Origin of the sequence: Amycolatopsis rifamycinica (assembly GCF_000695625.1) — a bacterium.
GTDB classification, from domain to species: Bacteria; Actinomycetota; Actinomycetes; order Mycobacteriales; family Pseudonocardiaceae; genus Amycolatopsis; species Amycolatopsis rifamycinica.
Genome location: NZ_JMQI01000055.1, coordinates 173,015 through 224,556 on the forward strand (window position 1 = coordinate 173,015; position 51,542 = coordinate 224,556).

At 72.0% G+C, this 51,542-nt stretch carries 48 protein-coding genes (1 of these 48 cut by a window edge); 28 read left to right on the forward strand and 20 right to left on the reverse strand.

Annotation, left to right across the window (positions count from 1 at the left end; genetic code table 11):
- Positions 1 to 375, forward strand: partial view of a Glu/Leu/Phe/Val dehydrogenase dimerization domain-containing protein gene (locus DV20_RS26395; protein ID WP_043784714.1) — the 3' end only. Its footprint begins 678 nt before the window's first position; 375 of the gene's 1,053 nt are visible here — the last part of the coding sequence; the start codon falls outside the window, past its left edge; it ends in the stop codon at positions 373 to 375.
- A 79-nt stretch (positions 376 to 454) separates the two neighbouring features.
- Here the strand turns inward: DV20_RS26395 and DV20_RS26400 are convergent, their stop codons facing one another.
- Positions 455 to 1,282, reverse strand: a complete 828-nt coding sequence (locus DV20_RS26400) for a PHP domain-containing protein (RefSeq protein ID WP_043784715.1) — start codon at positions 1,280 to 1,282, stop codon at positions 455 to 457.
- Between the two features lie 105 nt (positions 1,283 to 1,387).
- Between DV20_RS26400 and DV20_RS26405 the strand changes: the two genes are divergently transcribed.
- Entirely contained in the window at positions 1,388 to 4,123 is a 2,736-nt protein-coding gene (locus DV20_RS26405; RefSeq protein ID WP_043784717.1) for an FAD-binding and (Fe-S)-binding domain-containing protein, read from the forward strand.
- On the opposite strand, the gene DV20_RS26410 is transcribed toward DV20_RS26405, so the two are convergent.
- The 4 genes from DV20_RS26410 to DV20_RS26425 are packed head-to-tail and all read right to left on the reverse strand — an operon-like array spanning position 4,124 to position 6,645.
- Positions 4,124 to 4,687: a TetR/AcrR family transcriptional regulator gene (locus DV20_RS26410; RefSeq protein ID WP_043784719.1), complete on the reverse strand. Its 564-nt coding sequence runs from the start codon at positions 4,685 to 4,687 to the stop codon at positions 4,124 to 4,126.
- 37 nt (positions 4,688 to 4,724) lie between these two features.
- Positions 4,725 to 4,922, reverse strand: a complete 198-nt coding sequence (locus DV20_RS26415) for a ferredoxin (RefSeq protein WP_043784722.1) — start codon at positions 4,920 to 4,922, stop codon at positions 4,725 to 4,727.
- Positions 4,923 to 4,924: 2 nt separating this feature from the next.
- On the reverse strand, positions 4,925 to 6,139 hold the full coding sequence (locus DV20_RS26420) for a cytochrome P450 (RefSeq protein WP_043784723.1): 1,215 nt from the start codon (positions 6,137 to 6,139) through the stop codon (positions 4,925 to 4,927).
- Positions 6,136 to 6,645, reverse strand: a complete 510-nt coding sequence (locus DV20_RS26425; RefSeq protein ID WP_043784726.1) for a PadR family transcriptional regulator — start codon at positions 6,643 to 6,645, stop codon at positions 6,136 to 6,138. The genes DV20_RS26420 and DV20_RS26425 overlap by 4 nt, the downstream gene beginning before the upstream one ends.
- Before the next feature lie 110 nt (positions 6,646 to 6,755).
- On the opposite strand from DV20_RS26425, the gene DV20_RS26430 reads away from it, so the two are divergent.
- Both DV20_RS26430 and DV20_RS26435 read left to right on the forward strand, forming a co-directional pair.
- On the forward strand, positions 6,756 to 7,946 hold the full coding sequence (locus DV20_RS26430; RefSeq protein ID WP_043784727.1) for a cytochrome P450: 1,191 nt from the start codon (positions 6,756 to 6,758) through the stop codon (positions 7,944 to 7,946).
- Between the two features lie 2 nt (positions 7,947 to 7,948).
- Positions 7,949 to 8,164: a ferredoxin gene (locus DV20_RS26435; RefSeq protein ID WP_200876502.1), complete on the forward strand. Its 216-nt coding sequence runs from the start codon at positions 7,949 to 7,951 to the stop codon at positions 8,162 to 8,164.
- Here DV20_RS26435 and mtnA read toward each other — a convergent pair.
- Positions 8,161 to 9,126 (reverse strand): S-methyl-5-thioribose-1-phosphate isomerase, encoded by a 966-nt coding sequence (mtnA, locus tag DV20_RS26440; RefSeq protein ID WP_043784731.1) that lies wholly within the window; start codon positions 9,124 to 9,126, stop codon positions 8,161 to 8,163. The genes DV20_RS26435 and mtnA overlap by 4 nt on opposite strands.
- Before the next feature lie 47 nt (positions 9,127 to 9,173).
- Between mtnA and DV20_RS26445 the strand changes: the two genes are divergently transcribed.
- Positions 9,174 to 9,572 (forward strand): RidA family protein, encoded by a 399-nt coding sequence (locus tag DV20_RS26445; RefSeq protein ID WP_043784733.1) that lies wholly within the window; start codon positions 9,174 to 9,176, stop codon positions 9,570 to 9,572.
- Positions 9,573 to 10,003: 431 nt separating this feature from the next.
- Here DV20_RS26445 and DV20_RS26450 read toward each other — a convergent pair whose 3' ends face one another.
- Positions 10,004 to 10,798: a PIG-L family deacetylase gene (locus DV20_RS26450; RefSeq protein WP_043784734.1), complete on the reverse strand. Its 795-nt coding sequence runs from the start codon at positions 10,796 to 10,798 to the stop codon at positions 10,004 to 10,006.
- A gap of 74 nt (positions 10,799 to 10,872) precedes the next feature.
- On the opposite strand from DV20_RS26450, the gene DV20_RS26455 reads away from it, so the two are divergent.
- A complete protein-coding gene (locus DV20_RS26455; protein ID WP_043784735.1) occupies positions 10,873 to 11,325 on the forward strand; it encodes a DinB family protein in 453 nt (150 codons plus the stop codon).
- Here the strand turns inward: DV20_RS26455 and DV20_RS26460 are convergent.
- Positions 11,322 to 12,119 carry an Fpg/Nei family DNA glycosylase gene (locus DV20_RS26460; RefSeq protein WP_043784738.1) on the reverse strand — a complete coding sequence of 266 codons (798 nt, stop codon included), beginning with the start codon at positions 12,117 to 12,119 and terminating at the stop codon, positions 11,322 to 11,324. The two genes, DV20_RS26455 and DV20_RS26460, sit on opposite strands and share 4 nt — an antisense overlap.
- Before the next feature lie 72 nt (positions 12,120 to 12,191).
- The gene (locus DV20_RS26465) at positions 12,192 to 12,818 is read right to left on the reverse strand and encodes a VOC family protein (RefSeq protein ID WP_043784740.1); all 627 of its coding nucleotides are present in this window, start codon (positions 12,816 to 12,818) and stop codon (positions 12,192 to 12,194) included.
- A gap of 250 nt (positions 12,819 to 13,068) precedes the next feature.
- Between DV20_RS26465 and DV20_RS26470 the strand changes: the two genes are divergently transcribed.
- The 6 genes from DV20_RS26470 to DV20_RS26495 all read left to right on the forward strand — a co-directional run bounded on the left by DV20_RS26470 (position 13,069) and on the right by DV20_RS26495 (position 18,559).
- Positions 13,069 to 13,809 (forward strand): GNAT family N-acetyltransferase, encoded by a 741-nt coding sequence (locus tag DV20_RS26470; RefSeq protein ID WP_043784743.1) that lies wholly within the window; start codon positions 13,069 to 13,071, stop codon positions 13,807 to 13,809.
- Positions 13,809 to 14,030, forward strand: a complete 222-nt coding sequence (infA, locus tag DV20_RS26475) for a translation initiation factor IF-1 (protein WP_043784745.1) — start codon at positions 13,809 to 13,811, stop codon at positions 14,028 to 14,030. Before DV20_RS26470 ends, infA begins: the two co-directional genes overlap by 1 nt.
- A gap of 38 nt (positions 14,031 to 14,068) precedes the next feature.
- Entirely contained in the window at positions 14,069 to 14,392 is a 324-nt protein-coding gene (locus DV20_RS26480) for a YciI family protein (protein ID WP_043784748.1), read from the forward strand.
- Positions 14,389 to 15,612 carry an RNA polymerase sigma factor gene (locus DV20_RS26485; protein ID WP_043784749.1) on the forward strand — a complete coding sequence of 408 codons (1,224 nt, stop codon included), beginning with the start codon at positions 14,389 to 14,391 and terminating at the stop codon, positions 15,610 to 15,612. Before DV20_RS26480 ends, DV20_RS26485 begins: the two co-directional genes overlap by 4 nt.
- A 121-nt stretch (positions 15,613 to 15,733) precedes the next feature.
- A complete protein-coding gene (locus DV20_RS45085; RefSeq protein WP_051736129.1) occupies positions 15,734 to 17,281 on the forward strand; it encodes a hypothetical protein in 1,548 nt (515 codons plus the stop codon).
- Positions 17,282 to 17,344: 63 nt separating this feature from the next.
- Positions 17,345 to 18,559, forward strand: coding sequence for a L,D-transpeptidase (locus DV20_RS26495; RefSeq protein WP_063607828.1), 1,215 nt, complete (start codon positions 17,345 to 17,347; stop codon positions 18,557 to 18,559).
- A 5-nt stretch (positions 18,560 to 18,564) separates the two neighbouring features.
- Here the strand turns inward: DV20_RS26495 and DV20_RS26500 are convergent, their stop codons facing one another.
- Positions 18,565 to 19,275, reverse strand: a complete 711-nt coding sequence (locus DV20_RS26500; RefSeq protein ID WP_043784752.1) for a phosphatase PAP2 family protein — start codon at positions 19,273 to 19,275, stop codon at positions 18,565 to 18,567.
- Positions 19,272 to 19,937: a dienelactone hydrolase family protein gene (locus tag DV20_RS26505; protein WP_200876504.1), complete on the reverse strand. Its 666-nt coding sequence runs from the start codon at positions 19,935 to 19,937 to the stop codon at positions 19,272 to 19,274. Before DV20_RS26505 ends, DV20_RS26500 begins: the two co-directional genes overlap by 4 nt.
- Before the next feature lie 77 nt (positions 19,938 to 20,014).
- Between DV20_RS26505 and DV20_RS26510 the strand changes: the two genes are divergently transcribed.
- Positions 20,015 to 21,367, forward strand: coding sequence for a TrpB-like pyridoxal phosphate-dependent enzyme (locus DV20_RS26510; protein ID WP_043784755.1), 1,353 nt, complete (start codon positions 20,015 to 20,017; stop codon positions 21,365 to 21,367).
- Positions 21,368 to 21,426: 59 nt separating this feature from the next.
- Here the strand turns inward: DV20_RS26510 and DV20_RS26515 are convergent, their stop codons facing one another.
- Positions 21,427 to 22,701 (reverse strand): GGDEF domain-containing protein, encoded by a 1,275-nt coding sequence (locus tag DV20_RS26515; RefSeq protein ID WP_043784758.1) that lies wholly within the window; start codon positions 22,699 to 22,701, stop codon positions 21,427 to 21,429.
- A gap of 210 nt (positions 22,702 to 22,911) precedes the next feature.
- Here DV20_RS26515 and DV20_RS26520 point away from each other — a divergent pair, with 210 nt between their 5' ends.
- Positions 22,912 to 23,247 carry a hypothetical protein gene (locus tag DV20_RS26520; protein ID WP_043784760.1) on the forward strand — a complete coding sequence of 112 codons (336 nt, stop codon included), beginning with the start codon at positions 22,912 to 22,914 and terminating at the stop codon, positions 23,245 to 23,247.
- A gap of 30 nt (positions 23,248 to 23,277) precedes the next feature.
- Here the strand turns inward: DV20_RS26520 and DV20_RS26525 are convergent, their stop codons facing one another.
- From DV20_RS26525 to araD, 3 genes are all read right to left on the reverse strand, one after another.
- Positions 23,278 to 24,477, reverse strand: coding sequence for an MFS transporter (locus DV20_RS26525; protein ID WP_043784761.1), 1,200 nt, complete (start codon positions 24,475 to 24,477; stop codon positions 23,278 to 23,280).
- Between the two features lie 51 nt (positions 24,478 to 24,528).
- Positions 24,529 to 26,313: a VanW family protein gene (locus DV20_RS26530; protein ID WP_043784764.1), complete on the reverse strand. Its 1,785-nt coding sequence runs from the start codon at positions 26,311 to 26,313 to the stop codon at positions 24,529 to 24,531.
- A 149-nt stretch (positions 26,314 to 26,462) separates the two neighbouring features.
- Complete coding sequence (araD, locus tag DV20_RS26535) at positions 26,463 to 28,175, reverse strand: L-arabinonate dehydratase (RefSeq protein ID WP_043784766.1); 1,713 nt, start codon at positions 28,173 to 28,175, stop codon at positions 26,463 to 26,465.
- Positions 28,176 to 28,250: 75 nt separating this feature from the next.
- Here araD and DV20_RS26540 point away from each other — a divergent pair, with 75 nt between their 5' ends.
- From DV20_RS26540 to DV20_RS26550, 3 genes are read left to right on the forward strand one after another with little or no spacing between them, the layout of a single operon-like run.
- Positions 28,251 to 28,904 (forward strand): GntR family transcriptional regulator, encoded by a 654-nt coding sequence (locus DV20_RS26540; RefSeq protein WP_043784767.1) that lies wholly within the window; start codon positions 28,251 to 28,253, stop codon positions 28,902 to 28,904.
- Entirely contained in the window at positions 28,901 to 29,404 is a 504-nt protein-coding gene (locus tag DV20_RS26545; protein WP_043784770.1) for a metallophosphoesterase family protein, read from the forward strand. Before DV20_RS26540 ends, DV20_RS26545 begins: the two co-directional genes overlap by 4 nt.
- Before the next feature lie 9 nt (positions 29,405 to 29,413).
- Positions 29,414 to 30,400, forward strand: coding sequence for a PHP domain-containing protein (locus tag DV20_RS26550; RefSeq protein ID WP_043784772.1), 987 nt, complete (start codon positions 29,414 to 29,416; stop codon positions 30,398 to 30,400).
- A gap of 6 nt (positions 30,401 to 30,406) precedes the next feature.
- Here DV20_RS26550 and DV20_RS26555 read toward each other — a convergent pair whose 3' ends face one another.
- Positions 30,407 to 31,246 carry a chitosanase gene (locus DV20_RS26555; RefSeq protein ID WP_043784774.1) on the reverse strand — a complete coding sequence of 280 codons (840 nt, stop codon included), beginning with the start codon at positions 31,244 to 31,246 and terminating at the stop codon, positions 30,407 to 30,409.
- A gap of 175 nt (positions 31,247 to 31,421) precedes the next feature.
- Entirely contained in the window at positions 31,422 to 32,012 is a 591-nt protein-coding gene (locus tag DV20_RS26560) for a TetR/AcrR family transcriptional regulator (RefSeq protein ID WP_043784776.1), read from the reverse strand.
- Between the two features lie 66 nt (positions 32,013 to 32,078).
- Here DV20_RS26560 and DV20_RS26565 point away from each other — a divergent pair, with 66 nt between their 5' ends.
- Positions 32,079 to 33,551: a flavin-containing monooxygenase gene (locus DV20_RS26565; RefSeq protein ID WP_043784778.1), complete on the forward strand. Its 1,473-nt coding sequence runs from the start codon at positions 32,079 to 32,081 to the stop codon at positions 33,549 to 33,551.
- 24 nt (positions 33,552 to 33,575) lie between these two features.
- Here the strand turns inward: DV20_RS26565 and DV20_RS26570 are convergent, their stop codons facing one another.
- Positions 33,576 to 34,736 (reverse strand): saccharopine dehydrogenase family protein, encoded by a 1,161-nt coding sequence (locus tag DV20_RS26570; protein WP_043784781.1) that lies wholly within the window; start codon positions 34,734 to 34,736, stop codon positions 33,576 to 33,578.
- 108 nt (positions 34,737 to 34,844) lie between these two features.
- Between DV20_RS26570 and DV20_RS26575 the strand changes: the two genes are divergently transcribed.
- The 4 genes from DV20_RS26575 (at position 34,845) to DV20_RS26590 (ending at position 42,249) form a co-directional block, all read left to right on the forward strand.
- The gene (locus DV20_RS26575) at positions 34,845 to 36,008 is read left to right on the forward strand and encodes a lactate 2-monooxygenase (protein ID WP_043784783.1); all 1,164 of its coding nucleotides are present in this window, start codon (positions 34,845 to 34,847) and stop codon (positions 36,006 to 36,008) included.
- 116 nt (positions 36,009 to 36,124) lie between these two features.
- A complete protein-coding gene (locus tag DV20_RS26580; protein WP_043784785.1) occupies positions 36,125 to 36,382 on the forward strand; it encodes a hypothetical protein in 258 nt (85 codons plus the stop codon).
- Positions 36,383 to 36,499: 117 nt separating this feature from the next.
- Positions 36,500 to 40,381, forward strand: coding sequence for an ATP-dependent RNA helicase HrpA (gene hrpA / locus DV20_RS26585; protein WP_043784787.1), 3,882 nt, complete (start codon positions 36,500 to 36,502; stop codon positions 40,379 to 40,381).
- A 98-nt stretch (positions 40,382 to 40,479) separates the two neighbouring features.
- On the forward strand, positions 40,480 to 42,249 hold the full coding sequence (locus DV20_RS26590) for a sialidase family protein (RefSeq protein ID WP_043784789.1): 1,770 nt from the start codon (positions 40,480 to 40,482) through the stop codon (positions 42,247 to 42,249).
- A 24-nt stretch (positions 42,250 to 42,273) separates the two neighbouring features.
- Here the strand turns inward: DV20_RS26590 and DV20_RS26595 are convergent, their stop codons facing one another.
- Positions 42,274 to 43,962 (reverse strand): bifunctional 3'-5' exonuclease/DNA polymerase, encoded by a 1,689-nt coding sequence (locus tag DV20_RS26595; protein ID WP_043784792.1) that lies wholly within the window; start codon positions 43,960 to 43,962, stop codon positions 42,274 to 42,276.
- A 201-nt stretch (positions 43,963 to 44,163) separates the two neighbouring features.
- Between DV20_RS26595 and DV20_RS26600 the strand changes: the two genes are divergently transcribed.
- Positions 44,164 to 45,798 carry an acyl-CoA synthetase gene (locus DV20_RS26600; RefSeq protein WP_043784795.1) on the forward strand — a complete coding sequence of 545 codons (1,635 nt, stop codon included), beginning with the start codon at positions 44,164 to 44,166 and terminating at the stop codon, positions 45,796 to 45,798.
- 31 nt (positions 45,799 to 45,829) lie between these two features.
- Here DV20_RS26600 and DV20_RS26605 read toward each other — a convergent pair whose 3' ends face one another.
- On the reverse strand, positions 45,830 to 46,759 hold the full coding sequence (locus tag DV20_RS26605) for a hypothetical protein (protein ID WP_043784797.1): 930 nt from the start codon (positions 46,757 to 46,759) through the stop codon (positions 45,830 to 45,832).
- 383 nt (positions 46,760 to 47,142) lie between these two features.
- On the opposite strand from DV20_RS26605, the gene DV20_RS26610 reads away from it, so the two are divergent.
- From DV20_RS26610 to DV20_RS26630, 5 genes are all read left to right on the forward strand, one after another.
- Positions 47,143 to 47,895: an SDR family oxidoreductase gene (locus DV20_RS26610; protein ID WP_043784802.1), complete on the forward strand. Its 753-nt coding sequence runs from the start codon at positions 47,143 to 47,145 to the stop codon at positions 47,893 to 47,895.
- Positions 47,892 to 48,950 (forward strand): phosphotransferase family protein, encoded by a 1,059-nt coding sequence (locus DV20_RS26615; protein WP_043784804.1) that lies wholly within the window; start codon positions 47,892 to 47,894, stop codon positions 48,948 to 48,950. Before DV20_RS26610 ends, DV20_RS26615 begins: the two co-directional genes overlap by 4 nt.
- Positions 48,950 to 49,606 carry a histidine phosphatase family protein gene (locus DV20_RS26620; protein WP_043784807.1) on the forward strand — a complete coding sequence of 219 codons (657 nt, stop codon included), beginning with the start codon at positions 48,950 to 48,952 and terminating at the stop codon, positions 49,604 to 49,606. The genes DV20_RS26615 and DV20_RS26620 overlap by 1 nt, the downstream gene beginning before the upstream one ends.
- Before the next feature lie 10 nt (positions 49,607 to 49,616).
- The gene (locus tag DV20_RS26625) at positions 49,617 to 50,534 is read left to right on the forward strand and encodes an SMP-30/gluconolactonase/LRE family protein (protein WP_043784810.1); all 918 of its coding nucleotides are present in this window, start codon (positions 49,617 to 49,619) and stop codon (positions 50,532 to 50,534) included.
- Positions 50,535 to 50,628: 94 nt separating this feature from the next.
- Positions 50,629 to 51,542 (forward strand): DUF222 domain-containing protein (locus DV20_RS26630; protein ID WP_043784814.1); only part of this gene is annotated, 914 nt, incomplete at its 3' end.

The following is a 51,542-nucleotide window of genomic DNA, read 5'->3' on the forward strand; positions in this document are numbered from 1 at the left end:
CCGGCGGCGGTCGGCGGGGTGCTCGACCCCGGGACGGCCGCCCGGCTCGACACGCCCCTCGTCGTCGGCCCGGCCAACAACCAGCTGACCGACGACACCGTCGCCGACGACCTCGCCGCGCGCGGCATCCGGTGGATCCCGGACTACGTGGCGAGCGCGGGGGGCATCCTCTACACCCTTTCGCGGGAAGCCGAAGGGCTGGGCCACGAGGCCGCGCTCGCCCGCGTGGAGACGATCGAAGACACCGTTCGCACCCTCCTGGAGGCCGCCGAAGCCCACTCGACCACCCCGCTGCGGGAGGCGGCCGAGCTGGCCGCGCGGCGGCTCACGTCCGGGCTGGCGTCACGTACTCCTTCGCCTCGGGCAACGGTTTGAGGTCCTGGTAGCCGTCGACGACCAGCCCGGCGGGCCCGGCACCGAGGCCGCCGTCCCGTCGAGCACCCGGCGGCGGCGGTCATCGCGCCCGCTCCCGCAGGGCGGCCAGCACGTCCGGCGGCGTGGTGAACTCCCCGAGGCGGACCGGCTTGCGGTCGCCGTGGAAGTCGCTCGACCCGGTGGTGAGCAGGCCCAGCCCGGCGGCCACGGCACGCAGCCGCCCCGCGACCTCCGCCGGTTGTTCCGGGTGGCCGGCTTCGAGCCCGGCCAGGCCCGCCTCGGCCAGCGCGGCCAGCTGCGCGTCGGAGACCTCGGCCCGGCGCTTCTCCGACCGGGGGTGGGCCAGCACCGCGACCCCGCCGGCCCCGCGGACCAGCGCGATCGCGTCCGCCGCGGACAGGACGTGCTTCGGGACGTCGGCGCGGCCACCGTCGGCGAGCCAGCCGGCGGTGAACGCCGCCCGGGTGTCGGCGACGACCCCGGCCGCGACCAGTGCCGCCGCGACGTGCGGGCGGCCCAGCGGTGCGCCACCGGCGATCGCGCGCACCTGCTCGAGCGTGATGGGAGCGCCCAGTTCCCGGCAGCGCTCGACCATCCGGACCGCGCGCCGGGCGCGGTCGCCGCGGATGAGCTCGAGCTCGGCCGCCAGCGGGCCGTCGGCGGGATCGGCGAAGTAGCCGAGCAGGTGCACCTCGGCGTCGTCGAGCCGGCAGGAGATCTCGACCCCGGGCACCAGTTCGATCCCGGCGTCCGCGGCGGCGCGGCCGGCCTCGGCCAGCCCGGCGAACGTGTCGTGGTCGGTGAGCGCGACCACGTCGAGCCCGGCCTTGGCGGCCAGCAGCGGGAGCTCCGCGGGCGGGGTCGTCCCGTCCGAGGCGGTGCTGTGCGTGTGCAGGTCGATCGTCATGCGGCTGCCCTCCGGATCCGATCGTCGCACAGATCAGCGGGTACCCCGGCGAGGTCGTGGACAGCCGGAGAGGTACGGCGGCGTCCGGTCGACTTGAATGGGGGTGTGGAGATCCTCACCGACGCCGCCGCGCTCGCGCTGTACACGACCGACGCGTCCAACTACCGCCACGTGCCCCACGGCGTGGTGCTGCCGCGGACCGTCGACGACATCGTCGCCGCGGTCGCCGCCGCCCGCGATCGCGACCTGCCGGTGATCGCGCGCGGCGGCGGCACGAGCGTCGCCGGGAACGCGTGCGGCCCGGGGCTGGTGATCGACACCTCGAGGCACCTCGGCGGGGTGCTCTCGCTGGATCCGGACACCCGGCTCGCGCGCGTGCTGCCCGGCACGGTGCTCGACGACCTGCAGGCGGTCGCGGCCCCGCACGGCCTGCGGTTCGGGCCGGACCCGTCGACGCACAGCCGCTGCACGCTCGGCGGGATGATCGGCAACAACGCGTGCGGCTCGCACTCGGTGGCGTGGGGGCGCACGGTCGACGTCGTCCACGCGCTGGAAGTCCTGCTCTACGACGGCACGCGGCTGCGCGTCGGCCCGGACGAGCCCACCGAAGGCCGGATCTTCGACGAGCTGCGCGCGCTGGTGCGCGACAACCTGGCCTTGCTGCGCAGGGAACTCTCGACGTTCCCGCGCCGGGTGTCCGGCTACGGGCTCGAACACCTGTTGCCGGAGAACGGCTTCGACGTCGCCAAGGCGCTCGTCGGCAGCGAGGGCACCTGCGTGACCATCCTGGAGGCGACGGTTTCGCTGGCCGAGCTGCCGAAGCGGCGGGTGCTCGCCGTGCTGGGCTTCCCCTCCGACATCGCCGCGGCCGACGCGGTGCCGTCGATCCTGCCGTGGTCGCCGCTGACCGTCGAAGGCGTGGACGCCGAACTCGTCGCGATGCTCCCCGGCCGGGCCGGCGACCTGCCGCCGGGCGGGGCGTGGCTGTTCGTCGAGCTGGCCGGGGACGACCCGGCGGCGCGGGCCCGTTCATTGGCGGCGTCCTTGGACCTGACGGGCTTCGCGATCCTCGACGACCCGGCCGCGCAACGCCGGTTGTGGCGCATCCGCGAGGAAGGCGCCGGGCTCGCGACGCGGCTGGCCGACGGCTCGGAGGCGTGGCCCGGCTGGGAAGACGCGGCCGTCCCGCCCGAGCGGCTCGGCGCGTACCTGCGCGAGTTCAAGGAGCTCATGCGCGCGCACGGCCGTCGCAGCGTCGTCTACGGCCACTACGGCGAAGGCTGCCTGCACCTACGGCTGGACTTCGACCTGCTCTCCTCGTCCGGCGTGGCGGACTTCCGGCGCTTCCTGGAGGAGGCCGCGGACCTCGTCGCGGCGCACGGCGGCTCGCTGTCCGGCGAGCACGGCGACGGCCAGGCGCGGTCCGAGCTGCTGTCGCGGATGTACAGCCCCGAGATGCTCGACGTCTTCGCGCGGTTCAAGGCCATCTTCGACCCGGCCGGGCGGATGAACCCCGGCATCCTGGTGGCGCCGCGGCCGATCGACGCCGACCTGCGGGTGCGGCCGACCTCCAAGTCCTTCGAGGACAGTGTCTTCCTCGGCTACCCGGAGGACCGGGGCAGCTTCGGCCAGGCGATGCGGCGCTGCGTCGGGGTCGGGAAGTGCCGCAACACCAGCGGTGGCGGCGTGATGTGCCCGAGTTACCGGGCCACCCGCGAGGAACAGCACTCGACGCGCGGACGGGCGCACCTGCTCGCGGAGATGATCAACGGTGAAGTGATCAAGGACGGCTGGCGCTCGGCCGAAGTGCACGACGCACTAGATCTGTGCCTGTCCTGCAAGGGCTGCCTCTCCGACTGCCCGGTCGACGTCGACATGGCGACGTACAAGGCCGAGTTCCTGCACCAGCACTACCGGCGGCGGCTGCGGCCGGCGTCGCACTACTCGATGGGCTGGCTGCCGCTGTGGCTGCGGCTCAGCGCGTTGGCGCCGCGGCTGGCCAATCTCGTGGGACGGTCGCGGTTCGCCGGCTTGGTGAAACGCCTCGGCGGGATAGCGCCGGAACGTGCGCTGCCTTCCTTCGCGCCTTCACCGTTCACGTCGTCGCGCGCGGATCTCCGGCGGAGGGCGTCAGGGGAGCGCCGGGTGGTGCTGTGGCCGGACTCGTTCAACAACTACCTGACGCCGTCGGTGCTCGACGCGGCCCACGAGGTGCTCACCGCGGCCGGCTACGACGTCGTGCTGCCGGACCGTGGCGTCTGCTGTGGACTGACGTGGGTGTCGACGGGCCAGCTCGGCGTCGCGCGCCGCGTCCTGGACCGGACCCTTTCCGTGCTGGCGCCGTACCTGGAAGACGGCTACGAGGTGGCGGGCCTGGAACCGAGCTGCACGGCACTGTTCCGCGGCGACCTGCCCGCGCTCATGCCGGGCGACGCGCGTGTGGAGCTGCTGGCTTCCCGGACGTTCACGTTCGCCGAGCTGCTGGAGCGGGCGCCGATCCCGTTCGCGGCGCTCGACGTCGACGCGATCACGCAGGTGCACTGCCACCAGCACGCGGTCCTCGGCTTCGGCGCCGACGAATCCGCGCTGGCGGCCGCCGGCGTCCGGAACACCACGCTGGACTCGGGTTGCTGCGGCCTGGCGGGCAATTTCGGCTTCGAACGCGGCCACTACGACGTCTCGAAGGCGGTCGCGGAGGACCGGATGCTGCCGGCGATCCGCGCGGCAGGCCCGGACACCGTGGTGGTCTCGGACGGCTTCAGCTGCCGGACGCAGATCGCCCAGGAGTCGGGCCGGACGCCGGTGCACCTGGCGGAACTGCTGCGGCGGGCGCTCCCGTGATCATCCGGCGCGCTCCAGCAGCGTCCGGACGGCGGTGAGGACGAGCCGGACGATGTCGTCGGGGTCGGCACCGGCCAGTGGCTGCTTGCCGGTGAGCTCGCGGACCACCCCGATGCCCATCAGCCAGGCGAGCGCGAGGTCGGCGCGCAGCTCGGCGTCCGGGGCGTCGGTCAGCGTGGCCAGGATCCGGGTGTACTCCTGGCCGATCTCCTCGCGCAGCACCGCCCCGACGTCGCCGCTGCCCGAGGAGCGCAGGTACGTCTCCAGCGTCCGGTTGTGGTCGCTCCCCGGCGCGAGCATGCTGCGCAGCGACTCGCTGAGCAGCAGCTCGGGCGGGTGGGTTTCCAGGTGCTCGCGCCCGCTGCGGGCGATGACCGCCTCGAACAGCGCTTCCTTGCTGCCGAAGTAGCGGAAGAGCAGCGCCTGGTTGACCTCGGCCAGGTCGGCGATGTCGCGCACGGTCGTCCGGTCGAACCCGCGCTCGGCGAACAGCTTCGCGCCGGCGTCGAGCAGCGCCTGCCGCGTCGCGGCCGCGTCCCGCCTCCGGCCGGCCTGTTCCGTCATCGGAGCAGGCTAACCGGCGGGCCGGGACGTGGCCGCGCTAGCTGCCGGAAACCCGGATCGCGGCGGCCGGGCAGGTCAGTTCGGCCTGCCGGACCGCGTCCTGTTCCCCGGCGGGCGGCTCGGCGGCGAGGAGGACGACCGTGCCGTCGTCTTCGTTCTGGTCGAACGTCTCCGGCGCGAGCAGCACGCACTGGCCGGACGAAACGCAGCTTCCCGTGTCGACGGTGACCTTCACGCTCACCACTCCACCGGAACGCGCTCGACGCCGCCGGCCACGCGGTTGGTGCGGACCGGGATCTCGTCGAGCCCGACGGCCAGCCGCAGGCCGGGGAAGCGGCGGAACAGCTTCGGGAACACCGTCCGCAGCTCGGTGCGGGCGAGGTTGGCGCCGATGCAGACGTGGGCGCCGGTGCCGAAGGCGAGGTGCACGTTCGGCGTGCGGTCCGGGTCGAACCCGTCCGGGTCGGCGAACACCGAGGCGTCCCGGTTGGCCGCGTCGCTGGAGATGAGCACGGCGTCGCCGCGCCTGATCCGCGTCCCGGCGATCTCGACGTCTTCGTGCGCGTACCGCAGCAGGCCGGTGCCGCTGGTCGCGGTCAGCCGCAGGATCTCCTCGACGGTCTGGTTGACCTGGCCATCGGGGTCGGCGGCGAAGCGGTCGCGGCGGGCGGTGTCGCTGAGCAGGAACAGCGTGCCCATCGCGATGCGCGTCGACGTCGTCTCGTGGCCGGCGAACAGCAGGCCGGCGCCCATCCGCGCGAGGTCTTCGTCGGTGAAGGTGGGGTCCTCCGCCTGGACCCCGACCATGTCGGAGATGACGTCGGGCTGCGGGTTCGCGCGCTTGGCGTCGGCCAGCTTCGTCATGTAGGCCATGAACTCCGCCATGGCCGCCTGGGCGTCTTCGCCGCCGTCCATCACCGCGATCCGCTCGGACAGCCCGCGGAAGTGCTCCCGGTCGGCGTACGGCACGCCGAGCAGCTCGCAGATCACCAGCACCGGCAGCGGAAAGGCGAGGAACTCGGTCAGGTCGACCGGCTCGCCCGGGTTCGCTTGGCGTGCGGCCGCCAGCTCGTCGAGGCAGCGGTCGGTCAGTTCGGCGATGCGGTCGCCGAGGGCGCGCATGCGGGGCGCGGAGAACGCGGGCGCCAGCATCCGGCGCATCCGCTTGTGCTCGCGCTCTTCGTTCTCGAAGTCGCCGCTCGGGCCGTTCTGCAGCGCGGCGTGGGAGATCCGCGACGCCTGTTCCGGCGCCGGGTGCGACCGGCCGAAGCGGCGGTCGCGGAAGACCTCCTTGGCCTCCTCGTAGGAGGTCACCAGCCAGGCCGGGTCGCCGGCCGGGGTGAGCACCCGGCTCACCGGCGCCTGCCGGCGGAGGATCGCGTAGTCCGGGGCGATCGCGAGCGCGTCCGCGCGGGCGAAGGGGAGGCGAGGCGTCTCTTCGGTGGTGGTCATGCGTCTTCCCTCGGATCGGTGGTGAGGTCGGCGAGCCAGCGGAGTTCGGCGTCGAACTTCCCGAGCACGTGCCGCAGCGCGGCGCGGCTCCACGGATCGGCCTGCCCGGCGGCGAGCCCGGTGAGCCGGCCGTGCTCGGCGATCAACGCCTCCTTGCGGACTTCGAGCACGCGGGCTCGTTCCTCCGGGCGCAGCCAGGCGAAGTTCCCGACGCGGGCCAGGAACTCCGGTTCGTTGAGCGCCAGATCGCCGGGGAAGTCCGCGAGCATGTCGTGCAGCAGCTCCCGCCCGACCTCGGTGATGGTGTAGACGTGCCGCGGTGGTTTGGCCTCCTGCTCCTCCGCGCTGCGGCTCACCGCGCCCGCGTCGACGAAGCGCCGGAGCGTGGGGTAGAGCGAGTTGTTGGACAGGGTGTGGCCGGTCGAAGCCTCCACGGCCTTGCGCAGTTCGTAGCCGTGCATCGGCTCGACGGCCAGCTTCGACAGCAGGAGGATTTCGATCCACACCTAGGTCACCGTAACCTAGGATTCGGTGACGGGGCAATGGCTGATCGTGACAGGTGGGGAAAAACTGGGTAGCGTTGTAAGCAGCTGCTTACAACCTCCGGGGGTTCCGCATGACCGCCACCCACACCGAACCGCTCGCCTACCCCTTCAACGAGGAGGCCGGGCTCGACCTGAACGAGGCGTACGCGGCCGCCCGGGAGGGCGCGGGCATGGTCCGGGTGAAGATGACCTACGGGGAGCCGGCGTGGCTGGCCACCCGCTACGCCGACGCCCGGCTGGTGCTGGGCGATCGGCGGTTCTCGCGGGCGATGGAGAAGGAAAAGGACGCCCCGCGCCGGCTGCCGAAGGTGAGCGACGGCGGCATCCTGCAGATGGACCCGCCCGACCACACGCGGCTGCGGACGCTGGTCGCGAAGGCGTTCACCATGCGCCGCGTCGAGCAGCTGCGGCCGCGGGTCGCGACGCTGGCGGCCGAGCTGGTCGCGGACATGAAGGCGGCCGGGGCGCCCGCCGACCTCGTCGACGCCTTCGCGTTGCCGATCCCGGTCGCGGTGATCTGCGAGCTGCTCGGCGTCCCGGTCGCCGACCGGCCGAAGTTCCGCGTGTGGAGCGACGCGGCGCTGTCCACGAGCGGGCTGACGGCCGAGGAGTTCGAGCGCAACCGCGAAGAGCTGCGCGACTACATGCGCGGCCTGATCGCCGACCACCGCGAGCGGCCGCGGGACGACCTGATGACCGCGCTGATCGAGGCCCGCGACGTCCGTGACCGGCTGACCGAGCTGGAGCTGGTCGACCTGTGCGTCGGCATCCTCGTCGCCGGGCACGAGACCACGGCGAGCCAGATCCCGAACTTCGTCTACGCGCTGCTGGACCAGCACGCGCAGTGGGAGCGGCTGTGCGCCGGCCCGGACCTGATCCCGGCCGCGGTCGAGGAGCTGCTGCGGTTCGTGCCGCTGGGCGCCGGCGCCGGATTCCCGCGCTACGCCACCGAAGACGTCACGGTCGGCGGCGTGCTGGTCCGGGCGGGGGAGCCGGTGCTGGTGGCGGTCGGCGCGGCCAACCGCGACCGGCTGCAGTTCGACGACGCGGACGAGCTGCGCTTCGACCGCACCGAGAACCACCACCTGGGCTTCGGTCACGGTGTCCACCACTGCCTCGGCGCGCCCCTGGCCCGGCTGGAGCTGCAGGAGGCGCTGCGCGCGTTGGTCACCGAGATGCCGGGGCTGCACCTCGCCGGCGATATCGTGTGGAAGACGCAGATGCTCGTCCGCGGACCGCGGTCGATGCCGATCGGATGGTGATGATGAGCTGGGACGTGAAAGTCGACGAACACACCTGCATCGGGTCGGGGATGTGCGCGGCGCTGATGCCCGAGGTGTTCACCCTCGACGGCGCGGTGGCGCACCCGGTGACGCCGTCGGTCGAAGCCGACGAGACGGTGCTCGACGTGGCGGACTCCTGCCCGGCCATGGCGATCACGGTCACCGACGGCGGCCGCGAGATCGGCCCGCGTCCCTAGGGTGCGAACCGGCCGTGCTCGGTGACCACGGCCGTGACGAGTTCGAACGGGGTGACGTCGAAGGCGGGGTTGAAGACCCGCGCGTCCTCCGGGGTGATCGGGGTGCCGGCGTATCCGGTGAGCTCGCGGGCGTCGCGTTCCTCGATGACGACGCCCGTGCCGTCCGCGAGCTTGGTGTCCACAGTGGACGACGGGGCGACCACGACGAACGGCACACCGTGGTGCTTCGCGGCGATGGCGAGCCCGTAGGTGCCGATCTTGTTGGCGACGTCACCGTTCGCGGCGATCCGGTCGGCCCCGACGAGCACGCAGTCGACCATCCCGCGCGCCATGGCGGCCGCGGCGGCGCCGTCGGGCTGGACGCGGTAGGGGACGTTCTCCTGGGCGAGCTCCCACGCGGTCAGCCGGGCGCCTTGGAGCAGCGGGCGCGTCTCGTCGACGAGGACCTCTCCGACGAGCCCGCGAGCGTGCAGGTGCCAGACGACGCCGAGGGCACTGCCCCAGCCGACGGTCGCCAGCCGCCCGGCGTTGCAGTGGCTGAGCAGCCTCAAGGGACGTCGAGGACACTCGGCGAGCACGATTTCGGCGGCGTGGGCCGAGGCGGTCTTGTTCAGCCGTTCGTCCTCGTCGAGCAGGGCCAGCGCTTCGGCGAGAACGGCGTCTTTGCCCTGGTGGAGTTTCCCGAGCGCGCGCTCGACACCCCAGGCGAGGTTGACGGCGGTGGGCCGCGCGTGCGCGAGCAGCTCGGCGTCTCTTCGGACGTCGCTGTCCAGGTGAGCGGACAGCGCGACCCCGAGCGCCCCGGCGGCCCCGAGAGCGGGCGCGCCCCGCACGGCGAGCCGCTTGACGGCGTCGACGAGTTCGCCGACGGTCCGCAGCTCGAGGAGCCGGTATGCACCGGGCAGCGCGGTCTGGTCGATGACGACGACGGCACCGTCGGCCCAATCGATGGTCCTGCGCACAAGCCCTCCCGGGGAAATCCGCTTGCCGCGGCGGCGAAGATGCGGCTGTGACCATTGAACGGCAGAACCCACCCGGCCTGCACACCCCACCGGGCTACCACCACGTGACGGTGACAACGCCGTCCCGGACGGTGTACCTGGCAGGCCAGTGCCCCCTGACCGAGGACGGCACGGTGGTAGAGGGCGACGTCCTGGCCCAGACGGACCAGGTCATCGCCAACACGGCGACGGCCCTGGAGTACGCGGGCGCCTCACCGTCCGACGTGGTCCGCACGGTGGTCTACGTGGTGACGGAGGACCGCGAGGTGTTGTCCGCGGTGTGGTCCCGCCTGACGAGCTCACCGATCGCGGCGGCATTCAGCACGGCGAGCACCCTGCTGGGGGTCGCCCAGCTGGGCTACCCGGGCCAGCTGGTGGAACTGGACGTAACGGCCGCACTCCCCTGACCCGCGATGCCCCCTCAGTCACACGAGACACCCGCTCAATCACGCGAGATGCCCGCTCAGTCACGCGAGATGCCCGCTCAGTCACGCGAGATGCCCCTCGAATCACACGAGAGCTGCACTCAAGCACACAGGTCGCGGATTTAACCCCCGCGAGCGCGCGGGCACCGGAGCGGGCACTCGCCTGCCGGGAGGTCGGTGCGCGCGGTCGGCGGCCCGGCTCGCGTGATCGGAGGGGCATCTCGCGTGATTGGAGAGCCATCTCGCGTGATTGGAGGGGCATCATCCGTGATTGGAGGGGCATCACGGCTCCAGCTGGCTATTTCCCCCGGCTGGCAGCCCCGCCCTGCCCCCTTGCACGACCGGCCCGCCCCGTGCCAACCTCTCCCGGCCCCGGCCCCGGCCCCGGCCCCGGCCCCGGCCCCGGCCCCGGGTCAGAGGCCGGCCATGAGGTCTGTTTCGGTGATTCCGGGGCCTTGGCCCTGGCGGATGAACCACTCCGTGCCGAAGGCGAACGTGAACGCGTCGTCCGGCATGGCCAGCATGAACATGTCCTCGCTGATCTGGCTGGGGTGCGCCCGCATCGCCGCCCGCTTGACCGGCGCGTACTTCGACACGTCGACCGCCGCCGTGATCTCCGCCTCCGGCTTGCCGAACTCCACGTTCTCCGGTGGCTTCGGGGCCGCCTCCGGGGGCATCAGGCCCTGCTCGACCGCTGCTTCGAAGCCGCGCTGCATGAACTCGCGGTTGAACGTCGCCTGGAACACGCGGGCCGTTCCGGCCAGCTCCGCCGCGCGGAGGCCGACCCGGTGCACCTGGATGTGGTCCGGGTGGCCGTAGTCGCCGTTGTCGTCGTACACCGTCAGGACGTCGGCCGACTCCTCGCGCAGGATCGCGGCGAGCTGCTCGGCCGCCTTCTCGACGTCCGCGCGCCAGAAGCACGCCGGGTCGTCGTTCGTCGGCTCGCCCATCATCCCCGAGTCGCGGTAGCCGAGGAACTCGACGCGCTCGACGCCGAGGATCTCCGCCGCCGCGTACGACTCCTGGACGCGCCGGTCCGCCAGTTTCTCGCCCTCGGCGAGGAAACCGTCGGGTACCTCGCCCACCTCGCCCTTGGTGGCGACGACGAGCACGACCCGGTGCCCCTCTTCGACGGCCTTGCGCATGACGCCCGCGGTGCGGAGGCACTCGTCGTCCGGGTGGGCGTGGAAGGTGACCAGTGTTGCCATGTCCGCGACGGTACCGGCAACCCCCGACAAAAACCGCCCGCGAGGATGCGCTCCGCCCGTTAAGGTCCGCGACCGTGACGGAGAAGAGCACGTTGCTGACGTTCCTGCGCGCCCAGCGCGAGAGCGTCCTGGCGATCCTCGACGGCCTCGACGAGCAGGCCCTGACGACGGCGGTCCTCCCGTCCGGCTGGACCCCGCTGGGCATGGTCGCCCACCTCGGGGACGCGGAGCGGCACTGGTTCCAGGAGGTCGTCACCGGCACGGCGGGGCCGGGCGAGCCCGCGTCCAAGAGCCCGGAAGCCGTCTTCGCCTACTACCGCGAACAGTGCCGCCGGTCCGACGAAGTCTTCGCCGCGACGCCGTTGTCCGCGCGGCCGCGGGGGCGTCACCCCGGCCCGTTCGGGGACCAGATCACCGATTTGCGCGGCGTCGTGCTGCACGTCATCGAGGAGACGGCCCGGCACGCCGGCCACCTGGACGTGGTGCGGGAACTGCTCGACGGCCGCACCGGCCTGGGCCCCCGCTAGGCCTGCTCCGCCGGGCACCACCAGGTCGACCGGCCGCCGACCGTCCCGTGGCGCATCTCCGCGCCGCAGCGCGGGCAGTGGTCGCCGGCCCGGCGGTGGCCGATGATCTCGCCGGTGTGCACGCCGCCGTGGCGGATCGCCGCGCGCAACGCCTTCCGCAGCGCCTTGTGCAGGTTCGCGAGGTCGTCGCCGGTCAGCTCGTTCACCGGCCGCGCCGGGGAAAGCGCGGCCTGCCAGAGGGTCTCGTCGGCCAGCAGGTTGCCGATCCCGGCCACCACCGACTGGTCCAGCAGCCGCGCCTTCAGCGGCGCCCGCCCGCGGCCGACGCGCTCGCCGAAGTCGCGGCGCGAGATCTCGCCGGCGTCGGGGCCGAGCGCGTCGAGGTCCGGGTCGAGCCGCACCCGGCTGAGCCGCCGCGTGTCGAACAGGCGCAGCTGTTCGCCGTCGGCGAAAGTGATCCCGAAGCGGAACCACTCCGCCTTCTCGGCACGGTCGCGGAACCGTTGCGGGCCGGGCGGCCCGCTCTCGCCCGCGAACCGCAGCTGGCCGGCCATCCCGAGGTGCAGGCCGAGGTTCGGGCCCGGCTGCCCGTCGCCGCCTTCCGTTTCGCACCACAGCGTCTTGCCCCGCCGGTGCGCTTCGGTGAGCCGGCCGCCCCGCAACGCCGTGGCGATGTCACCGGGGGCGTGCGGGCGGCAGACCCAGTCGTCGTGGTCGTCGACCTCGCGGATCTTCCGGCCGAGGGCGCCGGCGAGGACTTGCCGGGCGAGTTCCACTTCGGGGAGTTCGGGCACCCGGGCCAGTCTGCCGGAACCTCGCCGGTGACGCCGTGCCAGCCGGAGTGCCGGCAGGTCCGCCGCGGCTGATCAGGACAGGCGCGCGGCGGCGGTGGTTTCCCAGGCGAAGCCGTCCGGGTCGGTGAACGCGCTGGCCGCGCCGCCGACCGCGATCCGGTGCGAGCCGCTGCCCTCGGGGGCGACACCGGCCTGCTTGGCGAGCGCCTTGCGCCGGTAGAGGGCGAGCTTGACGGAGTTGTCCCCGGACTCGAACTCGACGTACACCCGGCCGAAGCTCTTGCCGACCGTCAGGCCGTGGCCGACGTAGAACTTCTTGCTGGCGGCCACATCGGCGACGCCCAGCAGGAGCACGATCGCGTCGAACGCGCGGGTGGCCGGGCCGGTGTTCTTCTTGGCGGAGGTGGCGATCGTCCAGATCGCGCCGTCGGGTGCCTGGACGGCGCCGCCGTAGCCCCACATCGACTTCGCGGGGGCCTTCAGCTGCGTGGCGCCGGCGGCGATCGCGGTGCCGACGAAGGAGTCGACGTCGGCGGGTTGCGCGACGGTGAGGGAGAGGGTGTAGCCGCGGAAGCCGGCCGAGGGCTCGTCCGCGACCCGGAACCGCAGCTGGGTGGTGAGCCCGAAGGCGTCGGCGTAGAAGCGCTCGGCGGCGGCGGTGTCGGGGACTTCGAGGGTGATGGTTTCGATGTTCGTCATGCCGAGAACGCTAGGTCCGGGCCGGCGGCCGGTGCTTCTCGATTCCTGACCGGTCCGCGCGGCGGGGTGCGGAAAAGGAGTGGAAGCGACGAGCGGCGGTCTGATAGCGTGCCGCCGTCCGTGACCCGGCCTGGGGAGGTGAGAACCCGTGAACGCTGCAACGCTGTGGGTGCTCCCCCTCGTCGTCACGGGCGGGCCGGTCTAGCTGTCGCCGGGAGCACCTGGAACAGGACTCCCGAAAGGCGACACCATGAACCATGTGCACCACAGGCCGGTGATCACCCGCGTCGCGCGGCGGCACTGGCACGCGCTCGACGACGACCGGGTGGTGGGCCGCGCCGAAGCGTCCCCGCGCCCGGACGGCCGGCTCTTCCTCAGCATCGACACGTGGCACGACGCGGATTTCGCGCCGTTGGCCGCCGCGATGCTGGCCGAGCTGCCGAGGCCGCTCTACACCGTGGTCGACGACGTCGACCGGGATCTCCGGGCCCGCTGGGAATCCGCCGGGTTCACGACCCGGCGCCGGGAGCGGGAGTACCTCGTCCCGGCGGCGCCGGGCGCGGTTCCCCCGAGCCCCGGCGTGACGATCGGGCCGCCGTCCGACCCGGAACCGCTGCGCTCGCTGGAGACGTCGATCCGCGCGGAAATCGAGGCGACGGTCGGCTGGCAGGAAATGCCCGCGGAGGTGCTGGCCCGCCCGCTGGACCTCTCGAGCTACACGGTGGCCGCGTCCGGGGACGAGTACGTGGGCCTCCTGCGCCTGGCGGCGGTGCCGCGGCAGCCGCGGATCGGCCTGCTCGCGGTCCGCGCGGACCACCGGCGTTCCGGGATCGGCCGCGCGCTGCTGACCCAGGTACTGGACGCCTTGCACCACCGGGGCGTCCCGGCGGCATCGGCCGAGGTGAACGAAGCCAACCCGGCGGCTGTCGCGTTGTTCGAGGGCGCCGGAGCCCGCCTGGTGGGCGGCAACGTCGAGCTGGTGCTGCGCTGATGGCCGACAAAGCAGGCATCGAAGTCGAGGGCACGGTCGTCGAGTGCCTGCGGAACGCGACGTTCCGGGTGGAGCTGGAGAACGGGCACAAGGTGCTCGCGCACATCAGCGGCAAGATCCGGAAGAACTTCATCAAGATCCTGCCGTTCGACCGGGTCCTGGTGGAGCTGAGCCCGTACGACCTGAACCGGGGGCGGATCCTGTTCCGGTACCGGACGTAGCCTGACGTCCCACCGCCCTCCTGCGAGAGGATCTTCCGATGCAGTACCTGGTTTCCGTCATCGACGACAAGGCCGAGCCCGGCCGCACGGACCGGCAGCCCGCCATCAGCGAGTTCAACGATCGGCTCGTCGCCGAGGGTTACTGGGTCTTCGCGGGCGGGCTCGCGGACACCGATTCGGCCACCGTGGTCGACAACCGGGGCGAGCGGGCGGTGATCAGCGACGGGCCGTTCGTGGAGTCGAAGGAGTACCTCGCCGGCGTCTGGGTGTGGGAGGTCCCGGATCTGGACGTGGCGCTCAAGCTCGCCGCCGAGGCGTCGAAGGTGTGCGACCGCAAGATCGAGGTACGACCGTTCCGGTGAGTGACGTCGAAGCGGCGGTGACCCGGGCCCACCGCGCCGAGTGGGCCCGGGTGGTGGCCGCGCTGACCAGGCGGTTCGGGGATCTCGACGTCGCCGAAGAGGCGGCCGCCGAGGCGTTCGCGACCGCCGTCGAGCGGTGGCCCGCCGACGGCGTTCCCCCGAACCCCGGCGCCTGGCTCACCACCACCGCCGCCCGCAAGGCCATCGACCGGATCCGGCGCGAGGCCAAGCGCGGCGACAAGTACCGGGAGGCCCGGCTGGTACAGGACGACACCCCGGCCGAGCCTCCCGGCGCCATCGGCGACGACCGGCTCCGGCTGATCTTCACGTGCTGCCACCCGGCACTGGCGACGCAGAGCCGCGTGGCGCTGACGCTGCGCCTGGTCGGCGGGCTGACCGTGCCCGAGATCGCCCGCGCCTTCCTGGTGCGCGAGTCTGCATTGGAACAGCGGATCACCCGCGCCAAGGCCAAGATCAAGGCGGCGCGCATCCCGTACCGCGTGCCGTCCGCCGAGGACCTGCCCGCCCGCGTGTCCAGTGTGCTCACCGTCCTCTTCCTCGTCTTCAACGAGGGCTACCTGGCGACCGGCCCCGGCACCGACCCGATCCGGCACGACCTGACCACCGAGGCGATCCGGCTCACCCGCCTGCTCCACGCCCTCCTCCCGGACGACGGCGAGGTGACCGGGCTGCTGGCGCTGATGCTGCTCACCGAGGCCCGCCGCCCGGCCCGCGTTTCGGCGGGCGAGCTCGTCGCGCTCGACGAGCAGGACCGCGGCGCCTGGGACACCGCGCTGATCGCCGAAGGGCACCGGCTGGTGCGCGAACGCCTCGCGGCCGGGGTGGCGCCGGGCCGCTACCAGATCCTCGCGGCGATCAACGCCGTGCACACGTCCGCGCGCGACTTCCGCGACACCGACTGGTCCCAGGTCATCGCCCTCTACGACCAGCTGATCCGTGTCGACCCGTCGCCGGTCGTCGCGCTCAACCGGGCGGTCGCGGTCGCCGAGCTCGACGGCCCGGAGGTGGCGCTGGCGGCGATCGGCCGGCTCGAGGACCAGCTGGCCGGCTACCACGCGTACCACGTGACCAGGGCCGACCTGCTGCGGCGGCTGTCCCGCGGGGCGGAGGCGCGGGCGGCGTACGACAAAGCCATCGAGCTGGCGGGCAACACCGCCGAAGTCGCGTACCTGACGCGCCGCCGGGATCAGCTGCGGTAGCGATCAGGTCCACATCGGACCGGACCCGGGCGGCCGCCGGCCCGGGGAGTGGACCAGGGCCTGGCCGTTCCGGGGCCCAGCCGTGTCACGGTCGTGATCACCGCGCTCCAGGCTGTACCAGATGCGAACCGGGGTCCTTCTGCGCTGGCCGGCGCATCCGTTGATCGTCGCCGCCGCCGCGGTGCTGCTGCTCAACGACCATGTGCTCAAACCGGCGTGGCCGGGGTTCGTCACCGGCAAGCTCAGCGACGTGGCCGGGCTGGTGGCGGCGCCGCCGGTGCTCGCGCTGCTGCTCGGCCTGTTCCTCGCCGACCGGGCCGGCGCCGCGGCCGCGGTGCTCCTCACCGGCGCCGGGTTCGCGTGGGTCAAGCTGACCGCCACCGGCGCCGACGCCGCCTCGGCCGCGTGGTCGGTCGTCAACGGGCCTTCGGTGATCCTGGCCGATCCAAGCGACCTGGTCGCGCTGCCCGCCCTGGGCCTGTCCTGGTGGGCCTGGCGCCGGGTCGCGGCGGCTCCGCCACTGCCGGAGCGCCTGGTGTTCCGGGTGCGGGTGCTCGTCGCGACGCCGTTCGCCGTGCTGGCGATCACCGCCACCTCGGCGCCCTCCGAGACGCTGCCGTCGGTCGACTCCGTCAGGATCGAAGGCACCCAGGTGGTGGTCGAGGCGAACGGCGGGAGCTACGGCTCCACCTCGGGCCTCGACGGCTGGCGGTTCCTGTCGGAGGTGCCCTCGGCGGAATCCGCGCCGCGCCGGCCGCGGGTCGAAGCCTGCGCGCCCGAGTCCGCCGCGCACTGCTACCGGGTGCACGGTGCCGGCGTCATCGACAACATGGACTCGCACGGTGGCCGCATGCTCGGCGTCGACGAGACGACCGATGCCGGCCGGACCTGGCACACCGCCTGGGAGGTGCCCGCCGTCCGGTGGCTGTTCGTCGAGCGCCAGCACCCGTTCCCCGCCTCGGTGACGCGGGTGTCCGAACTGGCCAGCACGGAGATCGCCGTCCGGGCCGTCCCGGGTGGACACCAGGTGATCGTGGTCAACGGCGTGGAAGGGCTGACGGTCCGCGACGCCGGCGGCGCCTGGCACCGGATCCCGTTCGTGGTCCCCGGGAAGGGGCTGGACATCCGGCCGGTGCCGCTCACCGCGTTCGGCCGGGCGATCGGCGATGACGTCGGCACCGCCGGGCTGCTGACCCTGCTCGCCCTGCTGATCGGGACGACGGTGGCGGCCGGCCGGGTGCGCGCCCGGAACGGACGCGGGCTGCTGGCCGCGCTCCCCATCGGCGGGTTCCTCGTCGCGGCCATCCCGCTCAGCGGCTTCGTGGCGTTCTTCGGCTCGGACGCCGGGCAGTCGACCGGCCTCTGGCTCGTGACCAGCTTGTGCCTGGTCGGCGTCGGTATCGCGCTCATCCTGGTGCCCCGGCCCCTGCGCCGCTCGCGCATGCCGGCGGTGGCCGCGGCCGCCGTCCTGACCGGACTGGCGTCCGCCGGGCCCGCGCTGGGCTGGACCCTGGGCCACCCGCAGGAGCACGGCACGGCCGTCGTCCTCGGGCTGGTCCTCGCCGCGGTGAGCCTGCCGGTGGTCGTCGCGGCCGGCTGGTGGGCCGGCGCGCTCGACCCGCCGCGGCTGGAGGAACCGCCTTGGCCGCCGATGCCGGGGGCGCGGTGAGGCGCCTGGTCGAGTAACCGGATCGTTACTCAACTCCGGGTGGGGGTCGGACGTCTTGGGGGCGTGAGAACGATCCGCATCGCCGGGCTCGGCCTGGCGGCCCTGCTGCTGGCGGCATGTAGTGGACAGTCCGAGACCGCCGGGAACGCGCAGCCGGCCGGACTGGCCGGAGCGACCGGGACGACGGCGGCACCGGGGGTGCCGGCCGCGACGGTGGCGTTCGAAGGCGGGGACCAGCTGAGCCCGAAGGACCCGATCGTGGTCAAGGCGTCGGGTGGCACGTTGCAGGCCGTCACGGTGACGAACCCGCAGACCGGCAACGGCGTCAAGGGCGAGCTGTCGCCGGACAAGACGACGTGGACCAGCTCGGACCACCTCCGGTACGCGGCCACGTACCAGGTGGTCGCCACCGCGGTGAACGAGGCGGGCGCGGCGACCGAGCAGCGCGGGGAAGTGCACACGATCAAGCCGGCAGGCGTCGCCACGCCCGCGCTGTTCCAGCCGGCGTCGGGCGATTTCGGCGTCGGGCTGATCATCGGGCTGAAGTTCGACCACGACATCACCGACAAGGCCACGGTGGAGAAGTCGCTCAAGGTGACGTCCTCGCCCGCCCAGGAGGGCGGCTGGTACTGGGTGGGCAAGCGCGAAGTGCACTTCCGGCCCAAGGACTACTGGAAGGCGGGCTCGACCGTGAAGCTCGAGACCACGAGCTTCGGCACGCCGATCGGGGGCGGCCTCTACGGCGGCCAGGACGTCTCGGTGACCTACAAGGTGCACGACTCCTGGATCGCCAAGGCGGACGGCAAGACGCACCAGATCAAGGCGTTCCACAACGGACAGCTGGTGAAGACCGCGCCGATCAGCATGGGCAAGACCGCCGACACCCCGCCGCGCGGCCCGACGCCCACCTTCAACGGCACGCACACCGTGCTGGGGAAGGAGGACCACAAGATCATGGACTCCTGCAGCTACGGCGTGTGCGAGGGCGACCCCGGCTACTACAAGGCGCCGGAGAACTGGAACGTCCGGATCTCCAACGACGGCGAATACCTGCACGAGAACCTGAAGACGGTCGGCGTGCAGGGCAGCGACAACGTCTCCAACGGCTGCCTCAACATGAACACCGAGAACGCCAAGTGGTTCTTCGACAACTTCAACGTCGGCGACGTCGTCGAGATCACCAACTCGGGCGGCCCGCAGCTGGCCATCAACAACGGCCACGGCGACTGGGCCATCAGCTGGGCGGCCTGGCAGGCCGGCAGCGCCCTGCGCGGCTGAGCGCCTCAGGTGGTTCGCCGGGGCCGCCTCCCGGCGAGGAGGCGGCCCCCCAGCGTGGCCGCCAGCACGGCGACCGCCAGCAGCGCGACGCTGCCCGCGATGTCGAGGACGTAGTGGTTCGCCGTGGCGAGCACGTCCGCCGCCATCAGCAGCGGGAACGCCCACGCCACCCACGCCAGGCGCGGGTGCGTGCCCCGGAGGGCGGTCCACACCGCGTACGCGCACCACAGCGACCAGCCGACGTGCATGCTCGGCATCGCCGTCTGGTGGGTGGGCCTGGTCCAGCTCTCCAGGCCCAGGAAGTCGTACCGGGCCACGACGTCGACCGCGCCGGGGAGGGCGAACCGCGGCGGCGTCATCGGCACCGCCCAGTAGACCGGCAGGACCAGGGCCATCATCGCCACCATCGTCCGGCGGACGTGGCGGTACACCTCGGCGCGGCGGAGGAACACCCACAGCAGCACGCCGGCGACCGCCACGTAGTACAGCCGGTACAGGTACACCGCCAGGTGGGCGAGGACCGGCCGGCCCGCCAGCCAGCCGTTCACGCTCCGCTCGACGTCGACGTGCGCCGCTTGTTCCACGCTCTGCAGGGCCAGCGCGTTCGCGTCGGCCGCCGCGAAGTCCGTGCCCACGACGGCGTCGAGCCGCGCGAAGAGCACGAACCACACCAGCAGGAAGAGCCCTTCGACGAGCGCACGGGGACGCCGGTTCACGCCGGCAGGGTCCGCCGCAGGAACTCCGTCGTCAGCTCCCACGCCCGCGCGGCCGCCTCGGGGTGGTGGAACATCGGCGCCACGTTGTTGTGGAACGCGTGCCCGGCCTCCTCCTGCACGTGGATCTCCGCACCCGGGTGCGCCGCCACCGCCGCCTCCACCACGGCCACATCGGACCGCGGGATGTACGGGTCCTGACCGCCGAAGTGGAACTGGATCGGGCAGCCGACCCGGGACAGCGCGTCGATCTGCCGCGCCACCGTCGAGCCGTAGAACGACACCGCCGTGTCCGGGTCGCCCTCGGCCGCCGCCGCGAACGCCAGTGAGCCGCCCAGGCAAAAGCCCAGGACGCCGACGCCGCCGGTCACCGACGGCAGCGAACGCAGGTGAGCGATGGTGGCCAGGACGTCGGCCAGCCCCAGTTCCGGGTCGAAGGACCCCGCCACCTCCATCGAAGCCGCGACGCCCGCTTCGTCGTGCGTCGACGACCAGCCCGGCGCTGTGCGCCAGAACAGCTCCGGGACCGCGACGACGTACCCCGCGGCGGCCAGGTCCGCCGCCACCGAGCGCAGGTAGTCGTCCAGGCCGAAGATCTCTTGGACCAGCACCAGACCCGGCCCGCGGCCGGACGGGGGGTGCCACAGCGGGAGGTCGGTCAGCATCGGGTTCGTCACCCGGTCACCGTACTGGCTCCGCGGGCGGGAGCGTCCTAAGTTGGGGTGCCGACCAAGGAGGCGTGATGGCTGAGCAGACCAAGTACGTCCTGGACGAAGCCGATCTCCCCACGCAGTGGTACAACGTCATCCCCGACCTGCCCGAGCCGCCGCCACCGCCGCTGCACCCCGGCACGCGCGAGCCCGTCGGCCCGGACGACCTCGCCCCGCTGTTCCCGCAGGCGCTCATCGCCCAGGAAGTGACGACAGAACGCTATGTCGACATCCCGGAGGAGGTCCGGGAGGTCTACCGGCTCTGGCGGCCGTCGCCGCTGTTCCGGGCGCGGCGGCTGGAAAAGGCGCTGGGCACCCCGGCGCGGATCTACTACAAGTACGAGGGCGTCAGCCCGGTCGGCTCCCACAAGCCGAACACCGCTGTGCCGCAAGCGTTCTACAACGCGGCCGAAGGCGTCACGCGGCTGACCACGGAGACCGGCGCGGGCCAGTGGGGCAGTGCGCTCGCCTTCGCGTGCGCCCAGTACGGCCTCGAGTGCGAGGTCTGGCAGGTGCGCGCGTCCTACGACCAGAAGCCCTACCGCAAGCTGATGATGGAGACGTTCGGCGCGACCGTCCACCCGAGCCCGTCCGAGCTGACCGAGTCCGGCCGCGCGATCCTCAAGCAGCACCCGGGCTCCACTGGCAGTCTCGGCATCGCGATCAGTGAAGCCGTGGAGCAGGCGGCACAGGACCCGAACGCGCGGTACGCGCTGGGCAGCGTGCTGAACCACGTGCTGCTGCACCAGACGGTCATCGGTGAGGAAGCGCTCAAGCAGTTCGAGCTGGCCGGTGACACGCCGGACGTCCTGGTCGGCTGCACCGGCGGCGGCTCCAACTTCGGCGGGCTCGCTTTCCCGTTCCTGCGGGAGAAACTGGCCGGCCGGATGAACCCGGTGATCCGCGCGGTCGAGCCGGCCGCGTGCCCGTCGCTGACGCGCGGCAAGTACGCCTACGACTTCGGCGACACGGCCGGGCTCACGCCGTTGCTCAAGATGCACACGCTCGGCCACGAGTTCATCCCGGACCCGATCCACGCGGGCGGCCTGCGCTACCACGGGATGTCGCCGCTGATCTCGCACATCTACGAGCTCGGCCTGATCGAGGCGCTCGCGATCGGCCAGCAGGAGTGCTTCGCGGCGGGGGTGCGGTTCGCCCGGTCCGAAGGCATCATCCCGGCCCCCGAGCCGACGCACGCGCTCGCGGCGTGCATCCAGGAGGCGTTGCGCTGCAAGGAAACGGGCGAGGAGAAGGTGATCCTCACGGCGCTGTGCGGCCACGCGCACCTCGACCTGCCGGCCTACGGCGCCTACCTCGCGGGGGACATGGTGGACAACGAACTGTCCACGGCCACCCTCGAGGAGTCCCTCGCCACCCTGCCCTGACCCGAGCGTCCAATGTAGACTTCGGTGTGCGGAACGCACCGAAGTCCACATGGGGGCGCTTACCGGACGTCGGGGATTTCGGGCCGGGTCAGTTCGGAGCGGGCGGTCGCCAGGACCACGCGGTCGCGGCCGCCCGCCTTCGCCTCGAACACCGCGTCGTCCGCGGCCTGCAGCAGGATCGTGTACTCCGTGGCCGTTTCCGGGTACACCGCCGCGCCGATCGAGGCCGTCAGGCCGCTGATCACCTCGGGCTTGCCCGGGCGGACCACCGGGACCGGCACCTCGACCCGGGCGATCGCCGTGCGGATGCGGTCGGCGACGGACGCGATCTCCGCGCTGGTCATGCCCGGGAGCAGCACCACGAACTCGTCGCCACCGAAGCGGCCGACGTAGTCGCCGCCGCGGACCGAGGCCTGGATCGCCGCCGCGACCGCGCGCAGCACCTCGTCGCCGGCCAGGTGGCCGTTGCCGTCGTCGATGGCCTTGAAGTGGTCGATGTCGATCATCAGCACGCCCGCCGTCGAGGACAGCTCGGCCGCGCGGGCCAGCTCGTTGCGGGCCAGCTGAACCCAGAACTCGGGGGCGAGCAGCGCCGTCTTGGAGTCCGTGCGCGCGGCCGCCTGGAACTGGGGGAGCAGCAGGCCGATGTGCAGCGCCACCGGCGTCACCATGAGCACCGGCAGCAGCCACGGCCGGACCGTCATCACCAGCGCGATGCCGCAGCCGACCCCGACCGCGGCCAGCACGATCAGCACGTCGGACGGGTTGCCGAACGCCTGCCGCGGCGGCTTTCCCGGGTTGCTCATCAGGATCGCGAAGATGACGAGCACGTAGTTCAGGCCGAAGTAGACGATCCCGGCGATCAGCAGCGCGAGCATCCCGCCGAACCCGTCCAGGTAGGGCACGTACGGCGCGACGTGCCCGGTGCCCACCCACAGCACGGCCCCGGCGGCGGCGCACGCCAGGATCACCGTGGCGCCGGAGAACACTTTCCGGTGAATCACCCCGCGCCGCTTGTAGACGCGGACCCACGAGTGGGCATAGCTCACGACGATGACGAGGGTGGCCAGCGGCGGCGGCAGCAGGAGCAGCCCGGCGAAGATCCAGATCGACTGCAGGTGCATGTGCGGACGGCCGTCGGCAGCAAGCTCGCGGATGCGCTCGATGCGTTGCGCCGCTTCGAGGTGCACGACCTCACCGGCGAGGATCAGGCCGCACCAGAGCAGCGACGGGGTGGTGATCGGCACCAGCGCGGCCGTCGAGACGACCGCGATCAGCGCCAGTGCGTCGACGATGAGGACGTAGCCGAGCACCGGAGTGGTCAGCTTCCACATCGCCCACGTTCGGATACCTGATCGTGGACGTTCTGAGCTGGGCTTTCGCCCTGGGGACCCGGACAATCCCACGAAACGCCCTTCTGCTCAGGGTTGAACTCTTCGCAGAAATCGTCACTGTAATCGAATGAACGCGGTGTGTCACTAGGCCGGTCAGGCTACGGTCCGGTCACGCACCGTGCAACATCCCTCACAAAACAGGAGAAGATCATGTCGCACTTCCTGCCCAACAGCAACATCGTCCCGTCCCGCCGCCGCCGCGCCCAGCGGCCGACGGACTGGACCCGCCAGCTCCCGACGGACTGGACCCGCGCGATCCCGACCGACTGGACCCCGCGGCAGCTGCCGACCGACTGGACCGCCCGCGAACTGCCCACCGACTGGACCGTCCGCGAGCTGCCGACCGATTGGACCCACCCGGGCGTCGCGCCAGCGCAGTGCCCGACGGACTGGACCCCGCGCGAGCTCCCGACCGACTGGACGCCGCGCGAACTGCCCACGGACTGGACGCCGCGCCGGCTGCCCACCGACTGGACGCGGTCCTGACCGGTGCCCGGTGACCGGCGTCCGCGCCGGTCACCGGGGTTCCGGCTGCGCCCGCCGCCACAGCCGGGCCGCGCCGAGGGCCGCCACCACGCCGATCGCCCCCGCGCCGGCGACCACGGCGTGCGGGGCCGCCCGTTCCGCGGCCACTCCCGCCAGCACCACCCCGAGCCCCTGCGACACCCGCAGCGCCGTCAACGCGAAACCGAACGCCTGTGCGCGCTGCGCGTCCGGGGTGAACTGCACGAACGTCGTGTTCGCGATCAAGTTGTACGAACTGGCCACCCCGGTCAGCGTGAACAGCGCCAAAGTGGCCACCAGGTCCGGTCGCAGCGCGCAGCCCAGCAGCGGCGCGCACGCCAGCACCGCCAGCGGTCCCAGCAGCCGGCCGCGCCGCTCGGGTGGGATGCGCGACAGCGCCGCCATGCCGAGCACGTTGCCCAGTGCGAACGCCCCGAGCAGCAGCCCGACCACCACCGCGCCTCCGCCGAGCTCGGCGGCGTACGGGGCGGCGATCGCCTCGCCCGCGATGTAGATGCCCGACACGCAGCCCAGTGCAACCAGGGCGAGCCGGCGGCGGTCGCCGGTCACCACCGTCCAGCCCGCTCGGACGTGCCGCCACCAGTGGACGCCCGACGTCTCGCGCGGCGGCCGCGGCCGGACGCCGGCGATCAGGAACACCGCCGACGCCGCGAAGCTCGCCGAGTCCGCCAGGAGGGCGCCGCCGGTGCCGAGCGCCGCCACCAGCAGGCCGCCGAGCGCGAAGCCGGCGACCTGGCCCGCCTGCACCAGCATCATCAGCAGGCCCATCCCCGGCACGAACGTCTCGCCCGGCAGCACCTGCGGCAGCAGCGCGGCGCGCGCCGAGTTCCAGACCGGGTTGAACAGCTGGACACCCACCAGCAGCGCCGCCACCGCCGGCAGCGGGAGGCCCGGCACCGCCATCACGGCCACCGCGAGGGCCCGCAGGACGTCGGCGAGCACCATCACCGTCCGCGGCGGGTGCCGGTCGGCCAGCCCGGACAGCAGCGGGCCGCCGACGAGGTCCGGCAGGAACGTCAGCGCGTAGGTCAGCGCGGCCCAGCCCGGCGAGTTCGTCCGGTCGTAGACCAGGATCGACAGCGCCACCCGGGCCAGCTGGTCACCGGTGACCGAGACCAGCTGGGCCGAGAACAGCGCCCGGAACTCGGTCACGGCGAGGACGTCCCGGAAGCCTGCCGCCCGCGGTTTCATGGGCGCCCACGGTACCGCCGCGGACGCCCAGCGTGAACGTCCGTTAGGAGGTCACTGCCCCTCGGCGCACACGATCTTCGGCTGCGGGTTGTAGTGGACCGTCCGGGTCGACCGGCTGACCTCGCGGCCGGTGGCGACGTCCTTCAGCACGCGCGTGTCGGTGGTGGTGAACCCCGGCGCGCCGTTCGACGCGTGGCAGTTCTCCTTCGGCCCCGGCTTGGGCTGCGGGTCGCTCTGGTTGGTCTGCGCACCGGGGATCGACTCGACGGTGTAGCGCTTCGTGCCCCACAGCTTCACGGTGATCGACGACGGCGTCCAGATCGTCTGGATGGCGATGCCGGTCGGCGCGTCGTTGGTGAACTTGAGGTCGATGACGCTGGCGCCGTTGGGGTTCTGGAACACCGTCGCCTCGCGCGCGGCGGGGTAGCGGCTGATGTAGTAGCTGTGTTCCTTGTGCCCCGCGTCCTTCAGGCCCGCGAAGTACGCCGCGTTGTACAGCGTGGTCGCGAACTGCGAGATGCCGCCGCCGACCTCGCGCCCGGGGGCGCCGTCCTTGATCACGCCGGCCTCGACGTATCCCTGGGCCGTGCCGCGCGGGCCGGTGAAACCGTTGAGGCTGAAGGTTTCCCCCGGCTTGACGATGGCGCCGTTCACCTTCTGCGCGACGGTGCGGATGTTCACGCCGGAGTCGGCCGCGAACTTCTGGGTCGTGAACTCGCCGACGACCTCCTTGATGCCGAGCTGGTTCGCCTGCTCGGTGGTCACCTTCGCCGGGCTGTCCTTGTAGATGGCCGGGACTTCGCGGCCGTCGGTCTTCTTCAGCACGTCGGGCAGCGGCTTGAGGCTGGGGTCCCAGTCGACGGTCCGGCCGTCGGTGGAGGGGTCGACCGTGGGCTTGCCGCCCTCGAAGACGACGGTCGCGTCCTTGCCTTCCTTCTCGGTGGACTTCAGCTGCGGCCCGGCGGCTTCGGCGATCTTCGCGTTGTCGATCTTCGGGGTGAGCCCGCCGCCGTCGGCCGGCTCGAAGGTGATCGCGGCGGCGATCGCCTCCGGCTTCACGGTCGCGTTCTTGCCTTCGCCCTTGACGACGAGCGGACCGGAGACGGCGGGCCGCGCGAAGCCGTCGAGCGCCGCCTGGACGCCTTCGGGCGTGGTGCGGACCGGCGTGCTGGTGACCGGCAGCGCCAGGGTCTCCCCGCTCGCCCACTTCTCGACGACGGCGGCGGTCGCGGCCGGCACGTCGAGCTTCTGCCCGGTCTTCGGCGGCACGGCGACCGGCTCGGCCCCCTCGAACTTCACGGTGCCCTCGACCGGGTCGCGGTCGACCTGGCCGCGCAGCGCCGCCAGGGCGGCGGTGAGCTTGGCGTCGTCGGCGTGGCTGACGACGCCGACCTCGCGGCTGGAGAACAGCGACGACAGGCGCGTGAAGGGGTTCAGCGGCTGCTCGCCCGCCTGGTCGAGGGTCTGCGGCCAGTCGAGCTTCAGCCCGGCCAGCGTCGGCGACAGCGTGCCCTGGTACTCGCCCGCGGTGACGGCGAGCGGGCGCGTGAGCCGCGGCTCGATCTTCCCGCGCAGTTCCTGCTCGGCCGCCTCGCGGCCCATCCCGCCGACGTCGACGCCGGCCACGGTCACCCCGCGCGGGACGCTGCCCTGGCTGATCAGCAGGTCGATCCCGTAGATCGCGACGAGCACGCCGAACACCCCGCCCGCGATCAGGCCGGCCTTGCGGAAGGAACGCTTCGCGGCGGCGGGGCCCGGCTCCGGCTGCGGCCGGACGGCCGGGAGGACGTCGGTCTGCTCGCCGTGCGAGTCGGGCCAGTGCGGTTCGTACGGCAACTCTCCACCCCTTCGACGCGGCACCGGGTTGCGTCGGTGTCGGGAACAGCGTACGGGGCACTCGGACAAGCCGTACGACTCGCCCTAACGGGGGATGAACCGGTCAGGGTACCCCCGGCACTTTCACGTGAAAGTGCCGCTCATGGGACTCAGCGGGCGTCGGGCTCGGGGTTGTGGCCGGCACGGGCCAGGAAGTCGAAGTCGCAGCCCTCGTCGGCCTGCGTGATGTGTTCGCTGTAGAGCGCGCCGTAGCCGCGCTCGAAGCGGGGCGCGGGCGGCGTCCACTCGGCACGCCGTCGTGCCAGTTCCGCATCGGACACCTCGAGCCGCAGCGTCCGCGAAGGAACGTCCAAGGTGATCAGGTCGCCGTCGCGGACCAGCGCCAGCGGGCCCCCGACGTGCGACTCGGGCGCCACGTGCAGGACGCAGGCGCCGTAGCTCGTCCCGCTCATCCGGGCGTCGGAGATCCGGACCATGTCCCGGACGCCCTGTTCGAGCAGGTGGGCGGGGATCGGCAGCATCCCGTACTCGGGCATGCCGGGGCCGCCGAGCGGGCCGGAGCCGCGCAGCACCAGCACCGAGTCCGCGGTGATCGACGGGTCGTCGATCCGCTTCTTGAGGTCGGCGTAGTCCTCGAACACCACGGCCGGGCCGGTGTGGGTCAGCAGGTGCCGCTCGGCCGCGATGTGCTTGATGACCGCGCCCGACGGCGCCAGGTTGCCGTGCAGCACCGCGACCCCGCCCTCGGCGGCGACCGGGTTGTCCCGGGTGCGGATGACGTCGTCGTTGTGCACCCGCGCCGGCGCGAGGTTCTCGCCGAGGGTGCGGCCGGTGACGGTGAGCCGGTCGGGGTGCAGCAGGTCGGTCAGCCGCGACAGCAGCCCGGGCAGGCCACCGGCGTAGTAGAAGTCCTCCATGAGCCAGTCGCCGCCGGGGCGGATGTTCGCCAGCACCGGCACCCGCCGGGCGATGGCGTCGAAGTCGGCCAGCGAAACCGGGATCCCGCTGCGGCCGGCCATCGCGATCAGGTGGATCACGGCGTTGGTCGAGCCGCCGAGCGCGAGCACGGTCGTGATGGCGTCGGCGTAGGCGCGCTTGTCCAGCACCTGCGTGATGGTGAGGTCTTCCCGGACCATGTCGACGATCCGCGCGCCGCTGGCGGCGGCCATCCGGTGGTGCGCCGAGTCGACGGCGGGGATCGACGCGGCACCCGGCAGCGTCACGCCGAGCACCTCGGCGGCCGAAGTCATGGTCGACGCCGTCCCCATGGTCATGCAGTGCCCCGGCGAGCGGGCCAGCCCGCGCTCCAGTTCGGACAGTTCGGCGTCGCCGATCAGCCCGGCGCGCTTGTCGTCCCAGTACTTCCACATGTCGGTGCCGCTGCCGAGGACCTCGTTGCGCCAGTGCCCGCGCAGCATCGGCCCGGCCGGGACGAAGATGGCGGGCAGCCCGGCGCTGGCCGCGCCCATCAGCAGCGCCGGGGTGGTCTTGTCGCAGCCGCCCATCAGGACCGCGCCGTCGATCGGGTAGGACCGGAGGATCTCCTCGGTCTCCATGGCCAGCAGGTTGCGGTAGAGCATCGGGGTCGGCTTCTGGTAGGTCTCCGACAGCGTGGCGACGGGGAACTCCAGCGGGAAGCCGCCGGCCTGCCAGACCCCGCGTTTGACCTGCTCGGCGCGTTCGCGCAGGTGCATGTGGCAGGGGTTGATGTCCGACCAGGTGTTGAGGATGCCGATGACCGGTTTGCCGAGATGCTCTTCCGGGTTGTAGCCGAGCTGGCGGCTGCGGGCGCGGTGGCTGAAGTCGCGCAGTTCGCCGCCGCCGAACCACCGGTGGCTGCGGAGCTCCTCGGGTCGCTTCATGCGGTCCAGTATGGCATCTGATATATGATCCTGCGGGCCTGGTTGAATGGGCTCCGACACGAACTAGGGAGCGCCATGACCGGGACGTTCAGCCTGCCCGCCTCCCGGACCGAAGTGGTCCTGGAGGAGATCCGCCGCGGCATCCTGACCCGGGAGCTGGTGCCCGGCCAGCCGCTCGTCGAGGCGGAGCTGGCCGCCCGGCTCGGCGTGTCGAAGACCCCGGTGCGCGAGGCCCTCAAGGTGCTGTCGAACTCCGGGCTGGTGACGTTCAGCCCGTACAAGGGCGCGTCGGTGATCACGGTCGACGCCGAGCTCGCGAAGTCCGTCTACGACGTGCGGATGGTCCTGGAGCCCGAAGCCGTCCGGCGGACCGTCGAGCAGCACGACCCGGCGCTGCTGGAAGACGCGGCGGAGGCGCTGAAGGAGGCGTCCACGGCGATCGCGGACCAGGACCAGGCCGCGCTGAGCCTGCTGAACCGCCGGTTCCACCGCGCCCTCTACCGCGGCTGCGGCAATCCCCTCATGGTCAGCATCCTCGACGACCTCAAGGACCGCGCGGCGCTGATCAGCGTCGTCGGCTGGGAGGCCAGCCCCAGCTGGAAGAAGGAGTGGACCGAGCACAAGGCGGTGCTCGCGGCGGCCAAGAAGGGTGACGCCGAGGGCGCGGCCGCGCTGCTGCGCGACCACATCGGCGGGTTCCTCGACCGCGTGCTGAAGGCCATCGGATGAGGCTGCTGCTCATCTCGGACACCCACCTGCCGGCCCGCGCCCGCGAGCTGCCGCCGCCGGTGTGGGCCGAGGTGGCGGCCGCCGACGTCGTCGTGCACGCGGGCGACTGGGTCGACGTCGCCCTCCTCGACGAGCTGGAGGAGCGCAGCAAGCGGCTCATCGGCGTGTACGGCAACAACGACGGCCCGGCGCTGCGGGCCCGGCTGCCGGAGATCGCCCGGGCCGAGCTGGGCGGCGTGCGCCTGGCCGTGATCCACGAGACGGGCGCCAAGCAGGGCCGCGAGCAGCGGTGCGACGCGCGGCTCCCGGACACCGACGTGCTGGTCTTCGGGCACAGCCACATCCCGTGGGACACGGTCGCGCCGTCCGGGATGCGCCTGCTCAACCCGGGTTCGCCGACCGACCGCCGCCGCCAGCCGTACTGCACGTACCAGACCTGCCGCATCGAAGACGGTGCGCTGGTGGAGGTCGAGCTGCACCGACTGCCCCGGAGGGGGTAGACAGGACCCATGGATCCGGCATGGGCGTTGCGGGAGATCGCGTTCCAGCTCGAGCGGGCGGGGGAGCCGACCTACCGCGTCCGGGCGTTCCGCAACGCGGCGACGACGGTCGACAAGACCGACGCCGAGAAGCTGAAGCAGATGGCGGACAACGGCACGCTGACGTCGCTGCCGGGGATCGGCAAGGCCACGGCGGGGGTCATCGAGGACGCGCTGGCCGGCCGCGACCCGGCGTACCGGGGGAAGATCGTCGAGAAACAGCTGCCGGACGGCGAGCCGCTGCGCTCGGCGCTGCGCGGTGACTGCCACACCCATTCCGACTGGTCGGACGGCGGCAGTTCGATCGGCGAGATGGCGGTGGCGGGCCGGGAGCTCGGCCACGAGTGGATGGTCCTGACCGACCACTCACCGCGGCTGACGGTCGCGAACGGGCTGTCCCCGGACCGGCTGCGGACGCAGATGCAGCTCGTCGCCAAGGCCAACGAGCTGATGGCGCCGTTCCGCCTGCTGCACGGCATCGAGGTCGACATCCTCGACGACGGCTCCCTCGACCAGGAGGAAGGCTTGCTGGGGGAGCTGGACTTCGTGGTGGCGAGCGTGCATTCGAAGCTGCGGATGCCGTCGCGGGACATGACGCGCCGGATGGTGGCGGCGGTCCGCAACCCGCACGTCCGGGTGCTGGGCCACTGCACGGGCCGGCTGGTGGTCGGCCGGGGACGTCCGGAGTCGGAGTTCGACGCGGAGAAGGTGTTCACGGCGTGCCGGGAGAACGGGGTCGCGGTGGAGATCAACTCCCGCCCGGAACGCCTGGACCCGCCGATGCGGCTGCTGCGCCTGGCCGCGGAGATCGGCTGCGACTTCACGATCGACAGCGACGCGCACGCCCCAGGCCAGCTCGACTGGCTGGGCTACGGCTGCGAGCGCGCCATCAAGGCGGGGATCGGGCCGGAGCGCATCCTCAACACCCGTACGGCGGATGCGCTCCTGACCCGGTAGCCCGGCTCAGTCGATCGTGTACGAGTCGCCGTACACCTTCCACTTCAGCGGGGTGTGCAGGTCGAAGTTCCCTTCGTTGAGGAACTTCAGCTGCGCGGTGTCGACGCGGGAGGTGTCGGAGTGCGCGTCCTCCTGCTTCATGATGACCTTGCGGGCGGCGAAGAACGCCTTGAGGTACGTGGCCTCGTCGCCGCCCTGGGCCGGGGTCTTCGCCTTCTTCATCGCGGCTTTCCGGATGCCGCCGAAGCTGTCGGAGCTGTCGCCCGGGCCGTGCATCACGATGGCGTCGTAGTAGGCGAACTGGCCGAGGTTGCTCAGGCCGTCCGACTTGCCCTGGTTCACCGAGGGGTTGAAGTAGACGCGGTCGCGCTCGTTGTTCTGCGCCGTCTGGAACGCCGTCGTCGCCGCGGCCTGCTTCCAGGCGCTCTCGAACGCCGAGCCAAGGCCCGAGTGGGAGTCCGTGCCGTTCACCTTGCGCAGCGCCGGAAGGAACTTCGCCAGCGGGTTGTCCGGCACCGCGTCCGTGTACGCCTCGACGAGCTCGAGCATGTCGCCGGTGCCGGAACAGAAGCCGATGATGCCCGCGGTGTACCCGCGGCCGTCGCCGATGTCCTCGATGTACTTGTACTGGGCCTTCCAGTCCAGCGAGGAGTTTTCCGCGCTGGAGACCAGCTTCATCGCGATTTCCTTCTTGGCCGGCGCCGCGAGGTCGCCGGTGGCGAGCACCGAGGCACCGGCCACCGGCGCCGGTGCGGCCGAGGAGAACGCGGGCGTGGTGATCACGAGGGCCGCGACGGAGGCGGCGCCGAGCGTGCCGATGAGAACCGGCCGCAACTTCTTGCTCATGGGGAGGGGACCCTTTCCGCGGGATGCGCCGTCCGAGCACGGCGAATACGGGTGGTGCGGGTGGAGCTGCGGCGTAGCGACACGGTAGCGAAGAGTCAGCGCGCTCCACAAGAGGCGGAATTCGTTCATGTTCGTGAACGGTCCAGACCACCGCGTACCAGTCCGCAAAGGACGGTCAGCGCACCCCGGCGAAGATCCGGATGACGTCCGGCAGCACGTTCACCGGGATCGTCGGGTCGATCGCGCGCTGGACGCCGAGCCCGATGCCGAGGCTGAGCAGCGCCGTCGCGGCGTCGTCGGCCGACATCGGGAGCGTGATGCCGAACCGCTCGGCGTACCCGGTGAGCAGGCCGGCGATGGTGTCGCGGATGGCCTTGTCCCGCGCCGCCAGCTCGGCGCGCACGTGCGGGTCGCGACGCGCGTTCGTCGCGAACTCGACCTCCAGCGCCGTCCAGGCTTCGTCGCCGATGCTGCGCTCGGCCCAGGTTTGGAACGCCGCCAGCAGGCCTTCCATCCCGTCGGCGCCGGCCAGTGCCTCGGCGATCAGGGCGACCTGTTCGTCGTGGATCCGGTCGAGCACGGTGAGGCAGAGCTCGTCCTTGCTGCGGAAGTTCGAGTACACCGCGCCCTTCGAATACCCGGCTTCGTCGGCGACCTTCTCCAGCGACGTCACCGAGTAGCCGTCGCGCAGGAAGAGCAGCTTCGCGGTCTCGACCAGCTGCTCGCGGGTGCGCGCCTGGCTTTCCGCACGGGTGAGTCGGGCCATGCGGGCACTGTAGCGAACATCGGAATCGGGGTACCGATGGTATTCGAGTACTGTTAGTCTCCGAAAATGGAACAACGCCACTTCGCGGTCCTCGTCGTCGGCGCCGGGGCGTCCGGGCTGGGCGCCGCCATCCGCCTCGCCCAGGCCGGCGTCGGCGACCTCGCCGTGCTGGAAAAGGCCGGGGCGCTCGGCGGGACCTGGCGCGACAACACCTACCCCGGCTGCGCGTGCGACGTCCCGTCCGCGCTGTACTCGTACTCCTTCGCGCCCAATCCGGAGTGGACCCGCGCGTTCGCCGGCCAGGCCGAGATCCGGGCCTACCTGCAGGACACGGCCGAGCGCTTCGGCGTCACCGGGAAGATCCGCTACGGCGTCGAGGTGACGCGCGCGCAGTGGAACCCGCGCGAGGCCCGCTGGGAGCTGGCGACGTCGCGAGGCCCGTACACCGCCCGGATCCTGGTCGCCGGCACCGGTCCCTGGCACGAACCGCTGATCCCGGACCTGCCCGGGCTCGCGGACTTCCCCGGCGAGGTCTTCCACTCCGCGCGCTGGAACCACGGCTACGACCTGACGGGCCGGCGGATCGCGGTGGTCGGCACCGGCGCGTCCGCGGTCCAGTTCGTCCCCGAGATCGTGCCACGGGCCGGCCGGCTGCACCTGTTCCAGCGCACCGCGCAGTGGGTCCTGCCGAAGCCGGACCACCCCGTCCCCGGCGCCGAACGGTTCCTGCTGCGGCGGTTCCCGGCACTGCGGCGGGCGTTGCGCAGCGCCGAGTACGGCGCGATGGAGACGCTCGGCTTCGGCTTCCGCCACCCGTGGCTGCTGCGGCAGGTGCAGAAGATCGGGCTAGCGCACCTGCGGCTGGCGGTGCGGGATCCGGTGCTGCGCCGGGCGTTGACGCCGGACTACACGCTCGGCTGCAAGCGGCTGCTGATGTCCAACACGTACTACCGCGCGCTGACGCGGTCCCATGTGGACGTGCACCCGACGGCGGTGCGGTCCGTCGACGGCACCCGGGTGATCGGGGCGGACGGCTCGTCGGCGGAGGTCGACGCGATCATCTTCGGCACCGGCTTCCACATCCTCGACATGCCGGTGTCGTCATGCGTCTTCGACGGCGACGGCCGCAGCCTGGACGACCACTGGAAGGGCAGCCCGCAGGCGTACGCGGGGACGTCGGTGGCCGGGTTCCCGAACCTGTACCTGCTGCTGGGGCCGAGCCTCGGCACCGGGCACACGTCGGCGTTCATGATCCTGGAGGCCCAGCTGCGCCACACGGTGGCGGCGGTGACCCGGACGCTGGGCACGGAGGGGACGGCGCTGACGGTCCGCCCCGAGGTGCAGGCGGCGTTCAACGCGGAGGTCCAGGCCGCGCTGCCGGGCACGGTGTACCAGGCGGGCGGCTGTTCGAGCTACTACACGGACGTGAACGGCCGCAACAGCTTCAGCTGGCCGTTCTCGACCGGACGGCTGCGGTCGCGGGTGGGGGAGTTCCGCGAAGCCGACTACGAGATCAGCCCGGCGGCAGGGCTGGGATGACTCATCCACGGCGCCGGAGAACCGTCACAGCGTCGTGAACCGGATCCCCGCCTTGGTCAGCCGGTCCACGAGCGCGCCGCCCATCGCGGTCGCCGTGGTCACCTGGCCCGCCGTCTCCGGGAGGTCGTCGGTCGCCAGGCACAGGGCCGACTCGGCGAGCATCTTCGCCGTCTCGTCGTAGCCCGGGTCGCCGCCCGACACCTCCGTCACCACCCGCGAACCGCCGCCCTCGCCGATGAACCGCACCGAAAACCACGACCGCGCGCGCCGCTCGGGGCTCGGGCCGTTGCCCGGGGCCAGCAGCCGGGACAGCGCCCGCCGGGCCGGGGGGAGCTGCGCCGCGGCGAGCAGGGCGCCCGCGCCCGCCACCCCGCCGGCCAGCACCGGCAGGTGCTTCACCGCCGCGAAGTGCCGGTAGGTGAAGTCCGGTCCGTAGCGCTCGGCCGCGGCCGCCGACCGGCGGACGACCTCGGCGTCGATCGTCGGCAGCGGCACCGCCCACCAGCCCGGCTCGGCGAGCCGGTGCGGGCGCCCGAGCCGGGTACGCGCGGACCGCCCGGCCGGTCGCGGCTCGGCGGCGGCCCGCCGGCGCGCCGCGCGGGCCCCGGCCGGCAGGCGGGACATGACGGTCAGCGCGCTCAGGAACGTGCCGCCCGAGGGCATCCCGCCGGCCCGGACGTAGCCGTCGACCGTCAGCGGCACGCCTTCGGGCAGCTGCCGCACGGTGAACCACGCGCCGAGGTCGTGCGGGATCGAGTCGAACCCGCACGCGTGCACCAGCCGCGCGCCGGTCTCGCGGGCGCGCCGGTCGTGCGCCAGGTACATCCGGTCGACGAACTCGGGCTCGCCGGTCAGGTCGACGTAGTCGGTGCCCGCTTCGGCGCACGCCGCCACCAGTGGCTCGCCGTGCGTCAGGTACGGGCCGACGGTCGTGATCACCACTTTCGCCGATTCGGCCACGGCCCGCAGCGACGCGGGATCGCCGGTGTCGGCGACGAGCACGTCGAGCGAGCCGAACCGGTCGTCGACCTCCGCCAGCAGGGCCCGGACGGCTTCGAGGCGGCCGCGGTCGCGCCCGGCCAGTGCCCAGCGCAGGTCCGACGGCGCGTGGCGGGCCAAGTACTCGGCGGTCAGCCCGCCGGTGAACCCGGTGGCGCCGAACAGGACCACGTCGTAGGCGCGCATGTCTTCTCCTCCGGACGTCGGCGGGCCTCAGGTTACCCACCGGTCAGTTCCCGGCGCCGGGTGAACTACCGGCGGGTACAGTGCCCCCTCGAACGCGAGGAGGCAACCGTGACCGAACGCTTCGGCAGCTACCAGAACGAGATCTACCTGCAGGGACTCGGTGGTCAGCTGCCGCCGTGCTCGACCGACGCGACCAGGCTCGAAGCATCGGCGCGCGAGGTCATGGCCCCCGGGCCGTTCTCCTACGTCGCGGGCGCGGCCGGCTCCGGCGCCACCGCCCGCGCCAACCGCGAGGCCTTCGACCGCTGGCGGATCGTGCCCCGGATGCTGACCGGCGCCACCGAGCGCGACCTGGCCACGACGGTGCTCGGCAGCCGGCTGCCCGCCCCGGTGGCCGTCGCGCCGGTCGGCGTCCAGTCGATCGTGCACCCGGACGCCGAGTCCGCGACCGCCCGCGCCGCCGCCTCGGCCGGGCTGCCGTTCATCCTGTCCACGGCGTCGTCGACCGGCATCGAGGACGTCGCCGAGGCCAACGGCGACGGCCCGCGCTGGTTCCAGCTGTACTGGCCCGGCGACAACGACGTCTGCGCGAGCCTGCTGACGCGGGCGAAGAACGCCGGCTACACCGCGCTGGTCGTCACCCTCGACACGTGGACGCTGGCCTGGCGACCGTCCGATCTGGACCAGGCGTACCTGCCGTTCCTGAAGGGCGAAGGCTGCGCCGTCCCGTTCACCGACCCGGTGTTCCGCGGCCTGCTCGAGAAGACCCCGGAAGACGACCTGAACATGGCGATCCTCCGCTGGATCGGCATGCTCACCGGCACCGACCGGACGTGGGACCAGCTGCCGTTCCTGCGTGAGCACTGGGACGGCCCGATCGTCCTCAAGGGCATCCAGCACGTCGCCGACGCGCGCCGCGCGGCGGAGGCCGGCATGGACGGCATCGTGGTCTCCAACCACGGCGGCCGCCAGGTCGACGGCGCGATCGGCGCCCTGGAGGCGCTCCCGGCCATCGTCGCGGCGGTCGGCGACCGCATGGAGGTGCTGTTCGACTCGGGCATCCGCACCGGCGCCGACGTGCTCAAGGCGATCGCGCTGGGCGCCAGGGCGGTGCTGGTGGGCCGCCCGTGGGTGTACGGCCTGGCCCACGCGGGCGAGGACGGCGTCCGGCACGTGCTGCGCAGCCTGCTGGCGGACTTCGACCTGACCATGGGGTTGTCCGGCCACCGCACGCTCGCCGACCTGGGTCCGGACTCGCTGCAGCGGACGTGAGGTAACGAATCGGGAATTCCGGGGACAGCCGGGATCGAGGCCGCTACGGTTCTGCTTCGCCACGGCCGCTCGGGGACGGACCGGTGGTTTCCATCAGTCCTTCATGAGGGGTTTCCATGTCTTCGATCATGATGCGCATCGGCGTGCTCTGCGCCGTGCTCGGGTTCGGCACCATCGTCCTCGAGCAGTTCGACTACGAGTTCCGGATCCTGTCCTGGGCCAGCGACATGCAGCCGCTGTTCGGCATCGTCCTCGGCCTGGTCGGCCTCGCGCTGATCGGTGGTTCGGTGGCGATGAACCGGGCCAAGAGCGCGCCCCAGCCGCAGCAGCAGGCGCCGGTGCAGCCGCCGCAGCAGCCCGGACAGCCCGGCTGACGTTCGTCCCCGAAGGCCCTCTCGCCGCCCGCGATGGGGCCTTCGGCGTGCGCCCCGTCACGCGCCGGGGATATTCGGAAGCCCGGTTCGTCACGCACGGCTATCCTTGGACCAAGAATGTCCGAGCCATCCCCCCTCCACGCGCTGCGAGCGCGCCTGCCCGAGCTGATGCCGCGCGACGAGCAGCGGCTGCGCCGTCGGCTCGAAGGCGCCCGCAAAGCGCGCGACCGCGACGCCGCCCTGGCGCAGATCGCCGCCGACATCGACAAGGCGGAGCTGCGGATCCAGTCGCGGCGCGAGAGCGTGCCCAAGATCGAGTACCCCGAAGAGCTGCCCGTCAGCCGGCTCAAGGACGAGATCGCCGCCGCCATCGACAAGCACCAGGTCGTGATCGTCGCGGGGGAGACCGGCTCGGGCAAGACCACCCAGCTGCCGAAGATCTGCCTGGAGCTCGGCCGCGGCGTCCGCGGCCAGATCGGGCACACCCAGCCGCGGCGGCTGGCCGCGCGCACGGTCGCCGACCGGATCGCGAGCGAACTGAAGACCGAGCTCGGCGACACCGTCGGCTACAAGGTGCGGTTCACCGACCAGTCCGGGCAGGACACGCTGGTCAAGCTGATGACCGACGGCATCCTGCTCGCCGAGATCCAGACCGACCGCTCGCTGCGCCAATACGACACGCTGATCATCGACGAGGCCCACGAGCGCAGCCTCAACATCGACTTCATCCTCGGCTACCTCAAGCAGCTGCTGCCCCGCCGTCCCGACCTCAAGGTCATCATCACCTCGGCGACGATCGACCCGGAACGCTTCTCGAAGCACTTCGACAACGCGCCGATCGTCGAGGTCTCCGGGCGGACGTACCCGGTCGAGGTGCGCTACCGGCCGCTCGTCGACCCCGACGATCCCTCCGAGGACGCCGACGAGCGCGACCAGACCCAGGGCATCCTCGACGCCGTCGAGGAACTGTGCGCCGAAGGTCCGGGCGACATCCTCGTCTTTCTCTCCGGTGAACGCGAAATCCGCGACACGGCCGACGTGCTGAACCGGGCGAACCTGCGCAACACCGAGGTCCTGCCGCTGTACGCGCGGCTGTCGTCGGCCGAGCAGCAGCGCATCTTCCAGTCCCACACCGGGCGGCGCGTGGTGCTCGCGACGAACGTCGCCGAGACGTCGCTGACCGTGCCGGGCATCAAGTACGTCGTCGACCCGGGCACCGCGCGGATTTCGCGCTACAGCCACCGGACCAAGGTGCAGCGGCTGCCGATCGAGCCCGTTTCGCAGGCGTCGGCGAACCAGCGCAAGGGCCGCTGCGGCCGGACGTCCGACGGCATCTGCATCCGGCTCTACTCCGAAGAGGACTTCGAGAGCCGGCCCGAGTTCACCGATCCCGAGATCCTGCGGACCAACCTCGCCTCGGTCATCCTGCAGATGACGTCGCTGGGCCTCGGCGACATCGCCGCGTTCCCGTTCGTCGAACCGCCGGACCGCCGCCAGGTCAGCGACGGCGTCGGCCTGCTGCAGGAGCTGGGCGCGTTCGCCTCGACCGGTTCCGACCGCAGCCTGACCGACATCGGCCGCAAGCTCGCGCAGCTGCCGGTCGACCCGCGGATGGGCCGGATGGTCCTGGAAGCGGCGAAGAACGGCTGCGTGCGCGAGGTCATGATCATCGCCGCGGCCCTGTCCATCCAGGACCCCCGCGAGCGGCCGGCCGAGAAGCAGCAGGCGGCCGACGCCCAGCACGCGCGGTTCGCGGATCCGACGTCGGACTTCCTGGCCTACCTGAACCTCTGGGAGTACGTCGCCGAACAGCAGAAGGCGTTGTCCGGCAACCAGTTCCGGCGCATGTGCCGCACCGAGTACCTGAACTACCTGCGCCTGCGCGAGTGGCAGGACATCTTCAGCCAGCTGCGCCAGCTGGCCAAGCCGCTCGGCATCTCCCTGAACACGACCCCGGCGGACCCGCAGCGCGTGCACACGTCGCTGATCGCCGGGCTGCTCTCGCACATCGGGCTCAAGGACCCGGCGAAGGGCGACTACCTGGGCGCGCGCGGCGCCCGCTTCGGCGTGTTCCCGGGCTCGGCGCTGTTCAAGAAGCAGCCGCGCTGGGTGATGTCGGCCGAGCTGGTGGAGACGTCGCGGCTGTGGGCGCGGGTCAACGCGCGCATCGAACCCGAATGGGTGGAGCCGCTGGCCCAGCACGTCGTGAAGCGGTCGTATTCCGAGCCGCACTGGGAACGCAAGCAGGGCGCGGTGATCGCGACCGAGAAGGTGACGCTGTACGGCGTCCCGCTGATCGCCGACCGCCGCGTCAACTACGGCCGGATCGACCCGGAGCTGTCGCGGGCGCTGTTCATCCGGCACGCGCTGGTGGAAGGTGACTGGCAGACGCGGCACCACTTCTTCGCCGAGAACCGGGCGCTGCTGGAGGAGGTCGAGGACCTCGAAAACCGCGCGCGGCGGCGCGACATCCTGGTCGACGACCAGACGCTGTACGAGTTCTACGACGCGCGGGTCCCGGCGGACGTCGTCTCGGTGCGCCACTTCGACAGCTGGTGGAAGAAGGCGCGGCACACCGATCCCGACCTGCTGTCGTTCGAGAAGTCCATGCTCATCAACGAGTCCGCGGGCAGCGTCCGCGAGGGCGACTACCCGGACTCGTGGACGCAGGGCACGCAGGTCTTCAAGCTGACCTACCAGTTCGAGCCGGGCGCGGACGCCGACGGCGTCACCGTGCACATCCCGCTGCCGGTGCTCAACCAGGTGACGCCGGACGGCTTCGACTGGCAGGTGCCGGGCCTGCGCGCGGAGCTGGTGACGCAGCTGATCAAGTCGCTGCCGAAGGCGCTGCGCCGCAACTTCGTCCCGGCGCCGGACACCGCGCGCGAAGTCCTTTCCCGGGTGTCCCCTTCGGACGGCCCGCTGCTGGAGGTGCTCGGCCGCGAGCTGCGGGCGCTGCGCGGGATCACGGTGCCCTACGCGGACTGGGACCTGTCGTCGGTACCGGAGCACCTGAAGATGACGTTCCGGGTGGTCGACGAACGCGGCAAGCGCGTCGCCGAGGGCAAGGACGTCTCGGAGCTGCAGCGGCGGCTGGCGCCGAAGGTCCGGGAGACGATCTCGAAGGCGGCCAACACCCTCGAAAAGGCGGGCCTGACCAAGCCGTCGTTCGGGGCGTTGCCGCGGGTGTTCGAATCGACGCAGCGTGGCCACGACGTCAAGGCGTACCCGGCGCTGGTGGACGAAGGCGCGTCGGTGGCGGTGCGGCTGCTGGACACGCCGGAGCAGCAGGAACACGCGATGTGGGCGGGCACGCGGCGGATGCTGCGGCTGAACCTGAACTCGCCGATGAAGTTCATCACGCGGTCGCTGTCCAACTCCTCGAAGCTGGTGCTGAACCGCAACCCGCACGGCAGCGTCGCGGCCTTGCTCGAGGACTGCGTCGACTGCGCGGTGGACACCCTGATGGCCGCGGGCGGCGGCCCGGTGTTCGACGAGACCGGCTTCAAGGTGCTGCTGGAGAAGGTCCGCGCCGAGCTGCACCCGGTGGTCCTGGGCGTGCTGACGGACGTCGAGAAGATCCTCCGCACGGCGAACGACGTCGAGGTGCAGCTGTCTTCGGCCCGCGGTCCGGCGGATTCGCTGGCGGACATCCGCGCCCAGCTGTCGGGCCTGGTGTATCCCGGCTTCGTCACGGAGACGGGCGCGAAGCGGCTGCGGCACGTGGTGCGCTACCTGCAGGGGATCTCGCGGAGACTGGAGAAGCTGTCCCTGGAGCCGACCCGCGACCTGCAGCGGACGGCGGACATCGCGTGGATAACCCGCGAGTACACCGACGCGCTGGCTTCGCTGCCGCCGGGAACGTCGTCACCGGCGTTGCGCGAGGTGCGCTGGATGATCGAGGAACTGCGGGTTTCGTTCTTCGCCCAGACGCTCGGGACGGCGCACCCGGTGTCGTTGAAGCGGATCACGAAGGCACTGGACGACGCTTTGGCGTGACGCCGGGTATGTCCGGCTCCCCACTTCCGGCGGTTGACCGCGCCCGTTCGCGGGTCAAGCCTGGGGCGGCTGGAGACCTCCTGGGAAAGGGACTTCCGATGTCCTTGGGTGTTTCGTCCACCAAGCGAAGAATCCTCGCCGCCTGCACCGCGCTCCTCCTGCCGCTCGGTTTCGCGTCCACCGCGCAGGCCGCCGGCGGCGGCTCGCCGCTGCCCGTGGATCCCGCGCACGGCAAGCACAAGATCGCGCGGATGGCCGAAGAGCCGCGGCACGACGTGCCGAATCCGCTGCTCAAGGAGCGGTTCGCCGAGGAGGAAGAGGAGGACGGCGACGACCCCGCGCTGTCCGCGCTCTGCCAGACCTACATCGGCAAGCCCAACCCCTACCGGCCGCTCGCGCCGAACACCGACGTCATCGACGGCGACACGATCGTGCCGACCGGCAGCCAGACCGGCTGCAGCACGGCCCAGAACGAGACCACCATCGCCGTCAACCCGGAGAACCCGCGCAACATCGTCGCCGGGGCGAACGACTACCGGCTGTACAACACCCGCGAGGCGCGCAACGACTCCGGCGGCTTCGCCTACACCTCGTTCGACGGCGGCCGGACCTGGGCGAACGTCCAGCTGCCGCACCTGGACTACCCGACCGGGGCGGCCGCGCCACTGTCCTACATGGACGCCGCCGGTGACCCGGCCATCGCCTTCGGGCCGCACAACACCGTCTACTACGCGACTCTCGTGTTCAGCCGCGCGGCGGTGCCGGACGACCAGCAGCTCGCCAGCGGCATCGCGGTGTCGGTGTCCCACGACGGCGGGCGCAGCTTCGGCGACCCCGCGATCCTGCACCTCGACGGCGTGACCCCGGCGGGCACGCCGACGCCCACCCGCATCTTCAACGACAAGGAGTGGATCGCCGCCGACCCGGTCTCCGGCGACGTCTACGTGACCTGGACGCAGTTCACCTACGACGCGTCCGGTGCCTTCACCGAATCGCCGATCGTGCTGTCGAAGTCGCGCGATTTCGGCCGGACGTGGTCGCCGATGCGCCGGATTTCGCCGTCACTGACCGGTTTCGCCGGCGGGATCACACCGTACGGCAGCGGCTCGAACCCGGTGGTCACCCGCGACGGGACGCTCCAGGTCGCCTACGAGACGTCGGTGTGCGCGACGGCCGCGTGCGACCAGCCGGCCGACCACGACGCGGTCGTCGTCGCGACCTCGCGCGACGGCGGCCGGACCTTCCGGCACACCGAGGTGGCGCTCGACTTCGACTTCCCGGTCGACGAAGACGTCGCCAACAACGCCCTGACCGGCGAGAACTTCCGAGTCAACAGCTTTCCGCAGCTGACCTACGACCGCGTGACCGATCACCTGTGGGTGACCTGGGCCGACGACCGCAACGGCACCTACCGCGACGGCGAGTCGGTGAAGACCAACGGTGACGCGTTCCTGAGCGGCTCCGACGGGCGGCACGGCTGGTCCAAGCCGGTGAAGATCGGCTCGGGCGCCGACGAGGTGTTCCCGGCGGTCGCGGCGCTGGCCGGGCGGGTCGCGGTCACCTTCTACACCCGCGCGTACGACCCGAACGGCATCGGCCTCGACTACGCCTACGCCACCGGCTGGGGCGACCGGGTGTCTTCGCTCCGCCGGATCACGACGCAGACGGCGAACCCGCAGGTCCAGTTCGTCTCGACGGGCGCGGAGACGGGCAAGGAACTCCAGGGCGTGTTCATCGGCGACTACACGGCGGCGGCGGTCGGCGCGGACTTCCGGCTCCACCCGGCGTGGACCGACTTCCGCGGCAACCCGGGCAAGACGCTGCCGAACCAGGACGTCGGGACGCAGACCCTCCCGATGTTCCCGTAGCACCGACGGACGACACGGCGCCGGTTACTTGGCGTCGGCGTAGGTGTCGACCGCCGCGGTTTGCATGGGGAAGCGGACGGGGCAGGCCGGGCCGAACAGCATCCGGGCTGCCTCCGTCACGCTTTCGGTGATGGCGGAAGACACCTCGGCGGCCAGGGCCGCCGGGGTGTGGACGATGACCTCGTCGTGCTGGAAGAAGACCAGGTGGGCGGGCGCGGGAAGGCGGGTGCGCAGCGTCGCCAGCATCACCGCCGTCATGTCCGCCGCGCTCGCCTGGACCACGAAGTTGCGCGTGAACCGCCCCCAGCCCCGCGACGCCCGCCGCGCTTTCAGCTCCGCCGCCTCGTCCGATGCCAACCCGCCCGTCAACGCGCGCCAAGCCGCCGAGGGCGCCGGAGAAGTGCGGCCCAGCCGGGACCGGACCCGCTCCCCGCGCTCGCCCGCCTGGGCGGCGCGTTCCACATAGGCCACCGCGTCCGGAAAACGCTGCCGCAGCAACCCGAGCAGCGGTCCCGCTTCGCCGGACGTGCCCCCGTACATCGCCGACAGCATCGCGATCTTCGCCCGGGCCCGGTCGTCACGGTCGTCGTCCGCGGCCGGGACCCAGCGGGCGCCCGAGAACAGCGCCTCGCCCAGCCGGGCGTACAGGTCCGTCGCCGCCGCGACGTCGGCCAGGCGCCGGTCGCCCGACAGCGCCGTCAGCACCCGGGGCTCCAGCTGGGCCGCGTCGGCCACCACGAGCTGCCAGCCCGGGTCGGCCCGGACGCACGTCCGCAGCACCTTCGGGATCTGCAGCGCCCCGCCGCCGCGGCTGGCCCAGCGGCCCGACACCACCCCGCCGACGACGTAGTGCGGCCGGAACCGGCCGTCGGCCACCCACTCGTCGAGCCAGGCCCAGCCGTTCGCCGTGTACAGCCGCGACAGCTCCTTGTACTCCAGCAACGGCCCGACCGCCGGGTGGTCGATGCCCTTCAGCAGGTACTTCCGGGCCGCCGGCACCTCGATGCCCTCGCGGGCCAACGCCCGGACCACGCTCGGCGGCGAGTCCGGGTTCACCGGCCGCCCGCCGAACGCCTCGCTGATCTTCGCCGCCAGCTCGACCAGCGCCTTGGGCCGCTGCCCGGCCGGCACGCGCGGACCCAGCCGCGCGGCCAGCAGCGCTTCGTGCACGTCGGCGCGCCACGGCAGGCCGTCGGCCGACATCTCCGCCGCGGCCAGCGCGCTCGCCGACTCCGCGGCCAGCAGCAGCCGCATCCGGTCCGGGTGCCCGGTCGCCGCCACCCGCCGCTCCTGCTCCGCGAGGACGCGCTGCACCGCCGTGACGACTGTCACGCCCTCGGGCAGCGTCGGTGCCCTCGTCTCGAACAGCGTCGGCTGCGCCAGTTCGACGGCGGACTGCTCGGACGGCGCCTCTTCACCGTTCGCCCTGGCCCAGGCCGCGCGCAGGCTCCGCGACTGCCCCTCCTCGCCCTCGTACGCCAGCAGCAGCCCCTCCGCCAGTTCGAGGTCGTAACAGCGGCGCACCCGCAGCCCGGCCGCCATCAGCACCGGGTACGTGCGCTCCACCGACGGGAACACCCACCTCGGCGCGAGCGACGCCTCCAGCTCCCGCGCCAGCTCCGCGAAACCCGCCTCGTCCAGGCCAGGCACCGTGTCCGAAGGCGTGCGCACGGTGAAGCTCCCGCCCTCCTCCCGGCCCGCGATCACCTGCACCCGGACATCATGCCGATGACCACCGACAGTTTCCGGGGCCCGGGTGGCGGAGCCCCCGGCCGGGGCGAAGCCCCGGATGCTTCTGCCGGTTTCCGGGCTGGTGCGTTCGGCGTACGGTTGGTTTACTCTCCAGTAGCTCCCATACCGCCGGTACGTCACCGTCGGCATGGGCTCTCTTCCCGCAGCAACGGAGGTGCCTGGATGAGCCTGGTCGCGCTCGCCACCACGGTGGCGGACAAGGTGACCGAGACGGTGCGCAGCGTCGACGTGATGCGGCGGGCGGGCCTCGTTCCCTTCCCCCGGCTCGACGAGGGGGTGCGTTCGCTGGTCGCGCTGCGGAAGTTCGGCCCGTTCGCCGGCGCCAACCACATCTCCGCCCGCCGCGACCCGGCCGCCGTCGGCATCGTCGACGAGCTCGGCCCGCTCACCTACAAGCAGCTCGACGACCAGTCGAACGCGCTGGCCAGGGCCTGGTCCGAGCGCGGCATCGAACCCGGCCAGGTCGTCGCCGCGCTGTGCCGCGACCACCGCGGCCTGGTCATCACGATGGCCGCGTCGGGCAAGCTCGGCGTCCGCCTGCTGCTGATGAACACCGGGTTCGCGAAGCCGCAGCTGGCCGACGTCGCGCAGCGCGAAGGCGTCACCGCGATCGTCTACGACCAGGAGTTCACCGGCCTGCTCGACGCGATCCCGGACGGCGTCGCGCGCTACCTCGCCTGGGTCGATCCGGGCTCGGACCTGACCGACCGGACCGTCCCGGTGCTCGACGAGATCATCGCCAGCACGGACGACCGGCCGTGGCCCGCGCCGGCCAAACCGGGCGGGTTCGTGCTGCTGACCAGCGGCACCACCGGCACGCCGAAGGGTGCGCCGCGGCCGCACACCTCCGCGCTGGCCTCGGCGCAGTTCCTCGACCGGATCCCGCTGCGGTCGAACGAAGCCACCTACATGGGCGCGCCGCTGTTCCACGGCACCGGCCTGTCCCAGTTCATCCTGTCCTTCGCGCTCGGCTCGAAGGTCGTCATGCGGCGCAAGTTCCACCCCGAAGAGGCGCTGCGCGGCGTCGCGGAACACCGGTGCACCGCGCTCGTGCTGGTACCGACCATGCTCCAGCGGATCGTCGACCTGCCGAAGGAGGTCCGGCAGAAGTACGACACGTCGTCGCTGCGGATCATCTTCGTCGCCGGTTCGGCGCTCTCGCCGGACCTGGGCAACCGGGCGAACGAGGCGTTCGGCCCGGTCGTGCACAACCTCTACGGCTCGACCGAGGTCGCGGTGGCCACGGTCGCGACGCCGGAGGACTGGGCGAAGGCCCCGGGCACGGTCGGCCGCGCGCCGGTCGGCTGCAAGGTGGCGCTGTACGACGAAAAAGGCCGGAAGGTCACCGAGCCGCACGTGACCGGCCGGGTGTTCGTCGGCAGCGGGCTCAGCTTCGGCGGCTACACCGACGGCCGCCACAAGGAGATCATCGACGGCCTGCTCTCCAGCGGCGACGTCGGCCACTTCGACGAAGACGGCCTGCTGTTCATCGACGGCCGCGACGACGAGATGATCGTCTCCGGCGGCGAGAACGTCTTCCCCATCGAGGTGGAGAACCTGCTGGTCGAGCGCGAAGACGTGATCGAGGCGGCGGTGATCGGCGTCGAGGACCCGGAGTTCGGGCAGCGGCTGAAGGCGTTCGTGGTGCGCGCCGAAGGGGCCGACCTCGACGCGGACGGGATCCGTGACTACGTCAAGGCGAACCTGGCTCGCTACAAGGTGCCGCGGGACGTCGAATTCCTGGAGGAGCTGCCGCGCAACGCGACCGGGAAGGTGCTGCGCACCAAACTGCGGTGACGACCGAGGCTTGGCCTGGGGCCGGGCCGGTTCAGTCCCAGTCGATGCCGAACACGCCCGGCCCGAAGTCGAACGCCACCGCGTGGACGCCGTCCGCGCCGTCGAGCTTCAGCGGGCGGCGGGCGAGCGTGCCGCCCGCGCCGTTGCGGGAGTACTGCCAGCAGCGGCCGGGTGCGGTGCCCGGGGCGAACCGGACCTCGAGGAGGTACTCCCGCACCGGGCGGCGGAACTCGCGGTAGTGGGTGTTGCGGCACTCCGGGTACGGCGGCCCGCTGTTGGTCAGGGTGTACTCGATCAGGTGCGTCTCGCCGCGGTTGATCGGCTGGTCGAAGAGCAGTTCGCTGACGAGCAGGCCGTGGGCCTCGTCGATCTCGGCGCGGCCGACCCGGCAGTTGCGCACGGCGTGCAGCTCGGGGACGCCCGCCTCCGGGTCGTCCTGGGTGTAGACCAGCAGCCAGCGGTCCTGGCCGTCGGCGACGGCCTGGAACACCGCCCGCGCGGTCACCGCCCGCTGGCCGCCGTCCGCGGCGATCTCGCACAGGTCGTGCAGCCCGACCATCTTCAGCGGCTGACGGCGGTCGAGCGCGTACGGCGCCCCGACCTTCTCCAGCAGCGGCTGCAGCACCTCGCGCGGGAACGACATCGGCTCGGCGCCGGCCTGGCGCTTCCCGGCGCCCCCGCGAGGCCGGGGCGGAGGCAGCAGCCCGAGCAGGGACCCGGCGGGGACGTCGAGGATCTCTTCGAGCGTGCGAACGGCCGACAGCGAGCTCTGCCGCTCCGGCTGCCGCTTGCCCGACTGCCAATAACTGAGCGCGGTGACGCTGACGACGACCCCGCGGGCCCGCAGCCGCGCCTGGATCCGGTCGAGCGACAGCCCGCTGGTGGCGATGGCCGCGCGCAGCCGGATGGCGAATTCGGTGCGGCCGCCGTCCTGGCCGTCACCCGCCGCGCTGCCCGCCATCGCTGAATTCCCGACCCGCCCCATGCCGTCCCCCGACGATCCCCGACACGGAGCACGTTAGCAGTTTTCCCCGCGGTCTCCGCCCCCTTCTTCGGCCGCGGCCGCCCGCGCCGCCACTCGGGCGAACGGGCTAGTACTGGCAACTGTGAACCATTGCCCCGGCCTGGGCGGACGCGCTTTCATGACTTGCCTGCGCCGGTGGCACCGCCTCCCCCTCACGGCCCACCCGGACGCAGGCGCGACCGGCCGCGCGAGCGGTTCCGGCTCCGGTTCACCCGGCCGCGTTGTGCGACCGGCCGGTGTGGCCGCGCGATGACCGGTGGCCCGGCGACGCCCCCAGCGCCGGGCCACCGGTCTTGTTACCACCGGGTAGCATCCGGGGCATGACGCTCCGGAAGAACATCCTGATCACCGGCGCCAGCAGCGGGTTGGGTGAAGGCATGGCCCGCCAGTTCGCGGCGAAGGGGCGAAACCTGGCGCTGTGCGCGCGGCGCACCGACCGGCTCGAGAAGCTGGCCGCCGAGCTGACCGCGGCCCACCCCGGGATCAAGGTCGTCACGCGCACCCTCGACGTCACCGACCACGACCGCGTGTTCGCCGTCTTCGCCGAGTTCCGCGACGAGCTGGGGTCCCTCGACCGGGTGATTGTGAACGCCGGGCTCGGGAAGGGGCAGCGGGTCGGCACGGGCCGGTTCGACGCCAACCGCCAGACCCTCGAGGTCAACTTCGTCGCGGCCGCGGCCCAGATCGAGGCCGCCGCCGGGATCTTCCGCGAACAGGGCGCCGGCCACCTCGCCGTCATCTCCTCGTTCAGCGCGCTCCGCCCGTTCCCGGGCAACCTCACCGCGTACGCCGCGTCGAAGGCCGGGATCTCGGCGTTCGTCGGCGGCACCCGGATCGAGCTGAAGCGCAAGGGCATCGCCGTCACCGACGTCCGGCCCGGCTACATCGAGTCGGAGATGAACGACCGGATCGGCCGGAACCCCTTGCTGGCCAAGGCCGAGACCGGGGCCAAGGCGCTGGCCAAGGCGATCGAGGCCGAGCCCGCCCGCGCCTACGTCCCGGCGTGGCCGTGGGTGCCGCTGAGCGTCGTCATGCGCGTGGTGCCGGCCGCGCTGCTGCGGAAGTTCGCGTGAACGCCGCGGTCGAGGTCCGCGCGGAGGACGCCTTCGACCCGGGCGCGGTGCACGCCTGGCTGCGCACGAAGGTCGAGGGCCTCGGGGACGAACCACCGCACGTGCGGCAGTTCCCCGGCGGCGCGTCCAACCTGACGTACCTGCTGACCTACCCGGACCGCGAACTGATCCTGCGCCGCCCGCCGGCCGGGCACAAAGCGGCGTCCGCGCACGACATGCGGCGCGAGTACCGCGTCCAGCACGCGCTGAAGCCGGTGTTCCCGTACGTGCCGCGGATGGTGGCCTTCGGGGACGACCCGGCGGTGCTCGGCGGCGACTTCTACGTCATGGAGAAGCTCGACGGCCTGATCCTGCGCGGCGACCTGCCACCGGGCATGACGCTGACGCCCGGGCAGGCACGCGAGCTGTCCGGCAAGGTCGTCGACCGGCTGGTGGACCTGCACGCCGTTGACGTCGGAAAGGCCGGTCTCGCCGACCTCGGCAAGGGCGCCGGGTACGTCGAGCGGCAGATCCGCGGCTGGTCGGAGCGGTACGTCGCGGCGCGCACGGACAACGTCGGCGACTTCGCCGAGGTGCGTGCGTGGCTGGCCGCGAACCAGCCCGGCGAGGTGAAGATCTGCCTGATCCACAACGACTACCGCCTCGACAACCTGGTGTTGGACGGCCCGGCGGCGCTCAACATCACCGGCGTCCTCGACTGGGAGATGGCCACGCTCGGCGACCCGCTGATGGAGCTGGGCAGCATGCTCGCCTACTGGGTCGAGGCCGCCGACGACGACGTCATGCACACGAGCCGCCGCCAGCCGACGCACCTGCCCGGCATGTTCACCCGCGAGGAGTTCGTCGCGCGCTACGCCGAGAAGACCGGGCTTTCGGTCGGCGATTGGCGGTTCTACGAGGTCTACGGCCTGTTCCGGCTCGCCGCGGTGCTGCAGCAGCTGTACCGGCGCTATCGGGACGGCGCCACCCGCAACCCGGCGTTCAAGGACTTCTGGCAGTTCGTCGGGTACCTCGACTGGCGCTGCCGCGAGATCATCGCGAAGGGACGTGTCTAGTGGGCGCCATCTACCTGGTCCGCCACGGACAGGCGTCGTTCGGCGCGGCCGACTACGACGCACTGTCCCCACGCGGCTTCGAACAGTCCACTGTGGTCGGTACGGAACTGCTGCGGCGCAACGTGTCCTTCAGCCAGATCCGGTCGGGCTCGCTGGCGCGGCAGCGCGACACCGCGGCCGCGGCGCTGAAGGTGCTCGGCACCGACGTCCCGGTGGTCGAGGACCCGCGCTGGAACGAGTACGACCACGTCGACATCGCGCTCCACCACGCCTGCGGGGCCCCGCAGGAGGATTCGCGGGCCTACCAGGGCGTCCTGGACGCGGCGCTGACCGCGTGGACCTCGGCGGGCGCCGACGGGCCGTGCGCCGAGACGTGGCCCGCGTTCCTCGCCCGGTGCCGTGCCGCGCTCGCGGACCTGGTCGCGTCGCTGGGCAAGGGGGAGCACGCGGTCGTGTTCACCTCCGGCGGGGTGATCGCCACGGTCTGCGGCCTGCTCATGGGCACCCCGGAGGCCGGGCTGCTCAAGCTCAACCGCGTCACGGTCAACGGCGGGATCACCAAGCTGGTGTCCGGGCGCGGCGGCGTCACCCTGCTGTCGTTCAACGAGCACCCGCACTTCGAGGCGGACGCGGCCTCGTTGCTCACCTATCGCTAGGAGGCGCCCGATGAGGTTCGGCGAAGTCACGCTGTACCCGGTGAACGGCCACGGCCCGGAGGACGTCGTCGTCGACGCCGAGGGCCGTGTCTACACCGGCGTCGACGACGGCCGGATCCTGCGCCTGTCGCCGGACGGGCAGCGCATCGACGTCATCGCCGACACGGGCGGGCGTCCGCTCGGGCTGGAGCTGTACGGCGAGGACGAACTGCTGATCTGCGACGCGCGCGCCGGGCTGCTGGTGGTCCCGCTGGCGGGCGGTTCTCCGTCGGTGCTGGCGACCTCAGCCTTGGGCCTGGACTTCGTGTTCTGCAACAACGCGGCGGTGGCGGCCGACGGGACGATCTACTTCACGGATTCGTCCCGCCGCTTCGGCATCGACAACTGGCGCGACGACCTGATCGAGCAGACAGCGGGCGGCCGGCTCCTGCGCCGGTCCCCGGACGGCTCGATCGACCTGCTCCGCGACGGCCTCGAGTTCGCGAACGGCGTCGCACTGGCCCCGGACGAGTCGTTCGTGGCGGTGGCGGAAACGGGCGCGTGCCGGGTGTCACGAGTGTGGCTTTCGGACGGTCGTTCCGACGTGTTCGCCGACGACCTGTGGGGCTTCCCGGACAACATTTCGACGGGCACGGACGGGCTGATCTGGATCACGCAGGCGTCCCCCCGCGTGGCAGCATTGGACGTGGCCCGGCGACTGCCGGGCTTCGTGAGGGCGGGCATCCGGCGGCTGCCGACGTCGCTGCAGCCGCGCCCGGGCCGCGAAGTGGGTGTCCTGGGCGTCACGCCGGAGGGTGTGGTTTCCCGGTCTTTTCGCGGGGAGATTCCCGGGTTTCACATGCTGGTGGGTGTTCGCGAATGGCGGGGAAAGTTGTATTTCGGGTCTTTGGAGGAGTCGGCGGTCGCGGTGACGTCTGCTGTCGGGTGATGGGTTCTGGTGGTGTTCGACTGTCCGGACAGTTGCTGGGATTCGTACCCTTTCGAGTGGTGAACTGGTGTTCGATGGTCGGTAGCTTGGAGGTATGACCAGCAACGCAGCCCACGCCTCCTCTTCCGAGGCGGTCGCTTTCGCCGACCGGATCGGGGAGCTGCTCGCCTGCATGCGGTCTGCCGAGGCGGAACTCGGTGCCCTGCTTGTCGAAATCGAGCAGCGCGGGGTGATGGAACTGTTCGGGTACCGCTCCGCCGCTCGGTTGCTGGAGCACCTCGGCGATGTCCCCAAGCCCGCTGCTGAACGACTCGTGCGACGTGCCCACCTGCTCAATCCTGGCCGTACCCTTGACGGCACCCCGATTCCCGCGTTGGCTCCCGCCACCGGTGCCGCCGCTCGCGCGGGGCGGTTGAGCAACCCGATGATCGATGTGATTACCGGTGTTCTCGCTGAGGTGCCCTGCGAGCATCGCGACAGCGCCGAGACCCACCTGCTGACCTTCGCTGCCGAGGCTGGGCATAAGCAGGTCGCCGCCCTCGGCGCCCGCATCCTCGCCCACCTCGCACCCGACGGCGCAGAACCCGACAACACCGAACCCGTAATCCCGCCCCGGGAACTGTTCCTCCGCCGGAAAAGAACCGGCGTGTGGGAGCTGAACGGCCGATTCGACGATGAGACCGGCACCCGCGCCAGCGCCCTGTTGGACGCCCTGGCCGAACGCCGCACCAGCGACGACGGCCCCGACCACCGCACCCACCCCCAACGCTACGGCGACGCGTTCTCCGACGCCCTGAACCTGGCCCTCAACTCACCAGATTTGCCGATGCAGGCCGGGGAACGCGCCCACGTCATGGTCGCCGTCTCCCTGCAAGACCTGAAATCCGGCGTTGGCAAAGCCACCCTCGGCGACACCGGACAAATGACCGCGGCCGAAGCGCGGGTCCACGCCTGCGACGCCATGATCATCCCCGCAGTCCTCGGCGACAAAAGCGAACCCCTCAACCT

What these genes read in the sequence shown, in the direction of transcription:
- DV20_RS26410 (WP_043784719.1), bottom strand. Translation starts at nt 4,687, where the DNA reads ATGACGGAACAGGCCGGCCGGAGGCGGGACGCGGCCGCGACGCGGCAG.
- DV20_RS26540 (WP_043784767.1), top strand. Translation starts at nt 28,251, where the DNA reads ATGACCGGGACGTTCAGCCTGCCCGCCTCCCGGACCGAAGTGGTCCTG.
- DV20_RS26515 (WP_043784758.1), bottom strand. Translation starts at nt 22,701, where the DNA reads ATGTGGAAGCTGACCACTCCGGTGCTCGGCTACGTCCTCATCGTCGAC.
- DV20_RS26510 (WP_043784755.1), top strand. Translation starts at nt 20,015, where the DNA reads ATGGCTGAGCAGACCAAGTACGTCCTGGACGAAGCCGATCTCCCCACG.
- araD (WP_043784766.1), bottom strand. Translation starts at nt 28,175, where the DNA reads ATGAAGCGACCCGAGGAGCTCCGCAGCCACCGGTGGTTCGGCGGCGGC.
- DV20_RS26555 (WP_043784774.1), bottom strand. Translation starts at nt 31,246, where the DNA reads ATGAGCAAGAAGTTGCGGCCGGTTCTCATCGGCACGCTCGGCGCCGCC.
- DV20_RS26400 (WP_043784715.1), bottom strand. Translation starts at nt 1,282, where the DNA reads ATGACGATCGACCTGCACACGCACAGCACCGCCTCGGACGGGACGACC.
- DV20_RS26470 (WP_043784743.1), top strand. Translation starts at nt 13,069, where the DNA reads ATGAACCATGTGCACCACAGGCCGGTGATCACCCGCGTCGCGCGGCGG.
- DV20_RS26505 (WP_200876504.1), bottom strand. Translation starts at nt 19,937, where the DNA reads ATGCTGACCGACCTCCCGCTGTGGCACCCCCCGTCCGGCCGCGGGCCG.
- DV20_RS26450 (WP_043784734.1), bottom strand. Translation starts at nt 10,798, where the DNA reads ATGGCAACACTGGTCACCTTCCACGCCCACCCGGACGACGAGTGCCTC.
- DV20_RS26545 (WP_043784770.1), top strand. Translation starts at nt 28,901, where the DNA reads ATGAGGCTGCTGCTCATCTCGGACACCCACCTGCCGGCCCGCGCCCGC.
- DV20_RS26480 (WP_043784748.1), top strand. Translation starts at nt 14,069, where the DNA reads ATGCAGTACCTGGTTTCCGTCATCGACGACAAGGCCGAGCCCGGCCGC.
- DV20_RS26580 (WP_043784785.1), top strand. Translation starts at nt 36,125, where the DNA reads ATGTCTTCGATCATGATGCGCATCGGCGTGCTCTGCGCCGTGCTCGGG.
- DV20_RS26430 (WP_043784727.1), top strand. Translation starts at nt 6,756, where the DNA reads ATGACCGCCACCCACACCGAACCGCTCGCCTACCCCTTCAACGAGGAG.
- DV20_RS26610 (WP_043784802.1), top strand. Translation starts at nt 47,143, where the DNA reads ATGACGCTCCGGAAGAACATCCTGATCACCGGCGCCAGCAGCGGGTTG.
- DV20_RS26420 (WP_043784723.1), bottom strand. Translation starts at nt 6,139, where the DNA reads ATGACCACCACCGAAGAGACGCCTCGCCTCCCCTTCGCCCGCGCGGAC.
- DV20_RS45085 (WP_051736129.1), top strand. Translation starts at nt 15,734, where the DNA reads ATGCGAACCGGGGTCCTTCTGCGCTGGCCGGCGCATCCGTTGATCGTC.
- hrpA (WP_043784787.1), top strand. Translation starts at nt 36,500, where the DNA reads ATGTCCGAGCCATCCCCCCTCCACGCGCTGCGAGCGCGCCTGCCCGAG.
- DV20_RS26465 (WP_043784740.1), bottom strand. Translation starts at nt 12,818, where the DNA reads ATGACGAACATCGAAACCATCACCCTCGAAGTCCCCGACACCGCCGCC.
- infA (WP_043784745.1), top strand. Translation starts at nt 13,809, where the DNA reads ATGGCCGACAAAGCAGGCATCGAAGTCGAGGGCACGGTCGTCGAGTGC.
- DV20_RS26550 (WP_043784772.1), top strand. Translation starts at nt 29,414, where the DNA reads ATGGATCCGGCATGGGCGTTGCGGGAGATCGCGTTCCAGCTCGAGCGG.
- DV20_RS26590 (WP_043784789.1), top strand. Translation starts at nt 40,480, where the DNA reads ATGTCCTTGGGTGTTTCGTCCACCAAGCGAAGAATCCTCGCCGCCTGC.
- DV20_RS26560 (WP_043784776.1), bottom strand. Translation starts at nt 32,012, where the DNA reads ATGGCCCGACTCACCCGTGCGGAAAGCCAGGCGCGCACCCGCGAGCAG.
- DV20_RS26435 (WP_200876502.1), top strand. Translation starts at nt 7,949, where the DNA reads ATGAGCTGGGACGTGAAAGTCGACGAACACACCTGCATCGGGTCGGGG.
- DV20_RS26565 (WP_043784778.1), top strand. Translation starts at nt 32,079, where the DNA reads ATGGAACAACGCCACTTCGCGGTCCTCGTCGTCGGCGCCGGGGCGTCC.
- DV20_RS26520 (WP_043784760.1), top strand. Translation starts at nt 22,912, where the DNA reads ATGTCGCACTTCCTGCCCAACAGCAACATCGTCCCGTCCCGCCGCCGC.
- DV20_RS26570 (WP_043784781.1), bottom strand. Translation starts at nt 34,736, where the DNA reads ATGCGCGCCTACGACGTGGTCCTGTTCGGCGCCACCGGGTTCACCGGC.
- DV20_RS26605 (WP_043784797.1), bottom strand. Translation starts at nt 46,759, where the DNA reads ATGGCGGGCAGCGCGGCGGGTGACGGCCAGGACGGCGGCCGCACCGAA.
- DV20_RS26525 (WP_043784761.1), bottom strand. Translation starts at nt 24,477, where the DNA reads ATGAAACCGCGGGCGGCAGGCTTCCGGGACGTCCTCGCCGTGACCGAG.
- DV20_RS26600 (WP_043784795.1), top strand. Translation starts at nt 44,164, where the DNA reads ATGAGCCTGGTCGCGCTCGCCACCACGGTGGCGGACAAGGTGACCGAG.
- DV20_RS26625 (WP_043784810.1), top strand. Translation starts at nt 49,617, where the DNA reads ATGAGGTTCGGCGAAGTCACGCTGTACCCGGTGAACGGCCACGGCCCG.